58 protein-coding genes and 1 pseudogene (2 of these 59 cut by a window edge) are annotated in these 56,193 nt (G+C 54.9%); 29 read left to right on the top strand and 30 right to left on the bottom strand.

Annotated elements, in window-relative coordinates:
* From lptB to ACR0L3_RS16195, 3 genes are all read left to right on the top strand, one after another.
* A protein-coding gene (gene lptB / locus ACR0L3_RS16205; RefSeq protein WP_480746796.1) for an LPS export ABC transporter ATP-binding protein crosses the window boundary here: on the top strand, positions 1–61 show its end. It extends 698 nt beyond the left edge of the window; only the last 61 of its 759 coding nucleotides appear in the window; the start codon falls outside the window, past its left edge; it ends in the stop codon at positions 59–61.
* A 252-nt stretch (positions 62–313) separates the two neighbouring features.
* Positions 314–877, top strand: a complete 564-nt coding sequence (gene hpf / locus ACR0L3_RS16200; protein WP_480746795.1) for a ribosome hibernation-promoting factor, HPF/YfiA family — start codon at positions 314–316, stop codon at positions 875–877.
* A 61-nt stretch (positions 878–938) separates the two neighbouring features.
* Entirely contained in the window at positions 939–1,403 is a 465-nt protein-coding gene (locus ACR0L3_RS16195) for a PTS sugar transporter subunit IIA (RefSeq protein WP_480746794.1), read from the top strand.
* Positions 1,404–1,470: 67 nt separating this feature from the next.
* Here the strand turns inward: ACR0L3_RS16195 and dalA are convergent, their stop codons facing one another.
* A complete protein-coding gene (gene dalA, locus ACR0L3_RS16190) occupies positions 1,471–1,986 on the bottom strand; it encodes a divisome-associated lipoprotein DalA (RefSeq protein ID WP_480746793.1) in 516 nt (171 codons plus the stop codon).
* Positions 1,987–2,156: 170 nt separating this feature from the next.
* On the opposite strand from dalA, the gene ACR0L3_RS16185 reads away from it, so the two are divergent.
* Together ACR0L3_RS16185 and ACR0L3_RS16180 are read left to right on the top strand one after the other, a co-directional pair.
* Positions 2,157–2,756 (top strand): L,D-transpeptidase, encoded by a 600-nt coding sequence (locus ACR0L3_RS16185; protein WP_480746792.1) that lies wholly within the window; start codon positions 2,157–2,159, stop codon positions 2,754–2,756.
* 140 nt (positions 2,757–2,896) lie between these two features.
* The gene (locus tag ACR0L3_RS16180; protein ID WP_010442520.1) at positions 2,897–3,079 is read left to right on the top strand and encodes a hypothetical protein; all 183 of its coding nucleotides are present in this window, start codon (positions 2,897–2,899) and stop codon (positions 3,077–3,079) included.
* Between the two features lie 75 nt (positions 3,080–3,154).
* On the opposite strand, the gene hemH is transcribed toward ACR0L3_RS16180, so the two are convergent.
* Together hemH and ACR0L3_RS16170 are read right to left on the bottom strand one after the other, a co-directional pair.
* Positions 3,155–4,204, bottom strand: a complete 1,050-nt coding sequence (hemH, locus tag ACR0L3_RS16175; RefSeq protein WP_480746791.1) for a ferrochelatase — start codon at positions 4,202–4,204, stop codon at positions 3,155–3,157.
* A 56-nt stretch (positions 4,205–4,260) separates the two neighbouring features.
* Positions 4,261–5,091 carry a methyltransferase domain-containing protein gene (locus tag ACR0L3_RS16170; RefSeq protein ID WP_480746790.1) on the bottom strand — a complete coding sequence of 277 codons (831 nt, stop codon included), beginning with the start codon at positions 5,089–5,091 and terminating at the stop codon, positions 4,261–4,263.
* Between the two features lie 16 nt (positions 5,092–5,107).
* Here ACR0L3_RS16170 and ACR0L3_RS16165 point away from each other — a divergent pair, with 16 nt between their 5' ends.
* From ACR0L3_RS16165 to ACR0L3_RS16150, 4 genes are read left to right on the top strand one after another with little or no spacing between them, the layout of a single operon-like run.
* On the top strand, positions 5,108–5,836 hold the full coding sequence (locus tag ACR0L3_RS16165; RefSeq protein WP_480746789.1) for a ComF family protein: 729 nt from the start codon (positions 5,108–5,110) through the stop codon (positions 5,834–5,836).
* Positions 5,837–5,873: 37 nt separating this feature from the next.
* Positions 5,874–6,131 (top strand): glutaredoxin 3, encoded by a 258-nt coding sequence (grxC, locus tag ACR0L3_RS16160; protein ID WP_480746788.1) that lies wholly within the window; start codon positions 5,874–5,876, stop codon positions 6,129–6,131.
* Entirely contained in the window at positions 6,131–6,961 is an 831-nt protein-coding gene (locus tag ACR0L3_RS16155) for a carbon-nitrogen hydrolase family protein (RefSeq protein ID WP_480746787.1), read from the top strand. Before grxC ends, ACR0L3_RS16155 begins: the two co-directional genes overlap by 1 nt.
* Positions 6,962–6,975: 14 nt before the next feature.
* Positions 6,976–7,416 carry a MarR family winged helix-turn-helix transcriptional regulator gene (locus ACR0L3_RS16150; protein WP_480746786.1) on the top strand — a complete coding sequence of 147 codons (441 nt, stop codon included), beginning with the start codon at positions 6,976–6,978 and terminating at the stop codon, positions 7,414–7,416.
* Between the two features lie 381 nt (positions 7,417–7,797).
* Here the strand turns inward: ACR0L3_RS16150 and ubiG are convergent, their stop codons facing one another.
* Positions 7,798–8,562, bottom strand: a complete 765-nt coding sequence (gene ubiG / locus ACR0L3_RS16145) for a bifunctional 2-polyprenyl-6-hydroxyphenol methylase/3-demethylubiquinol 3-O-methyltransferase UbiG (RefSeq protein WP_480746785.1) — start codon at positions 8,560–8,562, stop codon at positions 7,798–7,800.
* A 48-nt stretch (positions 8,563–8,610) separates the two neighbouring features.
* Between ubiG and pip the strand changes: the two genes are divergently transcribed.
* The 6 genes from pip (at position 8,611) to infB (ending at position 15,893) form a co-directional block, all read left to right on the top strand.
* Positions 8,611–9,588: a prolyl aminopeptidase gene (pip, locus tag ACR0L3_RS16140; RefSeq protein ID WP_480746784.1), complete on the top strand. Its 978-nt coding sequence runs from the start codon at positions 8,611–8,613 to the stop codon at positions 9,586–9,588.
* Entirely contained in the window at positions 9,585–10,406 is an 822-nt protein-coding gene (locus ACR0L3_RS16135; RefSeq protein ID WP_480746783.1) for an ABC transporter substrate-binding protein, read from the top strand. The genes pip and ACR0L3_RS16135 overlap by 4 nt, the downstream gene beginning before the upstream one ends.
* Positions 10,407–10,553: 147 nt before the next feature.
* Positions 10,554–11,144, top strand: coding sequence for a ribosome maturation factor RimP (gene rimP / locus ACR0L3_RS16130; protein WP_480746782.1), 591 nt, complete (start codon positions 10,554–10,556; stop codon positions 11,142–11,144).
* Positions 11,144–12,757 carry a transcription termination factor NusA gene (gene nusA / locus ACR0L3_RS16125; protein ID WP_480746780.1) on the top strand — a complete coding sequence of 538 codons (1,614 nt, stop codon included), beginning with the start codon at positions 11,144–11,146 and terminating at the stop codon, positions 12,755–12,757. Before rimP ends, nusA begins: the two co-directional genes overlap by 1 nt.
* A 23-nt stretch (positions 12,758–12,780) precedes the next feature.
* The gene (locus ACR0L3_RS16120) at positions 12,781–13,404 is read left to right on the top strand and encodes an RNA-binding protein (protein ID WP_480746779.1); all 624 of its coding nucleotides are present in this window, start codon (positions 12,781–12,783) and stop codon (positions 13,402–13,404) included.
* Between the two features lie 8 nt (positions 13,405–13,412).
* The gene (infB, locus tag ACR0L3_RS16115) at positions 13,413–15,893 is read left to right on the top strand and encodes a translation initiation factor IF-2 (protein ID WP_480746778.1); all 2,481 of its coding nucleotides are present in this window, start codon (positions 13,413–13,415) and stop codon (positions 15,891–15,893) included.
* Positions 15,894–16,145: 252 nt separating this feature from the next.
* Here the strand turns inward: infB and ACR0L3_RS16110 are convergent, their stop codons facing one another.
* From ACR0L3_RS16110 to ACR0L3_RS16085, 6 genes are all read right to left on the bottom strand, one after another.
* Complete coding sequence (locus tag ACR0L3_RS16110; RefSeq protein ID WP_480746777.1) at positions 16,146–16,610, bottom strand: phosphate-starvation-inducible PsiE family protein; 465 nt, start codon at positions 16,608–16,610, stop codon at positions 16,146–16,148.
* Between the two features lie 325 nt (positions 16,611–16,935).
* On the bottom strand, positions 16,936–17,763 hold the full coding sequence (locus ACR0L3_RS16105; protein ID WP_480746776.1) for an alpha/beta hydrolase: 828 nt from the start codon (positions 17,761–17,763) through the stop codon (positions 16,936–16,938).
* Between the two features lie 3 nt (positions 17,764–17,766).
* A complete protein-coding gene (locus tag ACR0L3_RS16100; protein ID WP_480746775.1) occupies positions 17,767–18,648 on the bottom strand; it encodes a tryptophan 2,3-dioxygenase in 882 nt (293 codons plus the stop codon).
* A gap of 63 nt (positions 18,649–18,711) precedes the next feature.
* Complete coding sequence (tdh, locus tag ACR0L3_RS16095) at positions 18,712–19,740, bottom strand: L-threonine 3-dehydrogenase (RefSeq protein ID WP_480746867.1); 1,029 nt, start codon at positions 19,738–19,740, stop codon at positions 18,712–18,714.
* A gap of 14 nt (positions 19,741–19,754) precedes the next feature.
* The gene (locus ACR0L3_RS16090) at positions 19,755–20,939 is read right to left on the bottom strand and encodes a glycine C-acetyltransferase (RefSeq protein ID WP_480746774.1); all 1,185 of its coding nucleotides are present in this window, start codon (positions 20,937–20,939) and stop codon (positions 19,755–19,757) included.
* Positions 20,940–21,048: 109 nt separating this feature from the next.
* Entirely contained in the window at positions 21,049–21,612 is a 564-nt protein-coding gene (locus tag ACR0L3_RS16085) for a helix-turn-helix domain-containing protein (RefSeq protein ID WP_480746773.1), read from the bottom strand.
* A 117-nt stretch (positions 21,613–21,729) separates the two neighbouring features.
* On the opposite strand from ACR0L3_RS16085, the gene ACR0L3_RS16080 reads away from it, so the two are divergent.
* A complete protein-coding gene (locus tag ACR0L3_RS16080; RefSeq protein WP_480746772.1) occupies positions 21,730–22,905 on the top strand; it encodes an acetyl-CoA C-acyltransferase family protein in 1,176 nt (391 codons plus the stop codon).
* Positions 22,906–23,001: 96 nt separating this feature from the next.
* Here ACR0L3_RS16080 and ubiB read toward each other — a convergent pair whose 3' ends face one another.
* Positions 23,002–24,531, bottom strand: coding sequence for a 2-polyprenylphenol 6-hydroxylase (ubiB, locus tag ACR0L3_RS16075; protein ID WP_480746771.1), 1,530 nt, complete (start codon positions 24,529–24,531; stop codon positions 23,002–23,004).
* Complete coding sequence (gene ubiE / locus ACR0L3_RS16070) at positions 24,531–25,283, bottom strand: bifunctional demethylmenaquinone methyltransferase/2-methoxy-6-polyprenyl-1,4-benzoquinol methylase UbiE (protein WP_480746769.1); 753 nt, start codon at positions 25,281–25,283, stop codon at positions 24,531–24,533. Before ubiE ends, ubiB begins: the two co-directional genes overlap by 1 nt.
* A 179-nt stretch (positions 25,284–25,462) precedes the next feature.
* On the opposite strand from ubiE, the gene ACR0L3_RS16065 reads away from it, so the two are divergent.
* From ACR0L3_RS16065 to recF, 7 genes are all read left to right on the top strand, one after another.
* Positions 25,463–26,131, top strand: coding sequence for a hypothetical protein (locus tag ACR0L3_RS16065; protein ID WP_480746768.1), 669 nt, complete (start codon positions 25,463–25,465; stop codon positions 26,129–26,131).
* Positions 26,089–26,940 carry a bifunctional DNA-formamidopyrimidine glycosylase/DNA-(apurinic or apyrimidinic site) lyase gene (gene mutM, locus ACR0L3_RS16060; protein ID WP_480746767.1) on the top strand — a complete coding sequence of 284 codons (852 nt, stop codon included), beginning with the start codon at positions 26,089–26,091 and terminating at the stop codon, positions 26,938–26,940. The genes ACR0L3_RS16065 and mutM overlap by 43 nt, the downstream gene beginning before the upstream one ends.
* A gap of 66 nt (positions 26,941–27,006) precedes the next feature.
* Positions 27,007–27,783 carry an enoyl-CoA hydratase gene (locus tag ACR0L3_RS16055; RefSeq protein ID WP_480746766.1) on the top strand — a complete coding sequence of 259 codons (777 nt, stop codon included), beginning with the start codon at positions 27,007–27,009 and terminating at the stop codon, positions 27,781–27,783.
* 234 nt (positions 27,784–28,017) lie between these two features.
* Complete coding sequence (rpsT, locus tag ACR0L3_RS16050; RefSeq protein WP_170351928.1) at positions 28,018–28,281, top strand: 30S ribosomal protein S20; 264 nt, start codon at positions 28,018–28,020, stop codon at positions 28,279–28,281.
* A 553-nt stretch (positions 28,282–28,834) separates the two neighbouring features.
* Positions 28,835–30,232 carry a chromosomal replication initiator protein DnaA gene (gene dnaA / locus ACR0L3_RS16045; protein ID WP_480746765.1) on the top strand — a complete coding sequence of 466 codons (1,398 nt, stop codon included), beginning with the start codon at positions 28,835–28,837 and terminating at the stop codon, positions 30,230–30,232.
* Positions 30,233–30,459: 227 nt separating this feature from the next.
* Positions 30,460–31,581 (top strand): DNA polymerase III subunit beta, encoded by a 1,122-nt coding sequence (dnaN, locus tag ACR0L3_RS16040; protein WP_480746764.1) that lies wholly within the window; start codon positions 30,460–30,462, stop codon positions 31,579–31,581.
* A gap of 39 nt (positions 31,582–31,620) precedes the next feature.
* Positions 31,621–32,718: a DNA replication/repair protein RecF gene (gene recF / locus ACR0L3_RS16035; protein ID WP_480746763.1), complete on the top strand. Its 1,098-nt coding sequence runs from the start codon at positions 31,621–31,623 to the stop codon at positions 32,716–32,718.
* Here recF and ACR0L3_RS16030 read toward each other — a convergent pair.
* Positions 32,715–33,281, bottom strand: coding sequence for a carboxymuconolactone decarboxylase family protein (locus ACR0L3_RS16030; protein WP_480746762.1), 567 nt, complete (start codon positions 33,279–33,281; stop codon positions 32,715–32,717). The two genes, recF and ACR0L3_RS16030, sit on opposite strands and share 4 nt — an antisense overlap.
* A gap of 98 nt (positions 33,282–33,379) precedes the next feature.
* On the opposite strand from ACR0L3_RS16030, the gene ACR0L3_RS16025 reads away from it, so the two are divergent.
* On the top strand, positions 33,380–33,952 hold the full coding sequence (locus tag ACR0L3_RS16025; protein ID WP_480746761.1) for a TetR/AcrR family transcriptional regulator: 573 nt from the start codon (positions 33,380–33,382) through the stop codon (positions 33,950–33,952).
* A gap of 102 nt (positions 33,953–34,054) precedes the next feature.
* Positions 34,055–36,472, top strand: coding sequence for a DNA topoisomerase (ATP-hydrolyzing) subunit B (gene gyrB, locus ACR0L3_RS16020; protein ID WP_480746760.1), 2,418 nt, complete (start codon positions 34,055–34,057; stop codon positions 36,470–36,472).
* 564 nt (positions 36,473–37,036) lie between these two features.
* Here gyrB and ACR0L3_RS16015 read toward each other — a convergent pair.
* Positions 37,037–37,774, bottom strand: coding sequence for a hypothetical protein (locus ACR0L3_RS16015; protein ID WP_480602562.1), 738 nt, complete (start codon positions 37,772–37,774; stop codon positions 37,037–37,039).
* A 95-nt stretch (positions 37,775–37,869) separates the two neighbouring features.
* On the bottom strand, positions 37,870–39,543 hold the full coding sequence (locus ACR0L3_RS16010; RefSeq protein ID WP_170334738.1) for a sulfatase-like hydrolase/transferase: 1,674 nt from the start codon (positions 39,541–39,543) through the stop codon (positions 37,870–37,872).
* Positions 39,544–39,819: 276 nt separating this feature from the next.
* Here ACR0L3_RS16010 and ACR0L3_RS16005 point away from each other — a divergent pair, with 276 nt between their 5' ends.
* On the top strand, positions 39,820–40,776 hold the full coding sequence (locus tag ACR0L3_RS16005) for a helix-turn-helix domain-containing protein (RefSeq protein WP_170334736.1): 957 nt from the start codon (positions 39,820–39,822) through the stop codon (positions 40,774–40,776).
* Between the two features lie 187 nt (positions 40,777–40,963).
* On the opposite strand, the gene ACR0L3_RS16000 is transcribed toward ACR0L3_RS16005, so the two are convergent.
* From ACR0L3_RS16000 to ACR0L3_RS15965, 8 genes and pseudogenes are all read right to left on the bottom strand, one after another.
* Positions 40,964–41,422 (bottom strand): hypothetical protein, encoded by a 459-nt coding sequence (locus tag ACR0L3_RS16000; protein WP_170337121.1) that lies wholly within the window; start codon positions 41,420–41,422, stop codon positions 40,964–40,966.
* A 68-nt stretch (positions 41,423–41,490) separates the two neighbouring features.
* Positions 41,491–41,834: pseudogene (locus tag ACR0L3_RS15995) on the bottom strand (transposase); the annotation flags it as partial.
* Positions 41,779–42,447 (bottom strand): cysteine hydrolase family protein, encoded by a 669-nt coding sequence (locus ACR0L3_RS15990; protein ID WP_480746759.1) that lies wholly within the window; start codon positions 42,445–42,447, stop codon positions 41,779–41,781. The pseudogene ACR0L3_RS15995 and the gene ACR0L3_RS15990, both read right to left, overlap by 56 nt.
* A 277-nt stretch (positions 42,448–42,724) precedes the next feature.
* Positions 42,725–43,582 (bottom strand): DUF302 domain-containing protein, encoded by an 858-nt coding sequence (locus ACR0L3_RS15985; RefSeq protein ID WP_170567612.1) that lies wholly within the window; start codon positions 43,580–43,582, stop codon positions 42,725–42,727.
* Positions 43,583–43,598: 16 nt separating this feature from the next.
* Positions 43,599–43,973: a DUF4345 domain-containing protein gene (locus ACR0L3_RS15980; protein WP_170567614.1), complete on the bottom strand. Its 375-nt coding sequence runs from the start codon at positions 43,971–43,973 to the stop codon at positions 43,599–43,601.
* Positions 43,974–44,212: 239 nt separating this feature from the next.
* Positions 44,213–45,424, bottom strand: a complete 1,212-nt coding sequence (locus ACR0L3_RS15975) for a hypothetical protein (protein WP_480746758.1) — start codon at positions 45,422–45,424, stop codon at positions 44,213–44,215.
* Positions 45,425–45,431: 7 nt separating this feature from the next.
* Positions 45,432–46,976: a ShlB/FhaC/HecB family hemolysin secretion/activation protein gene (locus tag ACR0L3_RS15970; RefSeq protein WP_170334787.1), complete on the bottom strand. Its 1,545-nt coding sequence runs from the start codon at positions 46,974–46,976 to the stop codon at positions 45,432–45,434.
* Positions 46,977–47,195: 219 nt separating this feature from the next.
* Positions 47,196–48,029: an SdiA-regulated domain-containing protein gene (locus tag ACR0L3_RS15965; protein WP_480746757.1), complete on the bottom strand. Its 834-nt coding sequence runs from the start codon at positions 48,027–48,029 to the stop codon at positions 47,196–47,198.
* A 278-nt stretch (positions 48,030–48,307) separates the two neighbouring features.
* On the opposite strand from ACR0L3_RS15965, the gene ACR0L3_RS15960 reads away from it, so the two are divergent.
* Positions 48,308–49,066, top strand: coding sequence for a DUF4956 domain-containing protein (locus tag ACR0L3_RS15960; protein ID WP_480746756.1), 759 nt, complete (start codon positions 48,308–48,310; stop codon positions 49,064–49,066).
* Here the strand turns inward: ACR0L3_RS15960 and ACR0L3_RS15955 are convergent, their stop codons facing one another.
* The 7 genes from ACR0L3_RS15955 to ACR0L3_RS15925 all read right to left on the bottom strand — a co-directional run bounded on the left by ACR0L3_RS15955 (position 49,067) and on the right by ACR0L3_RS15925 (position 54,422).
* Positions 49,067–50,008, bottom strand: coding sequence for a metallophosphoesterase family protein (locus tag ACR0L3_RS15955; RefSeq protein WP_480746755.1), 942 nt, complete (start codon positions 50,006–50,008; stop codon positions 49,067–49,069). It lies immediately after the preceding gene.
* Positions 49,998–51,431 carry a hypothetical protein gene (locus tag ACR0L3_RS15950; RefSeq protein WP_170710077.1) on the bottom strand — a complete coding sequence of 478 codons (1,434 nt, stop codon included), beginning with the start codon at positions 51,429–51,431 and terminating at the stop codon, positions 49,998–50,000. Before ACR0L3_RS15950 ends, ACR0L3_RS15955 begins: the two co-directional genes overlap by 11 nt.
* Positions 51,432–52,215: 784 nt before the next feature.
* Positions 52,216–52,389, bottom strand: a complete 174-nt coding sequence (locus ACR0L3_RS15945; protein WP_170493938.1) for a hypothetical protein — start codon at positions 52,387–52,389, stop codon at positions 52,216–52,218.
* A 400-nt stretch (positions 52,390–52,789) separates the two neighbouring features.
* Positions 52,790–53,404, bottom strand: a complete 615-nt coding sequence (locus tag ACR0L3_RS15940) for a hypothetical protein (protein ID WP_170804855.1) — start codon at positions 53,402–53,404, stop codon at positions 52,790–52,792.
* Positions 53,405–53,459: 55 nt separating this feature from the next.
* Positions 53,460–53,759 carry a hypothetical protein gene (locus tag ACR0L3_RS15935; protein WP_480746754.1) on the bottom strand — a complete coding sequence of 100 codons (300 nt, stop codon included), beginning with the start codon at positions 53,757–53,759 and terminating at the stop codon, positions 53,460–53,462.
* Between the two features lie 38 nt (positions 53,760–53,797).
* Entirely contained in the window at positions 53,798–54,061 is a 264-nt protein-coding gene (locus ACR0L3_RS15930) for a hypothetical protein (RefSeq protein ID WP_480746753.1), read from the bottom strand.
* A gap of 61 nt (positions 54,062–54,122) precedes the next feature.
* Complete coding sequence (locus ACR0L3_RS15925; RefSeq protein WP_113790467.1) at positions 54,123–54,422, bottom strand: hypothetical protein; 300 nt, start codon at positions 54,420–54,422, stop codon at positions 54,123–54,125.
* A 560-nt stretch (positions 54,423–54,982) separates the two neighbouring features.
* On the opposite strand from ACR0L3_RS15925, the gene ACR0L3_RS15920 reads away from it, so the two are divergent.
* Both ACR0L3_RS15920 and ACR0L3_RS15915 read left to right on the top strand, forming a co-directional pair.
* On the top strand, positions 54,983–55,498 hold the full coding sequence (locus tag ACR0L3_RS15920) for a DUF805 domain-containing protein (protein ID WP_170575351.1): 516 nt from the start codon (positions 54,983–54,985) through the stop codon (positions 55,496–55,498).
* 74 nt (positions 55,499–55,572) lie between these two features.
* Positions 55,573–56,193, top strand: partial view of a hypothetical protein gene (locus ACR0L3_RS15915; protein WP_480746752.1) — the 5' portion only. Its footprint extends 150 nt past the window's final position; only the first 621 of its 771 coding nucleotides appear in the window; the start codon lies at positions 55,573–55,575; its stop codon lies beyond the right edge, outside the window.

Genomic DNA, 56,193 nt, shown 5'->3' with positions numbered 1-56,193 from the left:
AGTGGTTGAAAATGAAAACGTCCGCCGCGTTTATCTGGGTGAAAACTTCCGGATTTCATGAGGTTGCGCTGAAATGCGCCGATTGCGGGACGGAAATCACGTATATACATGTCTGTTTTGATTGACTCTTCCGCCGTCTCTTGCCTCAATTGGGTTATGGCATTTCTTCGGTTCCCGTCTGGATCACGATGCCCCTTCGTCGAAGGGCGAAAGGTTCGGCTACCACAGGAAATGTCTCTATCCCCCACCTGATAAAAACACGTGCGTTGCGCAACGTAACGTCAATATGGGTGTGAAATGCGAAGGAGATCACATGCGTTACCAAATCAGCGGAAAACAGATCGACATCGGTGCGGCGCTGCAAACTCACGTGCAGACCGAATTGGGCGAAGTTGTGGGCAAGTATGCCCAGCGTCCGACAGATGCCAACGTCGTCTTTTCCCGTTCAGCGCATGAATATGTATGCGAAACCACAGTGCATCTTTCTACCGGCTTGACGGCACAGGCCAAAGCTCACGCAACCGAAATCTATGCGGCCTTCGAAGGTTGCTGCGACAAGATGGAAACCCAGCTTCGTCGGTATAAGCGGCGGCTGAAGGACCATCACAAGGATCGATCTGAGCCTGTTGAACTCTTTGGGGCGTCGTCTTATATCCTCGCCTCTGACGAATCCGATTCGGCAACTGAACCAGAGTCTCTTCAGCCTATGATTGTGGCTGAGATGGAAACCAAGATCCCATCGCTGAGTGTTGGTGAGGCCGTTATGCAGATGGAATTGGCTGGCGCCCCGGTGCTGGTGTTCCGGAATGAAAACAAGGACGGGTTGAATGTCGTGTACCGTCGGGAAGACGGTAACATCGGCTGGATTGATCCGTAACAGGCAAGAATAGCAAAGGCAGGCCCCCGCTCACGCGGGGACGTTGCCATGGAGCATGATCATGGAGCTTTCGAGCATCTTGAAGCCCGAAGCAGTTCGCGTACTGTCCGCCGCTTCCAGTAAGAAGCGTTTGTTTCAGGAAGTCGCAGACGTGGCTGAGACTACTTTGGGCCTCGACGCTCAGATAGTTGTTGATGGGCTGCTTGAGCGGGAAAGCTTGGGGCCGACGGGTGTTGGACATGGCGTTGCATTGCCGCATGCGCGAATGGCCGAGCTGGAATACGTTTCAGGTGTGTTTGTCATGCTGGAAAAGCCGATAGATTTCGGGTCTGTCGACCGTCAACCGGTTGATATCGCCTTTGCCCTGTTTGCGCCGGAAGAAGCCGGGGTTGATCACCTGAAAGCTCTTGCGCTGGTATCTCGCACGCTGCGCGACACCGCGGTTTGCACAAAACTGCGGGCAAACCCGGATCCGGTAAAGCTTTATGCGATTCTGACCGAAGCGCAGTCTATGCAAGCGGCATAGACCGTCTTAGATGCAAAAAAGCCCCCGTGAAAGCGGGGGCTTTTTTTGTTTTCGAATGGGTTAGCGATTACCCACCGGCACCCATTTCCAGCGTCCACCAGATTTTGCCTCCACCTTCCTGATGCCAGGCAAAGCCCATTTGTGTCGCTTTAGGATCCATGATCACAGCCCGTGGGCCGGGTTCCTGCATCCAGGCGGCCAGCGTCTCGGTTTCGGTTTCGTATGTTTCGGAAATGGCTTCGCCCAGGAATGTACCGAAATACCCAACACGGGCTGCACGGTCGATCGGTGAAGACCCATCAGATCCAAAATGCCACGGGCGGTTCTGGCGCGCCATGTCCTTGGAGTGTGTGGCTGCGGCGGCGTTAAGCTGCGCGTTCAACTGAACCGATTGCAATCCCTGCGCTTGGCGCAACGCGTTGACCGAATCCAACATGCGGAACTGCAGTTTTTCAGGGTTGCCTCGGATTTTATAGACCGTTGGCAGGGGGCGTCCGTCCGCTCCGTAGGTTGGGGTACTGCTTGGGGTACATGCAGCCAGCGCGAAAAAGCAGGCAATGAGTAAAGATAGAATACGCGTCATGACAGACCTGATGATTGAGTTATCCTACGGCATAGCGCGACAGGGCGGCTTGGGCAAACGCACAGTGGCCCTGTTTCGCATGATTCTGCCGGTTTGATTTGCGACTGAAGCATTCTAGCAATAGAATGCGTTCAAATTTTTAGATTTGCCTTAGCAAAGGACCGTTCGCCATGGTCAAGAAACAGATTCACAAGTCTACACGTCGGGGATTTCTTGCCGGTGCTTCCGCTGCGCTGGCCTCACCCGCGATTGCCCAATACATTCCAGGGGATCCATTGCGTCCAGCGCCAGAGCCAGAGCCTCAGGTGCGCCGTAACGTCTCGGGCTTTCGGGCACTGGATTGGCAGCCCTATTTCTCGAACACCAGAAACGGCGCCATTCTGGTCGATACCGTGTCGCGCGCGTTGCATTACTGGTCCGATGACCAAAGCGTCTATAAACTTTATCCTTCTTCCGTGCCGCTGACCGAGGAACTCACCCGCCGTGGTCGCACCAGCGTGATCCGCAAGGTCGAGGGACCGAGTTGGTCACCAACTCCGTCGATGAAAAAGCGTAATCCTGAATGGCCGGACTATATTCCGCCCGGTCCGGATAACCCACTGGGAACACACGCTTTATATCTGAGCTGGAAATACTACCGCATTCACGGAACCCACGATACGCGCAAAATTGGCCGCAGATCGTCGAACGGATGCATTGGCCTGTTCAATGAGGATATTGCTGAATTGTTTTCAATGGCAAACGTAGGCACGCAAGTGTTGCTAATTTGACGACATTTCCGCGCACGAACCCGCTTGCGGCGCAAGTTCCAATTGCATTCCAGTCGCATAGCTGATTATTAAAAAGTTACGAGGTAAGTCTTGGGTGCGCGGTTTCGCTGTTTGGAGCCGTGCAAATTCTGGAGGTTAATATGAAAAAACTCGTTCTCGCCGCTGCACTGACAGCTGCTGCTTCGACCGCCTATGCTGGCAACCTGGAAGAGCCGGTTGTTGAAGCACCGGTTGTTGTTGAGGAAACTCAAGGTTCGTCGCAGGGCATCATCCTGCCGCTGATCCTGCTGGTCGTAGTTGCCGCAGCTGTTGCAGCAAGCTAATTTGACGACCGTCATCTAGAGAAAAGGCGGTGGATCGCTCCACCGCCTTTTTTCATGCCGGACAGCCAGTGTGGATTAGTCCAGCCAGCCCTTCAGATTGTCTTCGATAACCTTGCTCAGTGCGGCGATATGCGAATCATCGTCATTGAGGCAGGGGATATAGGTGAAGGTCTCACCACCTGCTTCTTCGAAACTTTCCTTGATCTCTTCGTTGATCTCTTCCAGCGTTTCGATGCAATCGGCGGAAAACGCTGGCGCGATAACAGCGATATTCTTCTTGCCCTGTATTGCCAGCTCAGCCACGTGATCCACCGTGTAGGGTTTCAACCACTCCTCCGGCCCGAATCGGGATTGGAAGGTGGACACAAGCTGATCATCCGACCAGCCGAGCCGCTCTTTCAATAGGCGAGAGGTCTTGGCGCAATGGCAATGGTATGGATCGCCTTGTTGCAGATACCGTTCTGGCATCCCGTGATAAGAGCAGACCAGAATGTCGGGCTTGGCCTCTAATTCCGCATAAGCTTTTTCCACCGAACCGGCCAAAGCGTCGATATAGGCGGGTTCGTCGAAATAGGCGGGGACGGTGCGAGAGGCCGGTTGCCACGCCTCTTCCATCAAGGCGCGGAAAAACTGGTCATTTGCGGTGGCGGTCGTCGCGCCGGCGTATTGTGGATAGAGCGGGAAGAACAGGATGCGGTCACAGCCCGCGGCCGCCATTTCGCGCACTTTGGACTTGGTCGACGGGTTACCGTAGCGCATGCAGAAATCGACCATCACCTGATCGCCATAGCGCGTCTGCATAGTTTCTCGCAGCTTGGCGGTTTGGTCTTTGGTGATCGTCATCAGTGGGCTTTCGCCTTTGTCGTGGTTCCAGATCGACTTGTAAGCCTCGCCCGAACTAAAAGGGCGTTTGGTTAGTATGATCCCCTGCAGGATCGGCTGCCACTTCCATTTGGGATAGTCGATCACGCGCTGATCAGACAGAAATTCATTCAAGTAGCGACGCATCGGCCAATAGCTGTAGTCGTCAGGCGTGCCCAGATTGGCTATCAGGATGCCGACTCGGCCCATTTTGACCTTGGGATGGTCCGCGGGTGCATGATCGGGACGAGTGGCATCAAACATTTCGAACTTCCTGAATTTCTATGTACGGGCTTGAGATAACCGTAAAAGACCGGTCGTCAATCGGGTAGTTTGCCTTCTTTTGTGCCTAATGCGTCGGCGAGGCGCGTTTTGGCTGAACCAGGGCGTAGGGGTTTTTGTTGGCTGTCATCGGGGGACCATCCGGTCAGGCAGATCAATTCATAGGTGGCCGTGAGGCGCCCCTGAGGGTTTGAGAAATGTTCGGCATAAACCTGCTGCGCACGTGCAAAGACTTGCCGTTGGGTGGGGCGCTTCATACGACCTGTCAGGTTATTGGTCTCCCCCATCGCGCGCAGGTCATGCATTAGGTGGGTCAAGTCGCGATATTCCGCCGTCAGGCGCGCCGTATCGGCAACGGGCAGCGCAAGACCTGCCCGTTGCAGCAAACTACCCAGATCGCGCAGTTCCGCCATCGGAGCGATGCGTGGGCTTAGACCGCCGGTCACCTCAATCTCTGCCTGTCCCAAAGCGGCGCGCAATTCGTGCAGGGTTTCGCCACCTAGACACACCACCAGTAGCAAGCCATCAGGCTGAAGGGCGCGGTGACATTGGATCAACTGCCCGACAGGATCATTGGCCCAATGCAAGGCCATGGCATGGATTACCAGATCATGTGTTTGGGGCATTAGGGCCAGAACCTCGTCATCAGCGACGATCTTAGCCTCGGGCAGCACATCCCCCCAGATGTGTGCAAACGGCGTTACGATCGCTGGGGCCGTAAAGCTTTTATTAACCATAGAAAGCCGATCCTGCACCTCGTCCACTGCGGCGTTATGCAGGAACAGCGCCTCCCGTTTCGCGCGGGCGCGGTGCTTGGCCAAAGCCGGGCGGTCGAACAGAGAGGGTGCGTTGGAGTCAGGCAGTTTCATAGGGCGGAACTATCGCATGTGGCGGCGGATTCAAACCGCTGTTCAGCTAATCTATCCCCCTCGTTGTATTGGATGCGGGCAACTGACCGAAGCGGATTTTGGCCTATGTGGATCTTGCTGGCGCGATACGCCGTTTATCGGTGGATTGGTTTGTGAAAGCTGTGGTGTGCCCCTTCCCGGTCAGGCAGATGGCCATCGGATAGAATGTGACGACTGCATCAAAACGCCCCGCCCATGGCAAGATGGACGATCAGCGTTACTGTATGACGGGCAGGCGCGCAGGTTGATTCTTGCTCTGAAACACGGCGACAGGCCAGAGCTTGCAAAGCCTGCGGCCCAATGGATGGCGTATGCAGGGCAGCACTTGTTTCGTGATGATATGCTGATCGCCCCAGTCCCTTTGCATTGGTCACGGTTACTGAAGCGGCGATACAATCAATCGGCCTTGCTGGCTCAGCACCTTGGACGGGCAACGGGTCTAGACGTTTGTCCTGACCTTCTAGTTCGCCGTATGCGGACGCCAGTATTGGATGGGAAGACGGCGAAAGAGCGCGCCGACATCCTGAACGAAGCCATTACACCCCATCCCAAGCGTCTACATCTTATCAAAGGAAAAGACATTCTCTTGGTGGATGACGTCATGACCTCTGGCGCGACATTGGCGGCGTGTGCGCGTGTCTGCCTTGCCGCAGGGGCAAATCATATTTTCGTGTTGGCTCTGGCGCGCGTTGCCAAGGATGCTTAGTTCGCTCAAGATTGTGCGAACTCCAAAGGTACGGAATATGAAACCGGTAGAAATCTACACCTCGCCGCTCTGCGGCTTTTGCCACGCAGCCAAGCGTTTGCTGAAGCAGAAAGGCGTTGAATTTAAAGAAGTCGACGTGCTGATGCACCCCAAACGCAAGCCTGAGATGATCAATCGTGCCGGTGGCAAACGCACCGTGCCGCAGATATTCATCGGCGAAACCCATGTTGGCGGATGTGATGACCTGTACGAGCTGGACCGTCAGGGAAAGCTGGACCACCTGCTTGCGGCGTGATGAAATCCGCGCTGCTGCAACTCACCTCGTCGGACGACCCGGCTGAAAACCTGGTAACTGTACGTGCCATGATGGCCGAGGCAGCGGCTCAAGGCGCGCGATTTATTCTGACGCCCGAAGTCACGAACTGCGTTTCGACCAGCACGACAAGGCAGCGCGAGGTCTTGCAGCACGAAGAAGATGACCAAACTCTGGCAGGCCTGCGCGGGCAGGCCAAAGCGCTGGGCGTTTGGTTGCTGATCGGTTCGTTGGCGATCAAGACGCATGACGCCGACGGCCGGTTCGCCAACCGATCTTTCATGATAGATCCGCAGGGGCAGATCGTGGCCCGCTATGACAAGATTCATATGTTTGACGTGCAGGTCACCGAGTCCGAAACTTTCCGCGAATCGAAGAATTACCGCCCCGGCGACAAGGCCGTTCTGGCCGAGACTGATTTCGGCAAGGTTGGACTGACCATCTGCTATGATATTCGCTTTCCGCATCTCTATGCGGCTTTGGCGCAGACCGGAGCGCGAATACTCACTGTTCCGGCAGCGTTTTCGCCGGTGACTGGCGCGGCGCACTGGGAATCACTGCTGCGCGCGCGGGCAATTGAAAACGGCTGCTGGGTTTTGGCACCAGCACAGACCGGCGAACACCCGAAAACGCGTGGAAAAACGCGTTTTACCCATGGTCACAGCATGGTTGTGGCCCCTTGGGGAGAGGTCGTCATCGACGCAGGTACCGATCCGGGCATTCACTTTTTCGATTTGGATGATAGTTCTGTGACAGAGGCGCGCCGACGGGTGCCCTCACTGCACCACGTCCGTATCTTTGACGGGCCATGAGCCAGAACCGGACCATGAGTGACGAAAACAATGCCCTTGCGGTCACGCTGTTCAGCGAGATCCTGACCGCAGATCAGCTATTGCGTAACCGGCTTAGCCGGGTGCTGCCCAAGGGCATGGAAATATCGCATTTCTCGGTGCTGAACCATCTGGTGTTCGTGGGAGGGGAACGCAGCCCCGCGCAACTGGCCAACACATTTCACGTTACACGCGGGGCAATGACCAACACTTTGGCCAAGCTGGAATGGGCAGGCTACATTCATATCCGTCCAGACTGGGACGACGCCCGCCGCAAGATGGTCGCCATCAGCCCCGCCGGTCGCAGGGCGCGCGATCAAGCAATTTGCTCCATCGCGCCGCTGATCAACCGCGTGGTCGGAGAGTTGGGGCTGGAGCGGGTCCGCAGCACCCTGCCCGTACTGCGGGATTTGCGGTTGCAGCTTGAGGGTGAGTAGGGGCTAAAAGCTCTGTCCTGACAGGATTATATTACTGGTAGCTTGCCCTTATTAAAGTTTACTATTCCGAAGGCTCATAGCTGCTTCGAATAGGGCGTCCTTCAATTCTCAGAAAAGTATAAATCCCAAACGTTTTCCATAAGAATTCGGTGGCTAAAGAAACGACCATTATCAAAGGTTTCATTAATACGATTAACAAGGGTGCAACTACCAACCCAGCGAGTAGTGTAGGAATTCCGGCGATCTCTTCCATTGCAAGCATGAACAAGCCGATTGCTGTTAAGATCAAAAACACACACGCAATGCCGAACAAGCTTCCAAAAAATGGACTTCGATCATAGAGAGGCAGATACCATTTTTTTATCCAAGTACTTATCATTTTTATGTTTTTGTTGAAGTTTCACCCGGCTTCACACTTGCCGTCACATAATTCACGCTCAAATCCCGATCCGAGATCGACCAGCTCCACAGGATCGGGTTGAACACAAACCCTTTGCGGTCCACCGGCTCAAGCCCGGCCTGGCGCAGCAGGTCGAACAGCTCATCGGGGGTGATGAATTTGTTCCACTCATGCGTGCCGCGGGGCAGCCAGCGCATGACGACCTCGGCCCCGAAGATGGCCATTGCATAGGATTTTGGGTTGCGGTTGATTGTGGAGCAAATCTCCAGCCCGCCGGGTTTTAACAGCTGCTGCGTGGCGGTCAGGTAGGACAGCGGGTCGGCTACGTGCTCGACCACCTCCATGTTCAGCACCACGTCGAATTGCTCGCCTGCGGCGGCCATGTCCTCGGCAGTGGTGTGGCGATAGTCGATCTCAAGCCCCGATTGTTCCGCGTGTATGCGTGCGACGGGCAGGTTTCCCGCGGCAGCGTCAGCCCCGACAACATCTGCCCCAAGGCGCGCCATGGGTTCGCTCAGCAGCCCGCCGCCGCAGCCGATGTCCAGCAAACGAAGCCCCTCGAACGGGCGCGTGGCCGTCAGATCACGGTCAAATTCGCCCGCAATCTGTTGTGTGATATAGTCCAAACGACACGGATTCAGCATGTGCAGGGGTTTGAATTTCCCGTGCGGGTCCCACCATTCCGCGGCCATCGCTTCGAATTTTGCGATCTCGGATGGGTCCACAGTGTTCGGATGCGCTTGCATTCCTGTCTCCGTATGCTCTTTTACGTTTAAGGACTATATAGGGCCATAATGGACAAGTACCCGGACCAAAAGCGCGCAGTGCAATATCTTTACCCGCCGATCGATCCATTCGATCAGCGGATGGTGGATGTGGGCGATGGGCACCGTATCTATATGGAACAATGCGGTAATCCCAAAGGGAAGCCTGTCGTCGTGTTGCATGGGGGACCTGGTGGCGGATGCAGTCCGGCGATGCGGCGGTATTTCGATCCAACCGTGTACAGGGTGATTCTGTTCGATCAGCGCGGATGTGGTCGTTCACGGCCCCATGCGTCGGTTACGGACAACACAACATGGCATCTGGTGGCTGATATCGAGCGGTTGCGCACGCTGCTCGATATTGATGATTGGACCGTTTTTGGCGGTAGCTGGGGCGCAACTCTGGCGTTGATCTATGCGCAGGCCCACCCGGATCGTGTGAACCGTCTGGTGCTGCGTGGCGTGTTTCTGGCTACTCAGGCCGAACTGGATTGGTTCTATGGCGGTGGTGCTGGCAAGTTCTGGCCCGAGCAATGGGCGAAGTTCACTGCCTTGCTGACCGAGAACGAATTGTCCGACACGATTGGGGCCTTTAACAAGCGCTTGTTCTCGGGGGATCGCGCAACAGAAATCCTGTTCGCGCGAGCATGGTCTGCCTGGGAGAATTCCTTGGCTTCGATGCACGCGCAAGGCGGCGCCGGGGAAAGCCCCGGCGAATATGCCCGTGCCTTTGCGCGGCTGGAGAATCACTATTTCATCAACGGTGCTTTCATTGAGAAAGACGGTCAGATTTTGAACCAGATGGATAAGATCGCGCATATCCCCGGCCATATCGTGCAGGGCCGGTATGATATGATCTGTCCGCCACAAGCGGCCTGGAACCTGGCCCAACGCTGGCCAAATGCCGAATTGAAGATGGTACGCAACGCCGGTCACGCCTTGTCTGAACCCGGTATCAGTGCCGAGCTGGTCCGCATCATGGATCGTGTGGCCGAGGGGGGAGCATGACCCGGATTGACCGCCGCGCACTATTTGCCTCGGGTGCTGCTGCTGCCTTGCTGGCGGCCACAGGGGCATCTTTGGCGGATACGCCCAAAGAGGGCGGCACACTGCGTTTGGCGGTACCACGTGATGACAGTTTGGAGCAGTTGGCGCGCGGGGCCGTGTTCGATACGCTGACCGAGATTGCGCCTGATGGCACATTGCGCGCTGAGCTGGCGACGGGTTGGCGTACAGAAGCAGAGGCCCGGATTTGGCAGTTTGATTTGCGTGAAGATGTACATTTTCACGATGGCGCGGCGTTAGATGTTGCCGACGTAGTCGCCGTTCTGGATGAAGTGGGCCGTGCCGAAGCCTTGTCGCCCAGTTCGGTCCAATTGGAATTGGCCGAGGCCAATCCCGGTTTGCCCTTCCTTCTGGCGGATAGCCGCTTTGTCATTGCGCGCGACGGGCAGAGTGTGACGCCTTTGCACGTTGCCAATGGCACCGGATGCTATCGTGTTGAACGGGCCGAGGATGAGCGTCACTTTTTGGGGCGCAAAGTTGTGGATCATTACAAGGCTGGTACTGCAGGCTGGGTGGATGCGGTGGAAATCATCGTTATTCCTGACGCCCATGTGCGTGCCGAGGCGTTGCGCGATGGATATGTGGACGTTGCGGTATTGCCCGCGCGCGATGATCTGGTGGGTCAGCGCGGGCTACGTTTTCACCCTGATGAAGCCAATTTAGCGCTGGCTGTAGCCACGCATGTCGGGATGCCGCGCCAGATCGGGGCGGGTCGTGCTCTGGATGACGGTCGCATCGCCGAACGGTGGTGGCAGACGTAATTCTCGCTGGGGGTTGCAGACTCGGTAACTCCTGCGTATATGCAGTTCCAACAGCGGCGTGTCGGGCTTCGGTCCGGGGCTCCACCGGAAAAGATCGACGGGCCGCGCGCCCGTTTTTTTGTGCCCGGACGAAGGGTAGAGAACCTAATGACAAACGACCTGATAGCCAAAGCGGCGATTGATCGGCGATTGGCCGAGATCATCACCCCCGTGATTGAGGATCTGGGGTATGAATTGGTCCGCATCCGCCTGATGAGCGGTAAAGAGACGACTCTGCAGATCATGGCCGATAAGCCAAATGGCGGCATCGAAGTGGATGACTGCGCTGAAATCTCAAACGCGGTCAGCGCGACGCTGGATGTCGAGGACCCGATCCTTGACGCCTATACGCTGGAGGTATCCAGCCCCGGTATTGACCGCCCTCTGACCCGTCTCAAAGACTTTGAGACCTTCGAAGGGTATGAGGCGAAGATCGAGACCGCCGAGCTGATCGACGGCCGCCGCCGCTTTAAGGGGGAATTGGCCGGGGTCGAAGGGGATGAGGTACTGATCAACATCCCTGAAGGGTCTGAGACGATCACTATTGGTCTGCAATTCGACTGGTTGAGCGATGCCAAGCTGGTCCTGACCGATGACCTGATAAAGGAAATGCTGCGCCAGCGCAAAGACGCCGGTGCTGTGAACGAAAACGCTTTCGACGAGATTGAGACCGAAGGGTCCGAAGAGGAGACGAACTGATGGCAATCACCTCAGCCAACCAGCTGGAGCTGCTACAGACCGCCGAGGCCGTGGCCCGCGAAAAGATGATCGACCCCGGTCTGGTTGTCGAAGCGATGGAGGAGTCGCTCGCCCGTGCCGCCAAGAGCCGTTACGGCGCCGAGATGGACATCCGCGTCAGCATCGACCGCAAGACAGGCAAGGCGACGTTCACTCGGGTCCGCACCGTGGTCGAAGATGACGAGCTGGAAAACTATCAGGCCGAAATGACGGTCGAGCAGGCCAAGCAGTACATGGAATCGCCCGAAGTTGGCGACGTCTTTGTCGAAGAAGTGCCGCCGGTTGAAATGGGCCGTATCGCGGCGCAATCCGCCAAGCAGGTCATCCTGCAGAAGGTCCGCGAAGCCGAGCGTGATCGTCAGTACGAAGAATTCAAGGATCGAGCAGGCACCATCATCAACGGCGCCGTCAAGCGCGAAGAATTCGGCAATGTCATAGTCGATCTGGGCGGAGCCGAGGCCGTTCTGCGCCGCAATGACAAGATCGGTCGCGAAAGCTATCGCCCGAATGACCGCGTGCGCGCCTACATCAAGGAAGTCCGCCGCGAAGCGCGTGGCCACCAGATTTTCCTATCGCGCACTGCACCGGAATTCATGGCCGAACTGTTCAAGATGGAAGTGCCGGAAATCTATGATGGCATCATCGAGGTCAAGGCCGTGGCCCGCGATCCCGGTTCGCGCGCCAAGATCGCCGTGATCTCGTATGACAGTTCGATCGACCCTGTCGGCGCCTGCGTTGGTATGCGCGGTAGCCGTGTTCAGGCCGTTGTGAACGAGCTGCAGGGTGAAAAGATCGACATCATTCCGTGGAACGAAGATCAGCCTACTTTCCTTGTGAACGCGCTTCAGCCTGCTGAAGTTTCCAAGGTTGTTCTGGACGAAGAAGCTGGCAAGATTGAAGTTGTTGTTCCCGAGGAGCAACTATCATTGGCCATCGGTCGCCGTGGTCAAAACGTGCGTCTGGCAAGCCAACTGACTGGTCTGGACATCGACATCATGACCGAAGCCGAGGAATCGGCGCGCCGTCAGAAAGAGTTCGAAGCCCGTACCCAGCTGTTTATGGACAGCTTGGATCTGGACGAATTCTTCGCTCAGTTGCTGGTTTCCGAAGGGTTCACCAACCTGGAAGAAGTCGCCTACGTCGAGATTGACGAACTGCTGGTCATCGACGGCGTGGACGAAGGCACCGCGCAAGAACTTCAGACCCGTGCCCGTGAATTCCTGGAAGCGCAGGCCAAGGCGGCGCTGGATGCAGCCCGTGCGCTGGGCGCTGAGGACAGTCTTATTGAATTCGAAGGCCTGACACCCCAGATGGTAGAGGCATTGGCAAAGGACGACGTGAAAACGTTGGAAGACTTTGCCACCTGCGCCGACTGGGAACTGGCGGGCGGTTGGACCACGGTCGACGGTGAGCGTATCAAGGATGACGGTGTGCTTGAGCCTTTCGGTGTGTCGCTGGAAGAGGCGCAGGATTTGGTCATGACCGCGCGTATCATGCTGGGCTGGGTTGATCCGGCCGAGCTGGAGCAAGCCGAAGACGACGGCGAAGTTGCTGAAGAGGAGGCCGAGGCCTGATCTCAGGGCCTCGGGGTTCGCACATGGGTCGCGGTGGCGTCCATAAGGATCGGTCCGAAGGACCTGAGCGCAAGTGCATCGCCACTGGCGAGGTTCAACCCAAGTACGGGTTGATCCGCTTTGTGACGGGGCCAGACGGTCAGGTCTATCCGGATGTCGCGGCAAAACTGCCGGGGCGCGGGGTCTATGTGGCGGCGGACCGGGCTGCGCTGGACAAGGCCGTGGGTAAAAAGCTGTTCGCGCGCGGGTTCAAAGCGCAGGTAACTGCACCGCAAGACCTGAGTGACGAAGTTGAAAAACAAGTTGCGCGACGGGTGGTTGAATTGCTGAGCCTGGCGCGTAAGTCCGGTGACGCGGTTGCCGGGTATGAAAAGGTCAAGACGTGGCTGGACCGAGAAGAGGCCCAGGTGCTGCTTCAGGCAGTAGATGGGTCGGGGCGCGGCAAGTCGAAACTCAGCACGCCGCACTTCGGAAAATACATCGGCTGGCTGACGGCGGATGAGCTAGGGGCGGCATTTGGGCGCCAAACCGTGATTCATGCGGCTCTGGCCTCTGGCGGACTCGCCAAACGTGTTGTAGAGGAAGCGCAGCGCCTGCGTGGCTTGCGCGAAACGGATGACGGCGGCAGGGGCCGCGCGGAAGGGTAAGAAGCTTTATGAGCGATAATGACGGCAAAAAGACATTGGGTCTTCGTGGCGGGGCACGCCCCGGAAATGTGAAACAGAGTTTCAGCCACGGACGTACCAAGAATGTCGTGGTGGAAACCAAACGCAAACGCGTGGTGGTTCCCAAGCCGGGTGCTGGCAAACCGGGTGGCGGAGCAACGCCGTCGGGTGATCCGTCGCGCCGCCCTGCAGGTATCTCTGACGCGGAAATGGCCCGTCGGATGAAGGCGCTACAGGCCGCCAAAGCGCGTGAGGCCGAAGAGGCCGCCGCCCGTGAGGCAGCCGAAAAGGCGCGTGAAGAAGAACGCGCCCGCCGCCGCGCGGAACAGGAAGCCAAAGAACGCGAACAGCGTGAGGCGGAAGAACGTGCGCGCCAGAAGGCCGAAGAGGAAGAGCGTAAGCGTATTGAGGCGGAAGAAGCCGCCAAACGCGCTGCAGCTGCCCCGGCCCCGGCACCTGAAGAACCCAAAGCCGCCCGCGCCCCGGCTAATAAGCCCGCACCCGCGGCGACTCCGCGCAAGCAGGATCGTGAGCGCGAACAACGTGGCCGCGGCAAGGGTCGTGATGATAACCGTCGTTCCGGCAAGCTGACACTGGGTCAGGCCACCGGTGGCGAGGGCAACCGTCAGCGCTCGATGGCGTCGATGAAGCGCAAGCAAGAGCGTGCGCGTCAAAAAGCCATGGGCGGCCCGGTCGAGCGGGAAAAGGTAATTCGCGACGTGCAGCTGCCCGAGGCAATCACGGTGTCCGAGCTGGCCAACCGTATGGCCGAGCGCGTGGCTGACGTGGTCAAATCACTGATGCAGATGGGTATGATGGTCACGCAGAACCAGACCATCGATGCCGATACCGCCGAACTGATCATCGAAGAATTCGGCCACAAGGTCACCCGCGTCTCTGATTCGGACGTCGAAGACGTCATCAAAGAAGTTGAAGACAAGGAAGAAGACCTGCAGCCGCGTCCTCCGGTCATTACCATCATGGGTCACGTTGACCATGGTAAGACTTCGCTGTTGGATGCAATCCGCGACGCGCGCGTCGTGGCAGGCGAAGCCGGTGGCATTACCCAGCATATCGGTGCCTATCAGGTCAAAACCGATGGCGGCACTACGCTGACTTTCTTGGATACGCCCGGCCACGCGGCGTTTACCTCGATGCGCTCTCGCGGTGCTCAGGTCACGGATATCGTGGTTCTGGTGGTTGCTGCGGATGACGCGGTAATGCCGCAGACGATTGAGGCGATCAACCATGCCAAAGCGGCCGGAGTGCCGATGATCGTGGCGATCAACAAGGTCGACAAACCGGATGCAAACCCGGACAAAGTCCGTACTGATCTGCTTCAACACGAAGTGATCGTTGAGAAAATGTCGGGTGAGGTTCAGGACGTCGAAGTGTCCGCCATCACCGGTCAGGGCTTGGATGAACTACTTGAAGCCATCGCGCTGCAAGCCGAGATTCTGGAACTGAAAGCAAACCCGAATCGCGCCGCTCAAGGTGCCGTGATTGAGGCGCAGCTGGATGTTGGTCGCGGACCCGTAGCCACCGTTCTGGTTCAGAACGGTACGCTGCATCAGGGTGACATCTTCGTTGTGGGTGAGCAGTACGGTAAAGTCCGCGCGCTGATCAATGATAAGGGTGATCGTGTCAAAGAGGCTGGTCCCTCAGTTCCCGTCGAAGTTCTGGGTCTCAACGGTACGCCTGAGGCTGGTGACGTTCTGAACGTTACCGAGACCGAAGCGCAGGCGCGTGAGATCGCGGCTTACCGCGAACAGGCGGCCAAGGACAAACGCGCCGCCGCTGGTGCTGCGACCACCCTTGAACAGCTTATGCAGAAGGCCAAGGAAGACGAAAATGTCACCGAACTGCCAATTCTGATGAAAGCAGACGTGCAGGGTTCAGCTGAAGCTATCGTTCAGGCGATGGAAAAAATCGGCAACGACGAGGTGCGTGTGCGCGTTCTGCACTCGGGTGTTGGTGCTATCACCGAAACGGATGTGGGTCTGGCTGAAGCCTCTGGCGCGCCGATTTTCGGGTTCAACGTTCGTGCCAACGCGTCGGCGCGGAACACCGCGAACCAGAAGGGTGTCGAGATCCGCTATTACTCGGTGATCTATGACCTTGTTGATGACGTGAAAGCCGCCGCATCTGGTCTGCTGAGCGCCGAAATCCGCGAGAAGTTCATCGGTTACGCCGAGATCCGCGAAGTCTTCAAGGTCACAGGTGTTGGCAAGGTTGCCGGCTGTCTGGTCACCGAAGGCGTTGCGCGTCGTTCCGCAGGCGTCCGTCTGCTGCGCGACAACGTGGTGATCCACGAAGGTACGCTGAAGACACTGAAACGCTTCAAAGACGAAGTGGCCGAGGTTCAGTCGGGTCAGGAATGCGGTATGGCGTTCGAAAACTACGACGATATCCGTCAGGGCGACGTGATCGAAATCTTCGAGCGTGAAGAGGTCACGCGGACGCTAGACTGATCCGGTTCTGTAGAGAAATAGAAAACAGCGGTTCAATCGGGCCGCTGTTTTTTTTGAAACGCTGATTACCTTCGTTATTTGTCCCAGGTTTCTGTGTCTGACCCGTACCGGGTGTCTTGCAATTCTGATCTGAGCACGAATTGAATCTAATTTATTCTCTGCTCAGAGGAGAGCGTCGCCGTTCCTAAATCTGGGCACTAGGGCATTGCAAACAGATTAGGCGGAGTATTGGAGGTGAACGGGTAATTTGGGTTACGGTTTTCTCTCTATAAGCCAGTATGTTACGCCCAAAGCTAGGCCGATGGCTGCGTAACCAAGAAAGTACTGAGGTTCCAAGCTTTTGTCATCCAATGTTATGATTTTTCGAGCCACCGCCATCAAGGCTGTCGCGACAACAAGCTTGATGTGGATGACATCAGCGGTCAAATAAAGAGTGATGTTTGTATAGATTTCTATCGCTATGAGAACGACCAAAACGGCACTGAAAACCGTGAGAAGGTCACTGACCTCCAAGATGTAAACAGGCGGTTCCAGCAATTTCTGATAAGTTGTGAAACCCGCGTCTATGATGGCCAGAAGAATGATGCCTAGCATAAGCACTGATAATGCTCTAACACCGTGGCGGATCATGCGGTTACACCATCGAACGATACCATCTTCGTGATGGGGGTCTAGCTCCACATGTACTGGGATGGGTTTATTATCGTCGCCACTCACTGTGATCTCCAATTCCAAACTCGTTCGCAGCGTGAGACATTTCATTCAGTTGCATCGCCCGCTACGGCTTAGACGGAATCCTCTCACAAAATGGATGTAGTTTTCTAGGCTGATCTTTTGCTCGTTAAAGCGACCTGGTGGTCACGAAACGGAACTCGTGCTGCGCCGGTTTCATAAGAATAGAACCCAGTAAGGCACCCTTTTTCATAAAAGTTCGGCATCAGCTTTGACTTTTACCCGAATATACTTGGCTCTGCCACAGACACGCGGTTCTTGTTGTTTTTTCTGGCAAGGACCAAACCAGTTGGAATCCCAATATAATTAATTACCGAGATGTCGGTAAAAACGTCCCCGGGTGCATGATGATATCGAAATGCTGCATTCCCTTTTTCAGATCAAAACTGACCGAATGCCCGGCCTTGCGCAGCAATTCTGCGTAATCCCGACTTTGTCGGACAAACTCAGGCGTATCGCGCTCGGCAACTGCCACGTGATAGCGCGGACCAGGGGCAGGCAGATGCAGGATGGGTGACAGATCGTGCACCTCGACCGGGGTCAGTTGAAGCGGATCGTTAACAGGGGTCAGACGAATAGGTTCAAGATCGTACACGCCACTGATCAGGATCACATCGCGCACTCGAAGCCCCGCGCGAGCCAGCGCATCGGCTGAGGTTGCCATAACCATAGCCGCCAGTTGCGCCCCGGCACTGTGACCAGACAGGGTTATCCGTGACGGGTCAAATCCCAGATCAGGCGCGTTGGCGGCCATCCACAGCAAGGCGTCACGGCATTCATTGATCATGTCTCCGATGCGGGCATCCGGGGCGAGCGTGTAGTTAAGCGTTGCAAACGAGTGTTCGGCCTCAATCAACGCCGGGGCCATCATTGCCGACTCGCGCTGGCTAAGCGCCTGCCAATATCCGCCATGAATAAAGACATGCAGTGGCGCGCCAGTGCCTTTGGCAGGAAAAAAATCCAGAACCTGAGCTCTTCCGTCACCATAGGAGACGTTGCCGATCACCTCCATCTGCGCCCTGTGCTGCGCGCTGAGCGCGGCATAGCTGTCGAGGTACGGCGTCAGATCACCACCGATCATCGAGCGGGGTGAATATTCCTGATCCAGCTCTTCCTGAGAGAACCCTCTGTACAGCATTGCTTACTCCTGCTCGGTATACATTAGCGCAGTGCGCACATCGTAGAGATCATGAAAGAACCGCAAATCCAAGGCTTTGCGCAGAAAGGCCACGCCGCTGGACCCACCGGTGCCAGGTTGGTTTCCGATCACACGCTCGACCGCAGTGACATGATCGAAGCGCCAACGCTGGAATAAGGACTCTACGTCCATCAGCTTTTCCGCCAGCGCATACAAATCCCAATACCGATCCGTGTCGCGATACACCTGTACCCAGACTTCTACTATGCGGGGATCACCGGAATAGGGCTGCGCATAGTCGCGATCCAGTAGATCCTGCGGCACGTCAAACCCTTGACGGGCCAGCATGAAAAGAACCTCGTCGTACAGCGATGGCTTGGTTAGCGCTGCGGCCAGAAATTCCATGACTTCTGGATCATGTTCGTGGACTTTCAAAGTCGAAGCGTCTTTGTTTCCCAGAATGAATTCGATCTGACGATAGCCATAGCTCTGGAAGCCAGATGAACTGCCCAACGCGTCGCGAAAGGTCATGTAGTCCGCAGGTGTCATAGTCAGCAACGTTTCCCAGGCCGAGATCAGTTGTCGCTGTATCGCCTTCACCCGGTCGAGGTTCTTCATCGCCGGGCCGAACGCGTCTTGTTGCAGAAAGTGGCGCGTTTCGACCAGCTGATGGTGCATCAGCTTTAACCACAACTCACTGACCTGATGGATGATGATGAACAGCATCTCATCAGGCTGCGCTGGGTCTTGAAAGGTCTTTTGCAGGTTCAGCAGAGTCTTGAGCTGCAGGAAATCTCCATAGCTCTTGCGATGGGTTTGGGCGAAATCGGTGACCAAAGAGTCCTCGATTCCGCGTTCCAAAAAGCGCTCATCCTTGTCGCCCATTTGCTCCTCCAAACGCCTGAGTTCCCCCTTGTTTAGGGGCAGATCACGCGCAAGGCCAGAACGTCAGGCCCAGTCCAGCACTACTTTTCCTGATCGGCCGGATTTCATCGCAGCAAACCCTTCGGCAAAGTCGTCGACTTTCATCTCGTGGGTGATCACGCGGCTGACGTCCAGACCGTTCTGTAGCATGGCGATCATCTTGTACCAGGTCTCAAACATCTCGCGACCGTAGACACCCTTGATGCTGATTGCTTTGAACACGATCCGTGACCAATCAACCGGAGACTTTCCGGGCGGAATGCCTAGCAAAGCGATCTTGCCGCCCATCACCAGTGCCTCGACCATCTGATCCAATGCGATTTGCGAGCCGGACATCTCAAGCCCCACGTCGAAACCTTCTTTCATGCCCAATTCGGTGATGACGTCCTGCAGGTCTTCCTTGGACACATCAACAGTGCGCAAGGTCGGCACCACATGCTCTGCCAGTTTCAGGCGATCCGGGTTTATATCGGTGATCACCACATGCCGCGCACCTGCATGGCGTGCGACGGCGGCGGCCATGATGCCGATGGGGCCAGCGCCGGTGATCAGAACATCTTCTCCCAATAAGTCGAAACTCAGAGCCGTGTGGACGGCATTGCCAAGTGGGTCGAGAATAGCGCCGATTTCATCCGGCACGTCATCGGGCAAGGGGACCACGTTGAAGGCAGGCAATTTCAGGTACTGTGCAAAGGCGCCCTGTTCGTTCACCCCGATGCCTCGTGTGCCGGGGTCCAAGTGAAATTTGCCTGCACGGCTTTGGCGGCTGTCAGTGCCGATCAGGTGGCCTTCGCCTGAACAGCGTTGACCGATATCCAAACCAGTCACGTTGCGACCGATCTCGACGATCTCACCAGCGAATTCGTGGCCTGTTATCATCGGGATCGGAACCGTAGCTGCAGCCCACTCATCCCAATTCCAGATATGGATATCTGTCCCGCAAATACCGGTCTTGTTGACCTTGATCAGAACTTCTTCTGGGCCGATTTCGGGTACCGGAGCCTGCACCATCCACAGGCCTTCTTCGGGTTTGCTTTTCTCTAAGGCTTTCATCGTGTTGGGTCGCATCATATCACTCCCAATTCCTTGCCGACTTTTCCAAAGGCTGCCAAAGCCCGGTCCAGTTCATCCTTGGTCAGGGCCGCATTCATCTGCGTTCTGATCCGTGCCTGTCCACGTGGGACGACAGGGAAGAAGAAGCCCGAGACATAGACACCTTCGTCAAACAGCTTAGCGGCCATATCTTGCGCCAATGTGGCGTCACCCAGCATCACGGGAATGATCGGGTGTTCGCCCGGCAGCAGATTGAATCCCAGCTTTTCCAACCCCGCGCGCCAATATTTGGCGTTGCCGAACAATTGGGCGCGGAGCATTTCGCCTTCTTCGACCAGTCGGATCGCTTCCAGACCAGCCGCGACGATGGACGGCGGCAGCGAGTTTGAGAATAGATAAGGCCGTGCCCGCTGTCGTAGCAGGTCAATCACCGGCTGTGGCCCTGCGATGTAACCGCCGATTCCCCCGCCAAGAGCTTTGCCCAAAGTTCCCGTCAGAATATCTATGTCGACATCGAAGTGATCCGGCGTGCCTGCGCCGTTGGGGCCCATGAAGCCGGTGGCATGGCAGTCATCTACCATGACGATGGCGTCGTGTTTGTCGGCCAACTCCCGTATTTTCGGCAGGTTGGCCAGGTAGCCATCCATCGAAAACACGCCGTCTGTCGCGATCATAAGATGCCGCGCCCCGTCTTCGCGCGCCTGCTTTAGCCGGGCTTCGAGGTCGTCCATATCATTGTTCAGATAGCGATAGCGTTTGGCCTTGCACAGCCGCACCCCGTCGATGATCGAGGCGTGGTTCAGGCTGTCTGAGATGATGGCGTCTTCAGGCCCTAACAAAGGCTCAAAGAGCCCACCATTCGCATCGAAACAGGCGGCGAACAGGATCGCATCGTCCTTGTTCAGGAACTGCGCCAGTTTTTGCTCTAACTCGCGGTGAATGTCCTGGGTGCCGCAGATGAATCGGACCGAAGCCATGCCAAAGCCCTTGGGCTCCATCGCTGCCTTAGCCGCGTCGATCAGGGCAGGGTGGTCGGCTAGGCCCAGATAGTTGTTAGCGCACAGGTTGATTACCTGTTTGTCGCCCACCTTTATCTCACCGCCCTGCGGCGAGGTGATCATTCGTTCGCGCTTATACAATCCCTCGGATTCGATCTGCGCGAGGGTGTCCGTAACGTGGGACAGGAATGCGTCTGCCATGGCGGTCTCCGTTTATGTGAGTCGCATATCTAACATAACGGATGTAGTTCCCAAATGGGGGAATTACAATATTTAAGACAAGAATCCGTAAAAATGGAATTTCGCGATTTTAGGCGTGCTTGACGATCAAGAACACGCGGGCTGGGCCGACAGCGACAATCGAGTGCGCAACATCAGCTGCGTAACGTGCCGTATCCCCCTGTTGTAGGTCGCGCGTCGCTGTACCTGAGGTAACGCGCACCGCGCCTTCCAGCACGGTCAGTTGTTCTCGCGCACCACGCGCGTGGGGTTGGCTGGTCAAGGCGCCGTCTGCATCAAACTCGATATCGTAAACCTCGTGCCCACCAGCCTCTTCAGGCGGGGACAGGATTCGGATCCGACAGTTTTGGCCCATGTTGTCGATGCTGGGCACTTCTGCGTTGCGCAGTACTTCGACTTGATCCGTGGTGTTGACCTCTTCCAGCAGGCCAGCGAAATCCACCTGTAGTGCTCGGGTCAGGTTCCACAGGGTCGAGATGGTAGGGCTGCTTTCACCTCGTTCGATCTGGCTGACCATCGAGCGGGACACACCGCTAAGATTGGCCACGGCTTCAAGTGACAGGCCTTTGGCGCGGCGCGCCTCTTTCAGGCGGGCAGGCAGGCGTGTCAGGATATCGTCAGTTTTTTCCGTCATGACGGAATCTCATGCGCCTTGCAGGTCGAATTGTCAATTCTAACCGTGACGGGACGTCTCATGGGACATGCCTATGCTGCAAATGCATACTGGCGTCGAATCCCGGAGGAGACTGACATGACTGATATCGTATTGCTGGACGGAGCGCGTACCGCAATTGGAACCTTTGGCGGTGCGCTGGCCTCGACTGCACCCATTGATCTGGCGACCGTCGCCACAGAAGCCGCGCTGGAACGTTCGGGAGTTGAAGGCGCACAGATCGGCCATGTTGTCTTTGGGCACGTCATCAATACCGAGCCGCGTGACATGTACCTGTCCCGCGTTGCTGCGATGCAAGCGGGGATTCCGAACGGCACACCCTCCATGAACGTGAATCGATTGTGCGGATCGGGTGCGCAGGCGATTGTCTCGGCTGTGCAGTCTCTGATGCTGGGGGATGCAGAATTTGCAGTAGCCGGTGGGGCCGAGAGTATGTCGCGCAGCCCCTACATCGTGCCGCAGGCGCGCTGGGGTGCCAAGATGGGTGACGTGAAATCGCTGGACATGATGCTTGGGGCGCTGAACTGTCCTTTTGGCACCGGGCACATGGGCGTAACGGCTGAAAATGTAGCGGATGAGCATCAGATCAGTCGTGGACAGATGGATGAATTCGCATTGGCTAGCCAAACCCGCTCAGCTGCGGCCATTGAGGCGGGGTATTTTGACAGCCAGATCACACCCGTGCAAGTCAAGGTCAAGCGGGACATGGTCGACTTTAAGGTCGATGAGCATCCCAAGGCGACGACCATCGAAGCGTTGGCCGGCTTGCGCCCGGTATTTCAGAAAGATGGCCGTGTAACGGCGGGCAATGCGTCTGGCATCAATGACGGGGCGGCGGCGATGGTTCTGGCAACTGCAGATGCGGCCGAGAAAGCGGGATTGAAGCCCAAAGCGCGCATACTGGGTTATGCCCATGCCGGTGTTCGACCAGAAGTGATGGGGATTGGACCTGTTCCCGCTGTGCGAAACCTGATGAACAAAACAGGCCTGTCGGTGGACGACTTTGACGTGGTCGAAAGTAATGAGGCTTTTGCGGCTCAGGCTCTGGCGGTGAACCAGGAACTTGGGTTGGACGCAGCGAAGGTGAACCCAAACGGTGGCGCAATTGCCTTGGGTCATCCAGTCGGAGCGACAGGGGCAATAATCACACTGAAGGCTCTTTACGAGCTGGAGCGTACAGGTGGGTCAAAGGGCTTGGTGACCATGTGTATTGGTGGTGGTCAGGGTATTGCCATTGCTATTGAACGGCTCTGATTTGCGGTCGCTGAGGGGGGCTGTCTGCCCCCCATCACGCCTTGGCGTGATTCCCCCCGAGGATATTTTTGGCCAGATGAAGCGGGCGGGTTTGTCCTAGCTCAGCGCCGAAAGTACCAGAACGATTGCGGCGCCCGCGATTGCGCCGATGGTGGCGGGCAGGGCGGTTGACCATAGGCTAGATTTCTGCGGCTCGTCTTTTTGAGTCTGCGCAATCAGAGCATTTTCAACCAAACCCGGTAGACGTGGCCCAAAGCGTGCCAGAACCCAAGCGGTTTTGCTAAAGTCGCGCAGGGCGGCGCGGGGACCTATGGATTGTTTGATATAATCCTCGACCACGGGGCGCGCGACTTCCCAAATGTTCATGTGGGGGTCCAGAGAACGAGCGACACCTTCGACCACAACCATGGTACGTTGCAGCAGGATCAGCTCGGTCCGGGTTTCCATGCCGAACCGTTCGGTGACCTCGAACAAATAGTTCAACAGACGACCCATCGAGATTTGAGATGCATCCATGCCAAAGATCGGTTCGCCCACGGCGCGCAAGGCACGGGCGAATTCGTCGACGTCCCGGTCGGCGGGCACGTACCCGGCCTCGAAATGCACCTCGGCCACGCGTTTATAGTCGCGCCGTATGAATCCAAAGAGGATCTCGGCATAGACCCGGCGGGTGTATTCGTCGATATGGCCCATAATGCCATAGTCATAGGCAATGATATCGCCATTGGCGGCGACCTTCAGGTTGCCCTGATGCATGTCGGCATGGAAATAACCGTCGCGCAAAGCGTGTAGCAGGAACAGGCGCAGCACGCGTTCAGCCAGATCGCGGCGATTGTGACCAGCAGCATCAAGGGCCGCGTTGTCGCCTAGCGGAATGCCATCCGCCCAACTGAGCGTCATCACTCGCCGTGCAGACAGCGACCACACCACAGGTGGCAGCCAGAACCCGGCATCGTCCTTAGTATTGGCCGCATATTCCGAGGCGGCAGCACTTTCCAAACGCAGGTCCAGTTCGCCACGCACCACGCCGTCAAAGTGCTCGATCACATCCATCGGGCGAAGACGGCGCGCACCGGGGGCAAACAGGTCAATGATGCGGGCGGCGAAATAGAACGCATCGACATCCTTGCGGAAGGCGCGCTCGATTCCAGGGCGTAAGACTTTGACAGCAACATATTCGCCGTTCTTGACCAACCTCGCCTTGTGGACTTGCGCGATCGACGCGGCAGCGATTGGCTGGCTGAAGTCTTCGAATACCTCTTCGACCGGTTGGCCAAGTTCCTTCTCGACTTCGGCCATTGCCTCGTCGCGGGAAAAGGGGGGCAGTTTGTCCTGCAATACACGCAATTGCGCGGCGAGTTCAGCGCCTACCACGTCTGGTCGTGTCGAAAGGATCTGGCCAAATTTGATGTAGGCCGGGCCCAAAGCGGTCAGCGCCCGCGTCGCCGGAGGCATGTTGGGGTCACCTTTGTAGCCCAGCCATTGGAACGGCTTGCCCAGTGCGTGGGCTACAAATCGCAAGGCGCGCGGTGCTTCAAATGCGTCGAGAACTACGTTCATCGCGCCCGTGCGCTCTAATGTGGCGCCTGTTCGGATCAGGCGGATGATGTTGTGAGGGCCGCGCATTAAATCTTCCAGCCGGAATGCAGCGCGGCGATACCCATGCTGAGATTGCGGTATTTGGCGTTTTCGAACCCAGCGGTTCGGACCATGTTCAGGAATGTATCCTGATCGGGGAATTTTCGGATGGATTCCACCAGATACTGATAGCTGTCATAGTCATTGGCGATCAGCTTGCCCATGCGGGGAATGACGTTGAAGCTGTAGAGATCATAGAGTTTTTGCAGCCCCTCGTTTGGCAGCTGACTAAACTCTAACACCATCAATCGACCGCCGGGTTTGAGGACCCGGAACGCCTCGTTCAGTGCCTCTTGCGGGCGGGTGACGTTTCGTATCCCGAACGAGATTGTATAGACGTCGAAGGTATTATCCTCAAACGGTAGAGACATCGCGTCGCCAACCACCCAGTTCAGGCTGTCAGACATCTGGTCGGCCTCGGCGCGCTGGCGACCTTCGATCAGCATCGGTTCGGTCAGGTCCAGAACCGTAGCGTGGCCGTGACCCGCGCGTTTGAGGAAGCGGAATGAAATATCACCGGTTCCGCCCGCCACATCCAACAGCCGCTGACCGGGGCGAGGGGCCAGCCAATCCATCATCGCGTCTTTCCAGACCCGGTGGATGCCCATCGACATGACATCATTCATAACGTCGTATTTCGAGGCGACCGAGTTGAACACGCCCTGTACGCGTCCGGCCTTGTCGGCCTCGCGCACTGTTTCAAACCCGAAATGGGTGGTCTTGTCGTTGCTGTCGGACATTGAAGGGACGCCTCTGTCAGTGTTGCCCATTCTTATAGGCCCCCGCGCCGGGAAGACAATCGCGCGAAAAGGTAGCAGGGAGCGGCGAATTGACAGGTACGCCACAGATTTTCCTTAGTCGTCCAGTAAGACGGATTGCACATTTTATATAAATTTTTGAATCTGGTGGAGTTTTTATTTTGGCAGGTTTGTTGGCAACGATATTGGCGTTTCTATTCATCGCTTGGCGATTGAGGGCAGTCATTCGCACTTTCTTAAGAGTTCGTCGCGCAGAAGGGGTGGGCGACAAGTTAGACGCAGCAGCGAGGCATTTTCCCAACGACGTGCTGACGGACTCAATATCTCGGGCTGGCAGCGAGTTGCCCGCGAAGCAATCGCTGACGCGATTAACCTTTCGAGCAACGCCGGGGGTGATTGTTCTGACGGCATTGGTCTTGATCGTATTGTTCTACATCAGCTTCGTGCGACCCGACCTTGCCGGTGCAGGGAACGTACTTCCATCCCAGGATGCACAATTGTTTTTGTGGATTAAAGTCGTTGTGATGCTGTTGGGGATCTACACTTTGGTCTTTCACCTCGCCAACTCGATCTCGATCGACGGAACCGAGCTGGTGACAATGGGACCTTTGTTTCAACGCCGGTACTATGATTTGACGAAACTCTCAGGGATCAGCCTTAGGCACAGCGGCAACTATGTTTTACGTTTTTCCGATGGGAAGACAGCGCGAATTCTGAAATATGTAACCGGACATGATGAAATGGTGCATGCGTTGGAACGCGCGCTTGCAACTAATCAGGAGAGTGCATGCCTGAGCTTCCCGAAGTTGAAACGGTCCGCCGCGGGTTGACGCCCACCATGGAGGGCGTGGTGATCGAACGGGCAGACGTAAACCGACCTGATCTTCGATGGCCTTTCCCCGAGCGTATGGCTGAAAGGCTGACGGGACAACGTGTGGATCGGTTGAGGCGGCGGTCAAAGTACATTCTGGCCGATCTCAGTAGCGGTGAAACCTTATTGATCCATCTGGGTATGTCAGGGCGAATGACCGTTTCAGGCGATCCGCTGGTACAGTTCGTGCACAATCATCCGATGCCCGAGAAACACGATCATGTGGTGTTCCACATGGCCAATGGCGCGCGCGTGACGTTCAACGATCCGCGCCGGTTCGGGGCGATGGATTTGATGCCGACGGCCACGGCCGAAGAACACAAGCTGCTGGCTGTGTTGGGCCCAGAGCCTTTGGGCAATGATTTCCACGAGCAACACCTGATCTCTGCGTTCCGGGGCAAGAACACCCCGGTCAAATCCGCGCTGTTGGATCAGGGAATCGTTGCCGGATTGGGCAATATCTATGTGTGTGAGGCACTTTATCGCGCAGGTGTGTCGCCACGTCGCAAAGCCGGGCAGATTTCTGCGGCGCGTGTTGCCGCACTGGTTCCGATCATCCGGCAGGTGCTGCAAGACGCGATACAGGCGGGTGGCTCATCCCTGCGCGATTTCCGCCAAGCTGATGGAGAACTTGGATATTTTCAGCACAGCTTCGACGTTTATGGCCGCGAGGGCGAGCCATGTCGCACAGAAGGCTGTGAGGCAGATGTGAAGAGAATCACTCAGTCCGGTCGCTCATCCTTCTATTGCGCGCAATGCCAAAGATAGCTTGATCCAGCGTTCTCGCGTGATAAGGAATCGTATCTGAACGGAACAACCGGAAGCTTTCACCTCATGGCTTTTGAGACGATCATCGTCGAAATCGAAGACCACGTTGGGCTTATCAAGCTCAACAGACCGGACGCACTGAATGCGTTAAACTCGCAGCTGATCTCGGAATTGTGCACGGCTTTGCAAGATGCCGAAGCCAATGACAAAGTGCGCTGCATCGTTATAACCGGATCGGACAAGGCCTTTGCCGCCGGTGCGGATATCAAAGAGATGGCCGAGCTAAGCTTTGTCGATGTGTTCGACGGAAACTTCTTTGGTGATGTGAACGACCGGTTCAGTGCAATCCGCAAGCCGATCATCGCAGCCGTTGCGGGGTATGCGCTGGGCGGTGGCTGTGAATTGGCGATGATGTGCGACTTTATCATTGCAGCCGACACAGCTAAGTTTGGGCAACCCGAAATCAACCTGGGTGTCATTGCGGGCCTCGGCGGCTCGCAGCGCCTGACGCGTTTTGTTGGCAAGTCCAAATCCATGGACATGAATCTGACGGGCCGTTTCATGGATGCCGAAGAGGCCGAACGCGCTGGTCTTGTCAGTCGGGTCGTTCCTGCCAAGAAGCTTATGGAAGAGGCCATCGGCGCCGCCCAGAAGATTGCCGAGAAATCGCAGCTGAGCACGATGGCTGCGAAAGAAGCCGTAAACCGCAGCTACGAAGTGACGCTGAGCGAGGGGCTGCTGTTTGAACGCCGCGTGTTCCATTCGATGTTTGCAACCGAGGATCAGAAAGAAGGCATGGCTGCCTTCCTTGAAAAACGCGCAGCCCAATTCCGCGACAAGTGACAAGTAACGCGCACACGCAACCGAAGTAGGCGGGCTTGGCCCGCCTTTTTTGTGGCGGTCATTGCGTAAGGAAAGAATCAGCTTGGCAAAGGCTGCAAACTTGGATAACTAGCGCCGCTATACATGCGCGTGCGGCCCGCTTGGCCCGACTCACACTCGTGATTTTTGATCCGGTGCGGAATTGTCCGTGGCGCGCAACCCTAGATAAACGTACCGAACGAAGGTCAGAAACACATGGCAAATTCGCCCCAAGCTAAAAAGCGCGCGCGCCAGAACGAAAAGCGCTTCGCAATCAACAAAGCGCGCCGTTCGCGCATCCGCACCTATTTGCGCAAGGTCGAAGAAGCGATCGCATCCGGTGACAAAGATGCTGCAACTGCAGCCCTGCGCGCTGCTCAGCCCGAACTGATGCGCGGCGTCACCAAAGGCGTCTTCCACAAAAATACCGCATCGCGGAAAATGTCGCGCCTGTCGGCTCGCGTTAAAGCACTGGGTTAATCGCTCAGGTTGACCTTGGGTCAACAAAACAAGGTTTAATTGTTTACAAAGGCGTCACAATCAGTGGCGCCTTTTTGTTGCTGTTGCCGGAATGCCGCGCCTTCACGAAACTGAGAGATTCTTTCGGCAAAAGACCCGAGTCAATATCAGAGTTTCGTTGCCGTACGCCTTGGCCTCTTGTTACCACTGAGTCAGCGATTCACTCGCTTGGGGGGACAGGCTGTTTCATTGATCAAACTGACGGGCATCAGGATGGTCGTGAAACGAATGTTGGCGAACAGGCTCGACCGGTTTGCTGATCTGCACTGGGTCTTTGGGTTACCGAAGATCTGAGCCCTGTCGAAAAATTAGATTGCGATGCGCACCCAGCATACGGGGCGCCCTTCTGTTGGGTGTCCACCAGTTGGGCTGCGCTGACTTTCGGGGACAGTCCCGTCAGACCCATGTGGTTTGGCGCATGGGTACCCTTTGCGTGTGAATGCTTAATACCGGGCAACCGGGGCGTAGTAATAAGGCCGACAGGCCAAAAAGAATGGGATGCGTGAGGCGCTTAATGACACAAGAAAAATGGGGACAACTGCGTAACAAATTGCTGAAGGCGATCGGTAAGAACAACTACACCACCTGGATTGAACCTCTGGAATTCCAAGAGCTGCAGGATGGCGTTGCTGTTTTTTCGGTACCGACGAACTTTATGGGCAATTACGTAAGCCAGAACTTTGCTGATCTGATTCTGTACGAAATGAACACTGCGGGGGAATCGGTTCAACGCTTGGCGTTTCGTGTCGCGGCCAATTCGCCCGCACGCCCGTCCAGCGAATCCGCCGCCGCACCGGCGCCCATTCAGGAAAGTCCCCAGACTCAGTCTTTGTCCCAACAGGCCGAGCCCACAAACGATGCACTAGAGTCCCTGCAGGCCGCGCCGCTCGATGCTCGTTTCACCTTTGATAGTTTCGTGGTCGGCAAGCCCAACGAACTGGCTCATGCCGCCGCGCGCCGTGTGTCAGAGGGCGGCCCAGTCACCTTCAACCCACTGGTTCTGTATGGCGGTGTCGGCTTGGGTAAAACCCACCTGATGCACGCCATCGCGTGGGAGTTGAAAACCAAGCGCCCAGAGTTGAACGTGCTCTACCTGTCAGCGGAACAGTTTATGTATCGCTTTGTTCAAGCCCTGCGGGAACGCCGAATGATGGATTTCAAACATCTGTTCCGTTCGGTCGACGTTCTGATGGTTGATGACGTGCAATTTATTGCTGGCAAGGATTCGACTCAGGAAGAGTTCTTTCATACGTTCAATGCGCTGGTAGATCAGAATAAACAGATCATCATCTCGGCCGACCGCGCCCCTGGTGAGATCAAGGATCTGGAAGATCGCGTGAAGTCTCGCTTACAATGCGGTCTCGTGGTGGATCTTCACCCCACCGATTATGAACTGCGTCTGGGCATCCTCCAGAACAAGGTGCTGCAATACAACAGCACCTACCCTGACCTGACCATTGCTGACGGAGTGCTGGAGTTTCTGGCCCATCGCATCTCAACCAACGTGCGTGTGTTGGAAGGTGCTCTGACGCGCCTGTTCGCTTTCGCCTCTCTGGTGGGGCGCGAGATCGATATGGAGCTAACGCAGGATTGCCTGGCCGATGTGCTGCGCGCGTCCGAGCGTAAGATCACTGTAGAAGAGATTCAGCGCAAGGTTTCGGATTACTACAACATTCGCCTGTCCGATATTATCGGTCCCAAACGCCTTCGGTCTTATGCCCGTCCGCGTCAGGTGGCGATGTACCTGTGTAAGCAACTGACTAGCCGGTCATTGCCCGAGATTGGCCGCCGTTTTGGTGGGCGCGACCACACGACTGTTATGCACGGCGTCAAACGTATCGAGGAATTGAAAGTCACTGACGGTCAGATCGCAGAAGACGTAGAAATGCTGCGCCGCGCGCTAGAAGCCTGAACTATACCCACTACCACTCGGGAAACGCTCCGGACCCCACACCCGGGGCGTTTTCTTGTGCGCTTTAATCCACGGTTGCTCAGGAACTGTGCCCAGTCGGCCACGCGGCCCTTGACGCTTTGAGTGTTCCGACCCAGAAAACCATAAAAAATCCTTGTGCCTCAGGGTGGAACCGCTAACGTGCCAGTCCCGCCCATTTCGGCACGCAAGTCAGAGGAATTAAGGGTATGAAGATCAGCATCGAACGCGGCACCCTTCTCAAGGCCGTCTCACAGGCCCAATCCGTTGTGGAACGTCGCAACACCATTCCCATCCTTGCGAACGTGCTGATCGAGGCTGAAGGTGATCAGGCCCTGTTCCGTGCCACTGATTTGGATATCGAGGTGGTGGACAAGGCTCCGGCGCAGGTTGAAAAGGCAGGCGCTACGACTGTAGCGGCGACGACCCTGCACGAAATTGTCCGGAAACTGCCGGACGGCGCGCTGGTAACGCTGACGGCTGACAGTGCTGCGGGTCGTCTGACGGTTGAGGCTGGTCGGTCGAACTTCTCACTGGCGACACTGCCGAAAGAAGATTTCCCAGTGATGGCGTCCTCTGAGTATCAATCGAATTTCAAGGCCTCGGCAGCACTGTTGCGGCGGCTGTTCGACAAATCGAAATTCGCAATTTCGACGGAAGAGACGCGGTACTACTTGAACGGTGTGTACATGCATGTGGCCGACGGGTCCGAGGGTGGGAAGGTGCTGCGCTGTGTGGCTACCGATGGCCACCGTCTGGCGCGCATTGATGCAGACCTGCCGGATGGTGCTGCGGACATGCCGGGCGTGATCGTGCCGCGCAAAACAGTGGGTGAGCTGCGCAAGCTACTGGACGATGATGAGATGGATATTGCTGTCTCGGTAAGCGAAACCAAGGTGCGCTTTGCAACGCCGGATATCACCCTGACCTCGAAAGTGATCGACGGAACGTTCCCCGATTATACGCGGGTGATTCCGCAGGGTAACACCCGTCAACTGGAAGTGGATGCCGCCGAATTCGCGCAGGCCGTTGATCGGGTGGCAACTGTCTCTTCGGAACGCTCACGCGCCGTGAAGCTGCAATTGGATGCGGACAAGCTGATTCTGTCGGTGAATGCGCCAGATAGCGGCGCAGCCGAAGAAGAACTGGCCGTGGCCTATGGAGACGAGCGTTTGGAAATTGGCTTCAACGCCAAGTACTTGCTCGAAATTGCTTCGCAGGTGGATCGTGAGAACGCGGTGTTCTTGTTCAACTCGGCAGGCGACCCGACCCTGATGCGTGAAGGTAATGATCAAAGCGCGGTCTATGTTGTCATGCCAATGCGTGTCTGATCATTCCGGCGGGGTGGTTTTGAACGAAAGGGATGGGTCATGACCTTGGCCCTGACCGAACTTACGGTCTCGCATTTCCGATCTCACAAGCTGGCGCGGTTGTCCTTGGATGGGCGGCCGGTTGCAATACACGGGCCGAATGGGGCCGGTAAAACCAACATTCTTGAAGCGGTTTCTTTGTTCTCGCCCGGTCGCGGACTGCGGCGGGCAAGCGCAGCCGAGATGACCCGGCGGCCCGAAGCGCTGGGTTGGAAGCTTTCGGGTATCTTGCTGGCGCAAGGTCAGAAATATGAGGTCGAAACTTGGTCTGAAGGTGGCGCGGCGCGGCAGGTTCGGGTTGATGGGAAAGCTTCCAGCCAGATCGAGTTGGGGAAATTAGCGCGCGTGGTTTGGCTGATCCCGTCGATGGATCGGCTGTGGATCGAGGGGGCTGAAGGACGGCGGCGGTTTCTGGATCGTATCGCGCTGAGTTTCGACCCGACCCATGCCGAGGCGTCGCTGACTTATGAAAAGTCCATGCGCGAACGGAATCGTCTGCTGAAAGACCAAGTGCGCGATGCCCATTGGTATGCGGCTTTGGAAAGTCAGATGGCCGAGACCGGGTACCAGATACACGCCTCTCGATTGAAAGCACTTGAATACCTGCGTGCGGCTCAGGAGCAAGCAGAGACGGCGTTTCCTTCAGCTAATCTTGAATTGGTGCAAACGGAAGGTGAGATGCCAGAGACAGCAGGCGATCTGCGCGAGGCCCTGAATGAAAGCCGCTTCCGCGATTTGGCAGCTGGTCGCACATTGGTCGGGCCGCACAGGTCAGACTTGTATGGAGTGTTCGCCGCCAAAGGTGTGCCAGCCAAAGACTGCTCAACGGGCGAGCAAAAGGCTCTTTTGGTTTCCCTTATCCTTTCCAACGCACGCGCTTTGGCCGGGATGATAGGGGCGCCGCCGATTGTGCTATTGGATGAGGTTGCTGCCCATCTAGACGCGGGGCGGCGCGCGGCGCTGTATGACGAGATATGTGCGCTGGGCGCTCAGGCCTGGATGACGGGCACCGGGCCTGAACTGTTCGCGGAATTGGGGGACCGGGCCCAAACGCTCGTTGTAACCGAAGGCGATGAGGGCTCGGTCGTGACCGCTTAGGCCGGTTCGCCGACCTTCCGTTCCCACAGGAAACCGCGCATGACCTCGTCGACCGGAGTTTGCGCCATATGGTTCACATAGTTCGACATTGTTTTCTGCGCCAAGCCTAGAACCACATCCAGCACAGCGCGGTGTGAATAACCGGCGTCAAAGAACGCTTGCAGTTGTTCCTCGGACGGATTGCCACGGGTTTCCATCACTTGCAGGGTGAAGGTACGCAGTGCTTCCAGCTTGGCGTTGGGCAGCGGTGTTTCGTTGCGCAGGGCTTCTGTGATCTCGTCCGAAACCTTCATCATCTTGGCGATGCCGGTATGGGCGGGCACGCAATAGTGGCACTCGTTTTCCACGTTAATGGTCTGCCAGACGACGGTTTTCTCGTCATTGTCGAAATCGGTTTGCAGGAACAAGCCGTGCAGAACCTGATAACCTTCCAAGTGTTGTGGGCTTTCAGCCATCACTTTGTGCAGGCCGGGCAGACGGCCAAAAGCGGCCTGCGATTTTTCCAGCAGCGGTTTGGACCCCTCGGGGGCGGTTTCAAGGTCGTGAGACGGAAAATTGGCCATGTTGGACTCCTTTTTTGGCGCGATGACGCAAAAATAGGGTTTCTTGAGCGATTGCTCAACTATATATTTGAGTGATCGTTCAAAAATTAGTGAAGACCATGCCCAGAAAACCTTCTTATGACCGAGATGCGCTAATCGCACAGGCGCGCGATATTTTTTGGCGTAACGGCTGGGCTGGTACGTCGCTGAAGGATCTTGAGCGGGAACTGAAGTTGAAGCCGGGCAGTTTTTATGCGGCGTTCGGCTCGAAAGATGCGCTTTATGCATTGGCGTTGGAGCGCTATGCCCAAGACGGCATGGCCAATATAAAAGCTTTGGCAGAAAAACTGGGGCCGCTGGGTGCGCTAAAATCCCACCCGCGTCTGGTTGTCGATTCGTCAAAAATGCCCACCAAGGCCTGTATGCTCACCAAGACTTTTGCCGAATTGCAGGCACGTCAGCACGATCTGGCTGGTCAGGCCAGCGCTCATATGGTTGCGATGAAGGCCTGTTTTGCAGAGCTGTTTCGCCGTGCGCAAGAGGCAGGAGAAATCGGCAGTACCCATGATCCAGAAAGGCTTGCAGCCCGGTATCAGTCCGACTTTTTGGGGCTGCGATTGTCGGCGGAGCGGGATGATGTGAATGCAGCTGAAATCGCGGCAGATATCGCCGCCGATCTGGATCGGCTGTGATCCGCAAATAAACTCTACCCGCAGCACAAAATCTTGGGGCAGCGCGTGACATTCCCCACCAGAAAACGTATAAGATACCAAAATAATATAGGTACGAACGGCATGTCCGAAGACGCACAGGCACCACAAGAATACGGCGCAGATTCCATCAAAGTTCTCAAAGGTTTAGAGGCGGTTCGCAAGCGCCCTGGTATGTATATTGGGGATACGGACGATGGCTCGGGTCTGCACCATATGGTGTATGAGGTCGTGGACAACGGAATTGACGAGGCTTTGGCTGGTCATGCCGATCATGTGACTGTGAAGATTCACGCTGATTCCAGCGTTTCAGTCAGCGACAACGGGCGCGGAATCCCGGTGGATATCCACCCCGAAGAAGGCGTATCAGCCGCCGAGGTCATCATGACCCAACTGCATGCGGGCGGTAAGTTCGACAGCAACTCGTACAAAGTGTCGGGTGGCCTTCACGGCGTGGGTGTTTCGGTGGTGAACGCGCTGTCGGACTGGCTGGAGCTGCGTGTCTGGCGCAACGGCAAGGAACATGTGGCGCGCTTTGAAGGGGGCGAGACCTCTGAACATCTCAAAGTCGTCGAAGAATGTGGCGACCGCACCGGGACTGAAGTGCGGTTTCTGGCTTCAACCAATACGTTTTCGAACCTCGAATATTCCTTTGATACGCTGGAAAAACGCCTGCGCGAGCTGGCCTTTCTGAATTCGGGCGTGCGGATCATTCTGATCGATGAACGCCCCGCTGAGCGTCTGGAGACCGAGCTGTTCTACGAAGGCGGCGTCAAGGAATTCGTCAAATACCTCGACCGCTCCAAATCTCCGGCCATGCCCGAACCGATCTACATCAAGGGCGAGCGCGACGACATTGGTGTCGAAATCGCCATGTGGTGGAATGACAGCTACCATGAGACGGTTCTGCCCTTCACCAACAACATCCCTCAGCGGGACGGTGGTACGCACGTGGCTGGTTTCCGGGGTGCTCTGACCCGGACGATCAACAACTACGCGCAATCCAGCGGGATCGCGAAGAAGGAAAAAGTCAGCTTCACCGGTGACGACGCACGCGAAGGTCTGACGTGCGTGTTGTCGGTCAAAGTGCCTGACCCGAAATTCTCATCTCAGACCAAAGACAAGCTGGTGTCGTCCGAAGTGCGTCCGGCGGTCGAAGGGTTGATGAACGAGAAACTGGCCGAATGGTTTGAGGAAAACCCAAATGAGGCCAAGGGCATCGTCGGCAAGATCATCGAGGCTGCATTGGCCCGTGAGGCTGCGCGCAAGGCGCGAGAACTGACACGCCGCAAGACGGCGATGGATGTGAACTATCTGGCGGGTAAGTTGAAAGACTGCTCCGAGAAAGATCCGTCCAAGACCGAAGTTTTTCTGGTCGAGGGTGACTCGGCTGGCGGGTCAGCTCAAACCGGTCGGGACCGGCTGACTCAGGCTGTTTTGCCGCTGCGCGGAAAAATCCTGAACGTTGAACGTGCGCGTTTTGACCGGATGCTTTCGAGCCAGGAGATCGGCAACCTCGTGATGGCGCTGGGCACCGGCATCGGCCGCGATGAGTTCAACATCGAAAAACTGCGCTACCACAAGATCGTCATCATGACTGACGCAGACGTGGACGGTGCACATATCCGGACGTTGCTGCTGACATTCTTCTACCGGCAGATGCCGGAACTGATTGAGGGCGGATATCTCTATATCGCGCAGCCACCACTCTATAAGGTTTCGCGCGGTAAATCAGAGGTTTATCTTAAGGATCAGGCGGCGCTGGATGACTACCTGATCAATCAGGGTGTTGAAGGCGCAGTGCTGAAACTGGGCTCGGGTGAGGAAATCATCGGCCAAGACCTGACCCGCGTGGTCGACGAAGCACGCCAACTGAAGCGTGTACTTGATGCATTCCCGACGCATTACCCGCGTCACATTCTTGAGCAAGCTGCTGTCGCCGGAGCCTTCGTTCCCGGCGCTGTAGACGCTGACCTACAGGGCGTGGCCGACAAGGTCGCCGCCCGTCTCGATCTAATCGCGCTGGAATACGAACGTGGATGGCAAGGTCGGATCACGCAGGATCATGGCATCCGTCTGGCCCGCATCCTGCGCGGCGTTGAAGAGGTCCGCACGCTGGACGGCCCAATGCTGCGCTCAGGCGAGGCGCGCAAGACCGGCAGCTTCACGAAAAGTCTGCAAGAGGTTTACAACACCCCGGCCACCCTGGTCCGACGCGACCGCAGCCAAATGATCCACGGGCCGCTGGATTTGCTGCGCGCCATTCTCGAAGAGGGCGAAAAAGGCCTGTCTCTGCAACGCTACAAAGGTCTGGGCGAGATGAACCCAGATCAGTTGTGGGAAACCACACTAGACCCGGATGCCCGCACCTTGTTGCAGGTGCGCGTCGACGACATGGTCGAAGCTGATGACTTGTTCACCAAGCTGATGGGTGACGTGGTAGAACCCCGCCGTGAGTTCATCCAGCAAAATGCGCTGAGCGTCGAGAATTTGGACTTCTAGGTCGGTGTAGGTTTGCGCATAACACTTCGCGCACCCCATAAGTTTACGTAGTTCGCCCATAGTTTTGCGCTGCGCGTTTGTCTGCATTAGCGACGAATTCAATCAGTTTATGGCTTAGTCGTCGCGGATATGGCCCTTTGCATTGCTCAATCCCGCAAAGGGCCTCCCTAAGGAACCTTGGATTCTCGCGAAGGTCTGCGATGCGCAGAAAGCGGACTTTGCAAAGTCTTGGGTACAGATCGTAATAGAAGTCTATTTTCTCAGAACTCTGGGCCTAAGCATCGCTGGCTGATGATTAGAAGCTCGAACGACGGATTCAGTTTCAAGGTTCAAATCCATCTCAGCGGATCGCCCAGAGACTGTTGATCTTCCCCGAGTTCAGAGCGGAGTGAACAGATAGAATGATGCGGCGTGACGCCAATTTATTTCCTACCGACCCGGAGCGGGCAGGGTTTGGCTCAAGGCAGTTCCAGGAAGGGTCAAGATAAACGCAGAAAACAAATGGCTGAACAGATTTCTGGACTGTGACATAGATGATCTTCGCCGAGGTTGGGTGTGGGTGAACTAGTAGTTGAAACGCAAACCTAAGCCGGCACCTTTATCGTAGGGGCGGTCGGAACCTATGCCGATGAGGAAATCAGCATAAATTGCGATGCCAGGACTGAGGTTCTTGCCAATCTGGAACTCAGCGGTAGCTGGCCAAGCATCGTTCTCCCAGTCATATGGTGCTTTGATATCAGCCTTGGCCCAGTACCCATCGCCAAACGGTTGTAGCGCAATCAACCGCATCGCGGTTTGGTTTATGTCCGTCGGGCCATTGTATGAAGCAAAATGCTGGAGCAGTGGGATCAGCGTCAGCCCTGATTTTGTGTTTGCAAAGGCGAACCCGCCAAAAGGCGCAATTTGATCGGACCCGGTTCCGATCCCTTTTTCCGGGTCGCCAAAGTCCAGTATCCACTCCAGACCAATGGCCGACTTGATGGCCCACGTTTCGTTGAGCGGTCTCTGAGAAGGGAAATAGATCGCTTTGAGGCTCAATTTCTCAAAGTCAGTGAACCGAGTTCCAGTCACATCCGTTGAGTTGTAGTGCAACTCATATTTCAGTTTCAGATCAGGCCGCAGCATGTATGCGCCATCTATAAAGGCGTCCTGCTTGTCAGCACCGTTGCCCAAATCAAAATACTGATACCGGATGTCCGTGTTATTGACTGCGGCCAAAGGGTTTGAAGCGTTTTCATCGGCGATTGCTGAGGCCGCAACAATGCCAGTCGCCAATGCAAGGACAAGCGCTTGGATTTTCATATTGTTTCCAGAATTTTTGTTGTGGATGCCAAGCCCCACATCAAGCATATTATCATCTGATGCGGGGCTTGCATGACTCTTATCAGCTTCACCTTTTAGTCGGGCTGAATGTCCCGCTTGGCGACAAAGGCATCCACCGCTGCGACGGTTTCAGGACGAAGGTTCACGATACCTTCATAGGGACGTCCAGTCGCGGCTGGTTGATCGGGGTACATTTCCTTGAATTTCAGGTGGCGGGCAATAATGCGGTTAAACTCATGTCCAGCCCATGCTCCGATCTCGGTCGATACGCTCTGTTCTTCGCGGGGGTCGCGGAACAGGTTGTAGAACTTGGCCACGATAGCATTTTCACCTTTGGCCGGAACTTTGAGTTTGATGTGTTCCTTTACCACCTCTTTCAGCGAATTGATCGAGTAGATCAGTACATGATCCCTGCGCCCATGCGTATCGCCAATAAACATCAGGGACGTCTGATCGACACCGTCAATGATCCGGTCGCGGGGGATGGCATCCATCGCTCCGCCGATACGCGCAATTGACGTGAACAAATCAGAGATATGAATAATGTCAGATACAATTGAGTCTCCCTCGATCAAGCCGGGCAGGCGGGCAAACGCGTCCACCCGAACGCCTCCTTCAGACGTATCGGCCTTGCCGCCGCGGAAGACCAGCGGCGAAAACCCACTGCCGGGGGCATATTTGGTGAAGTGACCGTTGTCGCCCATCAAAACGATCAGGGTATTATCCCTGAGCCCCAGCGCATCGACTTCGTTCAGAACGACCCCTATCCATTCATCCAACTCTTCCATGCTTTCAACGAATGTACCGCCGTTGGGTGTCGTGAACGCTTCTCTCGTCGTGCGCGTTGTCGACAGAGGGACAAGCGGCCAGTATTGCAGGAAGAACGGTTCATCCCGTTCTGCTAGCAGGCGCAACTGCTCCATCGCCTGTGCCTGATAGCGGATGTTCATTTCATTATATTTGTCCTGGGTCCATTTCTCACCCGGTTCCATATGGACTTCGCGGACCTCCCCGCCAATAACAGCTTCAAGGCCGGTAATCATGTGTCCCGGATCAGGGCGAAACCAATCATCCAGCGTGTATTTGGAGTTGTAGTTGTCTTCCCCTATGGCCATGGTGATTTCTTCCTTGGCTGCATCTTCGTTGAAGATGGCCAACTGGCCCTGCTGATGGATGGGGAACGCGGCGTAGTCAAAGCCCTGATAAGTAGGCCAGGATTCCTGAATGTCGCCCATGTGCCATTTGCCAACATGCGAGGTGTTGTAGCCTACGGATTTCAGAACTTCGGCAATTGTGACTTCTTCATCGGCAAGGCCAAAACCTGAAATATCGACGGCGGTATCGCCCATCCCATTGCGATACGGCTGGCGACCCGTCATGAAGGCGACCCGCGACGGTGTGCAGGACGGCTCGGTATACATGCGCGCAAACCGCATGCTTTCCTCTGCGAGCGCGTTGATATTGGGCGTCGAATACCCGCGTATCGCGTTCATCTCGGGCATACCCATGTCGCCAAAACCCATGTCGTCAATAAGGATGTAGAAGATGTTTGGAGGGTTCCCTCCGTTTTTCTCACGAAAATCGGCCAGCAGTTGGTCAACCTGTGCGTCGTTCTCGACCCAAACGGCTTCGTTTTGCTGCTTCAGCACATAGTATTCCGCATCATGCACGATATTGCTGTCCTGAGCTGCCGCCGTGATAGCGGAGCCGGCAAAGACCAGCGCGGAGAGGAACAGTTTTGATTTCATGAGATACCCCTGTTTCATGATATACTTGTTTTCAGACCTTCAAGGATCAGATGATGGCAAAAGGTTGAAAGGGAGAGTTCGCTGTCTTCAGCCTGTGAGCGCAACAACTCTTTTTCGCTTTTGGTTAGCAGCGTTACGACGCGTTCGGTGCGCACAGTATCTTCAGGCAACGATGGGCGTCCGAACCTCTTCCCTCTCGATTTGTCTGCTTTGTCTTGCAATTGTCCACGCCTACATATTCGAATAACATTTCATGAAAACTACCTGCGGGGCGGAATGGACGACATCAAAAAACGATCAGCCCCCAAAAAAACCTGCGCCCCAAACACACTTTTTTTGCAGGACCCTTCGCAATTCCGCGAGCTGTCCCAATGGGATGTCGAGCTACGTCAAATTGAAGAGGGAACTATGAACTCTTCGGTATCCGTTTGGGCAGGTCTTGACCTTCAAATGATTGATTTGTCGTTTGATAAGGCTGTGTACCAAACCGGAGTTTCTCGCCCTGACATTCTAGCGTTTGGCTTACCAGACAAAGGGAGTGTACGAACTTGGCTTAACGGCTCACCCTCAGACACCGCTCTGATGAATTTTGGTAGCGGAGACCCTTTTGAAGGCGTGAGCAATTCAACGCTCACAGGCCTGACCTTTGGCATCGACATCCGAAGGGCTCAACGGATCGCCGACGATTGCGGTCTTGATATCAGCACCGTGCGAAATGACGCTTTAAGATCCTTCGTTAGCGACGCTGGCAAGCTGCATTACTTAGTCAAAAACAAAGCGCGCTTTCTAATTGGATCAGCGGCCGGACCAAGCTCTGATAGTGAAGAGAGTGATATGATCTTAGAGCTTCTGGAAATGCTGGTGGTAGGCGAAAAATGGAGTGATCGGCGAAACAGTAAAAATAGAACCCGTTTAGCACAACAAGCCGTTGAGTTCATGCGGGCCCATTTGATGGATAACGTGTCAATCGGTGAGGTATGTGCAGATATTCAGGTATCCACATGCACTCTTCGTCGCGCGTTTCAGGAAACATATGGGGTGAGCCCCAAGCAGTTTTATCTAAGAGCCCGTCTCGGTGCTGTGCGCCATGAACTGGTATCCTGCTCGCCAGAGGAGAGTATATCGGACATCGCAAACGCTTACGGATTTTGGCACATGGGTCAGTTCGCGCGAGACTACAGAGCACTCTTTGGACAACTGCCGACACAAACGTTGTCAGGCAAAATGAACTGAAACAGAGCTTGGCAGTCCGCGGCCTAACTTGTCCGCAACACTAGAATTGCAAAGTCGGATTTTGAAGGTCCGCTTAGGGCTGCCACCGGTCATTAATGTGAAAAGTAACGAAAGGCGACAACAAGCCCAATGCGGGCTTTGCCAACCTTTCAAATCAGCATCATCCCCGACCATTTCAGTTCGAGTTTCAATCCCTAGCGGGCAAGGCAACCTCGCCTTCCCAGTCAGAAATACGGTGCGGTAGCGCCAGGAATTTTGACGCCACACGTGTTTTGGTCGTTCCACTTCCAGTCATCCCCGAATATTTGCCGGTGGAGGAAACAATCCGCCAGTTGTTGACGCCGAAGGCAACAACCTCCCATCTCATGGTGAACGTGTCCTCTTCTTCACCATAAACACAGACGCCACCGCCGCTGACACCGCTGGGTCCGCCGAAACCCGAGCCCACGCACCGGACAAAACCAGGATCGATTGGTCCCTCGTCAACGGTATAAGTCCCATAGTTGTCCTCTTTCCAGAACACGTCCTCGCCCGCGGAAATTTGCTCTTGGTTGACGACATAGAAGTTCGTTGCCGACACTTTCTCTGCAGCAGTCAGACAATGAGGCGCAAAGAGAACTGCGGGGATAAGCATTGAACGCAACATGTTGTTTCCTTCGACAGTGGGGCAAAACCAGCATGATAGAGACTACGAAATTTATTGCTAGGAAAGGAACGCATAGCAGATACTTTGAGCTGGCTACGAACATGATCGATGCAGGCACGACGACGAGCGGGGCTCAAAAGTTTCCCTTTGTGGCTTCCGTCAGGATCAGTTTGTCCAGAGTCAGATCAGACACCGCGCGCCTCAGCCGCTCGTTCTCTTTCTGAAGCCGCTTCAGTTCTTTCAACTGATCTACGCCCATTCCGCCGTACTTCTTGCGCCAGCGGTAATAGGTTTGTTCAACAACGCCGATCTGCCTGATCGCATCAAGACGGGACATCCCTTGCCCCATCAGAACTTCAACCTGTCGTAACTTCGAGACAATCTCTTCGGGCTTCGGTCTCTTGTTTGCCATTCGTGGTCCTCCGTTTCCTAAACATAACGGCGGACCAGTTTAGATGGGGAGGCTCATCCATTGCTTTGAGAGCAGCTTCATGGGCTTGGACAGATGACCCGCCAACGCAATCTTCTACTACGCGGCAGAAGTAGTCTGATTGGTGGCCATCGACGAATGTGTAGTGCACACAAACATCTGTCAGCCCGCCGCACAACAAAAGTGTGTCTACCTTTAAACCGCGCAGCAGGATTTCGAAATCGGTGCCAAAAAATGCAGAATACCGTCGCTTCGGTACGATGTAGTCACCTTTGCGATATCCCATCTCATCTTTTGCAACTTCCGTTCTTGGATCACCTTCGAGACAATGTATGTCTTCGTCACCATCCAGTTCCCTTCCGAAGTCGACCTGATCGGGACGATGGACTTCCTGAACAAAGATGACGGGCACTTTGTTCTCATGCGCGGCGTCAACCAAGTCACGCGCAGCGATCATGCGCTGTTTGTAGCCCGGCATGTTGTCGATGGAGCGTACTTCGCTGTCATCAATAAACGTGCTCTTTTGAATGTCGACTACGATTAGGGCAGGTCTACCCTCGATCAGTTTCCTGGCTTGTTTGGTTTTAGTTGTCATGTTCGACCTCTAATTTGCCAGGTCGTCCTGAAAAAAACGCCCTTGCTTGGCCGGGTCGTCCCAGCGGGCAGATCAATTTTGACTAAATGTGCAACTGAGTATGGTCAAGACCGTGCTGCGTTGTTTTGGAATGAAAACTATATGCTCGCGCCTAGGGCAACATTGCCCGCAAACTGCCGTTAGGGGTTAAGTGTTGCGATGGTCTGTACCCAGCTCAGAATGGGCAGCCAATTACGGAATATAGCAATTCAGAAGAATTGTGACTTCCAACCGGCGGCTACTCTATTGCGTTTTGAAATGTTGCGGTAAGCCGTTTGTTCAAACCGTGATGAGGTTCGGCTGAAGAACCGTAGTGCAACTTCGCCAAAGCAGCGATGTCATTGAAAATCACTACGGAGCCGCCTTCTTCATTCGCGTAAACTAGTAGTTTTTGGCAAAAGGCATCCAAACCAATTGCCGGAAAGCCCGCCATAGCTACGCCACCGGGTGCTGGTCCGCCGAACAGTAAAAGTACCGCCTCCGGCAGGTCCACCCCCAGTTGGGACGCTTCGGTCGCAAAATCGATTTCCCCAAACCAGACAGTATCGTCCTGCCCCATCACGGCTGTCCTGAGACGTTCGACTGCCTCTGGTACGCTGAGCTGAGATCGCAGTTCGATGACCCCATAGTCGGCAAACAATCCGCTGATTGGCGCTGGTGCTGCATCCAAGCCGTTCAGAACTTCGAGCAGCTTGCTTTCAAATGTATTTAACGCTTGGGTGTCATTCAGACCATGCCGCACTTTGAGAAACTGAGAGTCTGTATAGGCGATCTGCGGGCGATCATCCTGATCGAAGGAAAGAGCGCGAAAAGGAAGGTCCAAACCTGCTCGTATGTTCTCTTCCAGAATGGGCGTGTTTATCTCTGGATCAGAGAAAATGAGTACACGTGATGCTGGCATTACTACGCCTTCAGCTTTGGCCAAGCGCGCGTGATCTATCGATGCGATTGGAGTAGCTCCCGCTTCGACAACGGCAGTCTCAAGCTCTAAAAAGTTTTTGTCCACCGCAGTCTGGACAGATGACGATTGAGCCAGACCGGATGTCGAAACCGACGCAGTTGTAATGATCGAGAGAACAAAGAAAAACCTCAGCACTTTAACACTTCCTGTTTCATTGTACTTTTCTCAGGGAAACCGCCGCCAGAGCTGCAAAAGCTATCTCGGCCGCAAGGTAAAATAGAAGCAACCCGTTTGGAACTCCATCGATAAGAATGCTTAGCATGCGTCCAACAGCCAGTCCCGACATAAACAAAAACAGAACCCAAAGCGCAGGGCGTTGTAATTCTGGTTTCGAAGCAGCCGCCAACCAAAACAACGCGTTTGCCAGGTAAAGACCCATAATCGCTCGGAACACGTGGGTTTGGTTCGTCCCTTCCACTGGAAATCCCAGCAAAACTGGGATCGAACTGTCGGGCATCAGACCGTATGAAAACGCAATTGGCACGAGGCCGACGGCAGCAAGCAGAAGGACTATTCTAGCACTCATGGAGGACTCCTTCTCGTAGAGGTTTCGCTTTTTTGCGAAATTCCTAGTCGGTTTTTTTTTAGGGCATCCGATGATTCGAGCCGGATGCCCAAACAGCACTCAGAAAGGCATATTGTATGCCTCATTAACCTTCTGAGAGATGACACCTTCGGTTGATGTCTATTCGTCAACTTAACCTTGGTTGGAAACCAGCTTCCCACTCGGAAGAATTCCTCTAAGGCTTCAAGATGTGCCTGGCGCTACTGCTGCTTTCGTTTGACCGAAATAATGCAGCCAGAGTGTTTTGGATGCCGAGCAGGTACATCCCGTGCCATTGCGTCCACGTTTCCGAGGTGCCGCAACGCTCCGTTGTTCAGCAACACGCCTCGCCCAGCATCATACCGGCGCTGTCCAAATCCGCTGGCTACGCATTCCCAGTCTTCCTTGGCTGCCGCGTCGCGGAATCTCGGTAGGTCGTGCGGGTCATGTCGTCCAGGTGTTGCTGCGACGTGATCGTGTTTCTTCGCATTACTTTGGTGGGTTACATGGTGGGTCACTTGTGTTGTGTCAGGTTGCTGGACAGTACCGGTTGTCGGCCTCGGCTTGGGGCGCATGATTGTCACGACGCCTTGAGGTTTCGGATGTCCTGGGACGGCCACGTGAGTTGCCGTCGGTTTTGGTGTCAACTGTGGAACCTGGCCAGGAACCGCCGTGGGAACCTGATTGGGGGTTGCGGTTGGGACAAGCGGTGGTGTCGCCGTAGTACCGCTGGGTTGCGGAACACGGCCGGGCACTGCGACCGGAATCTGGTTTGGTGTTGCAGTCGGGACGAGCGGTGGCACAGCAGTTTGTCCAGTGGGCTGAGGTGGGACCTGACCAGGAACTGCGACTGGTATTTGGTTTGGTGTTGCGGTGGGCACAAGTGGCGGCACCGCTGTTGGGCCGGTGGGTTGAGGCGGAACCTGGCCAGGGGTAGCGACCGGAACTTGATTGGGAGTTGCAGTCGGAACTTGCGGGGGCACCGCGGTGGGACCAGTAGCCAATGGCGGAACCTGATTTGGAACAGCTGTCGGAACCCGGTTTGGTGTCGCGTTTGGTGCCAGAGGCGGAGTTAGGGTCGGCGCTACTACCGGCGTGGGAACCTGACCAGGAACCGCTATTGGTGTCGCAATAGGAACCTGACCGGGAACTGCGTTCGGGACCGCGCCCGGCGCAAGGACTGGAACAGTAACGGACGTGGGCGTTTGCTGCGTTCCCTTAGGCGGCAACTGATTTGCCACCGGCTGAGTTGGGCCAGTAACTTGATTACCTGCCCCTTGCCCACCAGCCTGCCCGCATCCTTGGCTCGACTGGTGTGGGTTCCCTACGCCTCGGCACCACCCGTAGTGATTTCCGCGGGCAAAGACCTGAGTAGCGGCCAGTTCTGCAATTAGACAAGTTGCGGTAAGTACAGCAATTCGGTTCAGTTTCATAACATCCTCACCAACTTGTTGTCAGAGCAAGATACGCGCCAGGATCGCCAGAGTCGGTCAAAGGGCCGTCTCTCAAAGGGACACCGACATATCCGGACAGGAATAGATTTTGCTTAAACTCAATGTCCAACCCGAGACCTGTCGATGCCAGTGTAGCATTGTCAACTTCAAAACTCGCAGGGTCATTGTTCGAGATGTAACCCACGTCGAAAAAGGCAAAGGGTGTTAAGCGATGGATGCTCTGGGAACTGGGGAAGTAGGAATGAGACACTTCGAAAATCGCGGAAATCCCGGAATCACCATCCACTTCGTCAAAACGATATCCGCGCAAAGCGTAGCGATCACCAAGGAAGTACTCTTCGACAGAGGGCAGCCGGTCTGTTGTGTACTGCCCCCAGATCTCGGTGCGCCAAGCTGTGTTGGGCGACAAGCCCGTTAGTGGGCTTTCGTATCCGATGCCGCCTCGTAGATGCCAGAACGAAGAGTCCCCGTCGTCAAAATTCGCGTCTGTCGTTTCATTGTCATTATCGCCAAAAGATAAGGTTAGCCCCGCTTCCAGAGCTTGTCCCTTTGGATAGTTTTGCCCGTAAAGATAAGTAAGGCCAACGACACTCGCGTCACTGGATAATGGAACGCCGCCACTGACTGAGTCCGCTTTTGAAAGGCGATAATCCAGCAGAAAGTATCCATATCGGGCTACATCTCGGATTACGGGGTAACCCATCGCGACGGTGAAGTTCTCGCCGTCAATATCTGTTCTAGCAAAATTTCCTGAGAGGTCACGTTTTGCGTTTATGTTCCCGTAGAAGATCTCACCGTACAGACCATTACTGTTCAGCGGGGTGCGATAGGTAAGAGCGCCCCATAAAGAGTGTTCATCGTCTTTGTCCCAATTGTAATTGCCTGAACCCTCAAATCGCAGCAGATCCCCAACGGTCAGTGTCGAATAAAACTCTTGTACGACATAGAAACTGAGCGCTTCCCCAAGCTCACGCGGAGGGTTGTCTAGTGTCGCACTACCGGCTTGTTTGCGCAGAGGTTCTCCCAATACTCTCAGCCGAGCACCAGCCTGATCCGGGTAATCAAGTTCGGTCGACACGTCCAAATCGGGTATGTCCTCGGCTAGCATAACCGCCCGCTCAAATCGTTTTAGAGTTATTGGATATGCGGTGGTGAGGGGCTGAAAAATCTTCTCTAGTGTTTGGAACGTGCGAGTATCTACGCCTTCAATTTCGATGGTTTGAATGCGCCCTTCATCAACAATTATGCTCTGCCCATCGGGACCGGGCCAGGCCTCAGCCAAAAAGTAACCGTCTTCTCGGTAGATCTGAGTAATCGTTGATGCGACCTCCACCGCTGTGATGCGCCCAGACCGATTGAAGGCCAATTGACCGGCAAAAGTTAACAGCTCATCCGCATCATACACCGTTACGCCGCTGACCGAGTGCTGGGACGCGATGTCCCAGGTTTGGGCAATGCTACTTCTTGGAACTGATGCAGTGGCCACAAGAGTGCAAATGATCGCAAAAACAACTGAGCTGAATACGCGCATTTTTGACAACCTTAAAGTGACTGAGCATGTTGAAGTCCAATGTTATTATGTGGTTCGCATGTGTGAACCTGACGCTACTCGAATATATTGATGGGTGATGTTTTTAAGAAACACAGTGAACAGAACGCAGATTTACTTAATATGCCGCACATACGACGGCGCTCAATTACACAACCCGGCTTTTCAACAAGTTAGAGTAGAGAACTAGTAGAACAGTCCTCACAATTCCGGTTGCTCAAAAACATAAAGCCGCGATTTCTTGGCATCGTCTGTCAGGATATAGAGAAGCCCTTTGGTCTCATCGAGAGCGATTCCTTCGGGATGTTTAACTTCCTTTTGTTTGCCATCTTCTGTGAACGTCAAACTGATAGACTTTACGGACTTGAACTCTGGATTGTAGATGAAGATTTGACGTCCTTTGTCGCTCAAAATCCAAAGAGAACGTGAGGACGGGGACCAGGCTAAGCCGCTCAAATCCAGTTCATCGTCATTCACGCGATCAGACACAAAACCAGATTCGCGATACAAAGGGATGATTTCATCAATCTCAGTTAGCTCTGGTGACAATACTAACAACAGCCGCGGCTGCCCTTCGATAACCACGAATACTCGCCCGGTGTCCGGATCGACGGTGATGCCCTCAGGTCCCTTGTTCAAAGGATTGCCGAGGAGCATTTCAGCGGCGGCCGAGTAACCTTTGAGAGATGTGAGAGGGATTGTGGTCAGTCGAACGGGGTTGGTTGGGTGAACAACTAGAATTGATCGGTCAGTTTCCTGAACCACCAAAACAGATCCATCTTTTCTTGATGCAACGCCCTCCAGATCTGATCCCTCCAATGATGGCAACTTAAAGGAGTTTCCCAATGTCCCGTCGATTCCAAGGAGGTGCAGTTTAGGTTCAGCGTCGCTTACTGACCACAAGAAGCCTTCAGCGTAGGACAGAGACAATCCGGAAGGTTCCGAGAAGCCTTCCGATTTACCCGCCACCTTGAAGGAGTCGACGAGTGTCAAGCCAGGACTCTCGGCATGGGCGCGCTCAATCCAAGCCAGCAATGCAAAAGCAGTGCTTGTAAAAGAAGCCAGTGTCCCAAGCTTGGGGAAGCACCGTGAAAACCCAAGTTTCGACCGAAGCAGCTTGTGTTCTGACATTGGATTTTCTCGCGCTTGGACCATATCCCTGTATCAGCGTTCGTATCACAGTCCGGATGCGATGTCCGAAGAATGCACGGAAATCTCTTTACCTGATCCCGCCTGTTGCGATTGAATTGAATGGGGCACGAAGTGCCTTTGGTGAAGCGTAAGCCTTTGGCGTGAGCAGGAAGGAAGACAAGTTGAACAAGGCTTTCCCACTCATGGCCGTGCTATTGATGGTGCTGTTGCCAGGTGCTGCGGTAGCACAAGTCGACCCCGCGACGATGCTGGCCGGTACTTCAGAGTCGGAAATACTTATCGAACGACGTTGGATACAGTTTCGGGGCAAACAGGAACTGTATTTTTTCACTCTCGATGTGATCGTCACAATCATTCTGGCTGGCTTGATCGTCTATCATCCGGTGAGACGCAAAGCCCGTAGAAGTGTCAGCGATATCGTCATGCCAAGGCTTTTCTTTCTCTATGCGCTTATCGGCATGGCGGTTGGCTTTCTGGTAGTTCAGCATGGGTCAATGATTGGTTTCGTTATCTTTGGCATTGGCGCGTTGCTCAGGTTTCGCTCCAATCTGGATGATCCGGTCGATACAGTCGAAATGATAATCGTAACGGTTCTTGGTCTTGCGGTTGGTTTGGGCTTGCCGCTGATGGCCACACTGGTGGCGATTGTGTGTTGGTGTTTCATTTGGCTCGGAGGGCGAAACAAGGGCGTGGAAATTTCGCTCAAGGCCACAGACGAAGAGCACTCGTTGAAAGTCAGCGGAGACATTGAAGCCATGGCCGCAGACGCTGGCTGGAAGCTTGTCAGAAAACACCACGTTCCCGGCAAATCTCGCGTTTCATTGCTTTTCATCACCTCGGGTGGACTTTCGGAAGCCCGGATAGAAGAGATGATAAACGACATGGTTCCTGAAAAAGTTGAACTGAAGCTCAACCTCTAGTCATTTGACAAGGTCCAAACGTTTCAACACCGCGTTCGGGGATCTGATCTCTTTCGGAAGCGACTTGAAGTTTACCGACCTTTCGAAATCAGGTCCTCGATATACTGCTATCCCAAATTCTCCGTTTGGCTGGAATGTAACATAAGTGAAGCTATGAGGTGATCTGGCGTTATCGCCAATAAGCCGCCGCGGGCCACCGCCCAAGCAAGCCTGGGAGACATAAGCCACGCCGTCTTTCCAACCTGGATAGAAGGCATGATGGTGGCCTGAAAGGTGCAGAACGACACCGCTTTCCAGGTAGATCTTTTCAAGTGTTGGGTCACCGATGATTTCGCGTTCGCGCTGAATCGCGAAGGGCCAGAGTGGGAGGTGACTGAAAGTGACAATCGGGTCTCCATTTGCGCCCAGTTCCTCAAGCCTGTCCTGCTGGTCGCCGGATAGAGGTCCCAAGGTCGTAGCGTCCAAAGACGCAAACGTTACGCCCTGCATCTCAAAAGCGTAGAAGAACGGGTAGTCATCCGAAACCAGAAAATCGACGTCTGGTTTTCTCGGTGTCCATTCCTCTGCGTATATTTTTCTTTCACGCTCGAACCCACGGTAGGCGGAGGCATCATGGTTTCCTGGCGTGACCGCAAATGGAATGCCGGCAGCCTCTAAAGGATCTGATACGGCCTCGTGAAACGCCTTCCACATCTCCCTGACCTGTTTGTCGGATAAGTTGGGGATGCGCTGTCCCGCAACCATATCTCCGGTCGAAATAACCAGATCTGGATCAATCTCGACTATCCGCTCAATCGCTTTGTCGACGCGGGCATCGTATCTTACCGAACCATAGCTTCCGTTCAGATCCGATATGACGATAACATCCAATGCCACCGCTTTGCAGGCGATCAGAGCGGTCCAAATGAACGCCGCAAAAAGGGTGGAAAGCTTACGGGGCATTACAGTCCACAGCCTCTACCTCGGTGTCGTTTCTCAAAAAGAATGCGACAGGATCCAAGTCGAACATCAAATCGCCATTTGAACAATTGTCCTGGAGGATGGACGTTGCCAGCTGGGTGTTTTTTACAACTTGTGCAATCTGCCTATCTGACAACCCAAGGCTCTGCGACAGCCAGCCGTAGACGGGACCTTGAGATTTAAGATCATTATTCAAAGAAACCAAGCGCCGATATGTGCTTGGAGAGAAGTGGCGAATTTTCTCCAGCATTTGAGTAGATTTCGCGAAGTTGGCATACTCGACACGCCCGCCAGCATCGTTGTCGTTTAGATTGCTGCGACGGATCAATAACGCGTCGGCGGGAACGTCTCCATCGTTTGGCTCATGGTGCTTGGCTTTCTTATGCTTCAGTTCTCCGTCTTCGACCCAATACCAATAGGGTGTGAAGTCTATGTTTCCCACACGGTCCTGCTGGCTAAAGATGAAATCGAGGAGCACGATCTCTGTAAGTTCTTGCATCCAAAGTGCCATCTGTTGGTCGCTGACATCGGGGCCGAGATCCTTGTTGATCATTCGGTCTTTTCGGCCTTCTTTAACGCCCTCTGCAATGGCTTCTGACAAGGGTTTCGAAGACCGCAAGGCCAAGAAAGCAGGAGTTTCCTGAAAATCGCGGTTTTGACCTTTTCCCCACCCAGATTTGCGTGTGCCGTTGATTTCCGAACCGTATCGATGCCCAGGACTATCAAGCAGTACACCGTATATTTGCATTCGATCTGCGGTGAATAGATCATCGGTCGGTTGGTATGAGTTCGGGTCAGCGTCCGCAGCTGCAAAGACCCGCCAGCCTTCATGGTTCATGCGCCCGCCGCGAGAGCCACCAGAAATCGCAAGGCCAGGCTCTGCGACCTCTGAAAAATGCGCCTGGGCGTCCATGCTGCGCCAAACGGCGACAGGAACTTTGACAGTCGTGTCGAAATATCGGGAGAAATGATAGTAAAGCAGCGACGAGGTGGAAAAGGTTCCACTGGTGCCCTTTTGGTTCATGGTGGATTTGAATTTGGCCACCCTGTCCTTGGCCAGATCTTTTGCTGCCTTCCCCTCTTTGCAAGCGTTTCTCTCGAATTCAGAACGGTTCTTCTTGTAGGGCCCTTCCGAAATATCGTAGACGGCCATTCCTGGGCTGGTGCTCCAGGTTTTCGGGCAAATAGCAATTTCGGTGGCATAGAAATCGATCTCGCAATAGGCCGTTTCTTCCTCAAGATCGCTTTTCTTATACTCGCCCGTTGGAATTTTTTCGATCCGAATACAGAGTTCAGTAATGCCGTTAGGACTATCAAATGTGGTGGCTTCACCTAGAACATCGTCGTTCGCCCATAAGACGGTGGGCGCAATGAGAGCAAGTGACCACAGAAGATTGAACTTCATTTGGATAGTCCTCCCAAAATCATTTAGGGCAAATCGCTGCCTGTTGTTCGGTGGAGATCTTCAATTTGGGGTCGACGCTGAAGTTGGAGAACTTTGAATCAATCCACTGGTCGCATCCGCCTGAACATGGGGCCCCGTTTCGGGCATCATTCCAATATTCCTTGGCCCTTTTCTCCGTCCAACCGCAAAACTGAACGAGCGCCATTGCCGACAATGCACCCGAGGAATGAACGCCCCACATGCAGTGCACCAGGACAGGACCCTTTCCAGGGTTTTTAATCACCTCGTGTATGGACGCCATGACAGCATCGGGTCGGGAGGATCTGGCGCCTTGATAGTCAAAGGATCCGTTTCCGCAACTGGTGCGACCGTATTCAGTGTTTTTGCCGAAGTCCGCATAAAACCCGGTTGAAAACCCCTCATCACACAAAGCTTCGCGTTGTCCTTCACTCAGGCCCGTTCGCCCCTTGTCGCCGCCTTTGAAACCGGAGCGATACAACACTCCGCTCAATACGGGTCGAAAGAAAGCGACGCCATCAACACCTCCATCGCCGCCCTTTGATAGCATTTGACTGTTGCTTGGACCGCCGTTTCGGCTTGTTACGTCGGAATTCGCAGCGGTTGCGAGAACACCAATGAATATGAGGGACGTCAAAAACCGCATGTCAGTTCCTTTCTTTTCTCACGCGCCATATTCTCACACGCTGCACACTTGGTGGTCTGTTGGAGAGGCTCATTCTCGGCAGCTATATCGAGTGGACGATAATCTTTCTGCCGTGAAGCTTTAAATCGGCCACACCAGGTTGATGATAAAGACGACCACGAAGTAGGCCAGAAAAACTTTCCAGTTCCATTGGTGTTTGCTTTCTTCGTTGATCACGCCGGACGACTTCAATGCCAGGTTTGTGACAATCAGAGCGACAACGATGACCGCCGCATGTGCCAGATCAAAATGCATACTAGTGCTCCCTATTGCGGATGTTAGATCGATGAAAATGTGTCAGCAGTCACCTGATGGCAGCATAGTTACATCTGAGTACCTTCCCTCAGACGTCGTGATCCGAGCACATGCACCAGTATCTTTGTTAAACCAGTACGAGGTCAGCCCTTCGCTGCGGATGAGTTCAAATCCGAGACTCTGGATGCCCATTTCAGCCTGTCCCGCTCTTGCCCCTTCAAATGACGAAAGATCGCTAGAGCTGCCCACAGTTGGTGCACTTGCATCCACCGATCCGTCACTCTCGTCGCATGCTGCGAGCGCAGAAATGCACGTCGCGCCGATCACCAATAGGACCTTGGATTTCATCTGTTTTTCCTAGCATTTTGGGGGTTACGTTTCGGGGTTTCTAGTCGATCACCTATTCAATTCCGAAAATTACGTTGTAGTCGACGGAAGAGTTGCTGCGATTGATAACCTCCACAACATGATCACCAGATTGCCAAAGCTGCCCTCGATACTCATTGTCCGCCGACATCAATCCCAGCAGTTCAGAACCATCGGGGTTACGAATGACGTAGTCCAAGGAGCCATTTTGCGGAGCAACGCGGACGTAAAGAAACTGTTCGTTCTTTGCACCGAGAAGGTATTGCTGCGACGCTCCGGGCGCGAGTTGGCCGACAAGTTCGGCGCCAGTGGAGCCGGCATCAAATTTGACACGCTGGCTACCAGTAGAACCGGCGGCACCTGCCATGGCTCCACCGCCATCATCCATCGCCTCGACAACCGACATCTCGCCGATGCTTCCATCCTTGTACGCGATGCAACGCCAAAGTGTTCCGCCTGCGTCACGTAACATGACGAGCGTGCCCGCTTCTGAGAACTCTGAGCTTTCAATCGTACCTGATTGACCGTCTGGTCCTCCAACCTGTCGCAAATGATCGATACACGCATCGTCTGCTTCAGACATTGCAAACGAAGCCGTGCCTGCGATTGCGAACATGGGTGTGAGGAGTTTGAGTAAATCGAGTTTCATCAGATGGTCCCTTGCTGGCTAATCCTTGGAGTTTTGTTCCGTGCAAATCGGAACCTCACTTGGCTTCTCGTAAACTTGACAGAAATTCATCGCATGCCTGCGCGCTGCCGACGATCTCGTCCGTCGTTTCCATTCCTTGCAGTGACGCCATTTCAGAATTTACGCGGTTGAGGATCTGATCCGCTTGCTCGGCGGTGATCAGGTTCTCGGCTTGTGCTCCTTTCAATGTGGTGCAGACACCGGCGGACAAGCCTGTCGCAACGCCGACACCCACCGCGGCCCCGCCACCCAAGGTCATCGCCCCAACCACGCCGAGGACGAGCCCGATCAGAATTCCCAAGATTACTTTTCCCATGTTTTCCTCCCTTTTGGTGAGAAAGAGTTCAGCCACCACTACTGGCGCAATCTGCGTGCCCATCTGCAAATGAAAATCAGCGCCAACAGGTTGAGCATCGGTGCAATCGCCGCAAACCAAGGCTTGGCTGACTCCGAGACCAAGTCCGCTAGAAATATCCAAGGCAGTCCCAACGGCAGTAGGAACGCTCCGGACAAAGGGTCTCGTTCCTGTCCCAACCAGCCAAATGTGCCCGTCAAGAATGCAACCAACGCCAACAGGTACAGGACCGAGAATACGATGATGGTGGTTCTACAAACCAAGTCGAGCCTCAGAAGACCAAGCCTGTGCTGCGCAGCCGATTTCAGCTACGCAGCAGACAGGTCACAATGCGCCTTCGTCGCCCAGGAACTCGATTCCAGCCGTTGCGCCATCACTGTAAGCAATGCAATTCCAAGGAGCACGATCCTCGCCTACGCCGACTGTGACCTGTGTTCCCGCCTCGCTAAACGCGGATGAGAGCACCACGACTTGCGAATTGTTCGTCGTGTTGGCTACATCTCGCAAACACGCCTGCTGAGCCGGCGTGAGTTCGGCGGACGCACTTGATGTACTCGTATCGTCGCAGGCCGCAAGCAGTGCGAAACATGTCGCGCCCGCAATCATCACCATCTTGTTGGTCATCTTCTTCTCCCTCTGGTTCCCTTGAAATTAGTGAAATTGGATGCGCTTGTTTGAAGCTCTCGCGTCTGTGCAGCCAATTGAACATACCTTGATCCTGTGACTACCTTACCCAAAACTTGCCGCGCGGGGCTTGGTCGGCGGGACGATATTTCGTTGACTATCGGGGCCGACGTTAACGTGTGAAGGCCGAATGAAGTCACTAGCAAATGCTAGAGCAAACTCTGGAAAGAGGGCGAGTACGTTAAGTCTGAGCATCGCGTCCTCCCAGCGCTCAATCATTGTAAAGTGCCTTCCGACCGCCGGTACTCACTCCAGCAGTCGAAAGGGCTCGGCACAGCGAGCAGCAACGACAACAACGGAGGTAAAATAAAGTTGTGTCGAATTCGCATGTTTGAATCTAATTTGAAATAAATCAATATTTTTTCCGCGCGTAAATTTCTCTACGCTCTCGTACGATAGGCCTCTGCGTTCAAACAAAAAAGTAAGTGGGAGCTACGAGTGTGTTCCCCTGAGCGGCGAAGCGATTTGAGGCCGCACAAAAACAATGAAGGGATTGAAAGATGGGATTTGGTGAAGCCGTTAAGACGTGTTTCTCGAAATACTTCCAGTTCTCCGGTCGGGCTATACGCTCAGAATACTGGTGGTTCTTCTTGTTTGTGGTTGTCGTGAGTGCTGCCTTAGCTGTGCTGGATACGATTATATTCGGGACCAACCCCGAAACAGGCCAGGGATCTCGGGTCCTGTCCTCTGTTTTCCAGCTGGCTGTTCTCATACCTATGCTGGCCGCCGGTTGGCGAAGGCTGCATGATACAGGACGACCTGGCTGGTATTTGCTGCTGCCGATGGCGCTCAGCATTACAACGCTATTTGTTATGCTGGGTGGGGTAGCGTTCTTTTCGGTATTGGAGCAGGGGACCGAAAACCCCGATGCATTACGGGGACCCGCGGCAGTACTGGGCGTGACCGGTATTGTTGTTGTCTCAATTCTTCAATTGGTTCTGTCTATCCTGATGATCTGGTGGCTGACACGACCTTCCCAAGAAGGCGCAAACGAATACGGCGAACCTGTGTCCTGATCTGGTTGCCGGTGCAATTGGCTGGAACTTCTGCTGAACGACAGTGCGAACCGTAACTCAATGGAGAGAAAAAAATGAGCTGCAAAACCATTTCCATTGGAATGCTCCTGATGGCAATGGCGACCACAGCATCAGCGGAGTGGTCGTTCAACTCCGGGCCTAATCCCAATGCATTTATTCAGACCGGCAACATGACGCTGGAACTTCAGTGTAACCGTATCCGCTTTGCTCCGGCTGGATACGAGGACAGCCAGGACATTGCGGACAAGCAGGGGCTTTCCATTCGTTTCTTGAAGAACGGCACCACCGAAGTTGGCGCATTTCAGGTTGGCGCAGAGAACGCTGACGTGCAGATCGTCGACAATTATCCTGTCGAGGTCAGTTTCAATAGTCAGCAGGATTATGGTTTTGTGCTGGACCAGCTTGCGGCCAATGCATCGGTTAATTTGTCGATGATTGATCAAGATGTCAGTTACGGAATCTTTGACTTGAAGGGTTCCAGCTCGGCAATCCAGTCCCTTCGTTCCGCCTGCGAGTCAGATATTAACCAGGGGGCCTCCTACGAAGCGCCCGAAGGCATTGTCTATTGTGGTGGCGGGGCGATAGAGCGCGTGATCGAACCCGTAATTTTGGACAATCCAGAGGGGGAGTGGGACGCGCGAGTAACGGTCAACGGCGAGTCGATCAGAGCCATG

The sequence above is a fragment of the Ruegeria sp. CK1 genome (genome assembly GCF_056536545.1).
Note: the sequence above shows the minus strand (reverse complement) of the source record. Positions and strands in the feature narration are given on the sequence as shown.

Bases quoted from the DNA above. Each gene is read 5' to 3' on its own strand.
- ACR0L3_RS15925 (WP_113790467.1), bottom strand. From the start codon at position 54,422: ATGACCAACAAGATGGTGATGATTGCGGGCGCGACATGTTTCGCACTG.
- ACR0L3_RS16150 (WP_480746786.1), top strand. From the start codon at position 6,976: ATGAGTGACGAAAACAATGCCCTTGCGGTCACGCTGTTCAGCGAGATC.
- ACR0L3_RS16170 (WP_480746790.1), bottom strand. From the start codon at position 5,091: ATGAAACTGCCTGACTCCAACGCACCCTCTCTGTTCGACCGCCCGGCT.
- ACR0L3_RS15945 (WP_170493938.1), bottom strand. From the start codon at position 52,389: ATGCATTTTGATCTGGCACATGCGGCGGTCATCGTTGTCGCTCTGATT.
- ACR0L3_RS16120 (WP_480746779.1), top strand. From the start codon at position 12,781: ATGGGTCGCGGTGGCGTCCATAAGGATCGGTCCGAAGGACCTGAGCGC.
- ACR0L3_RS16180 (WP_010442520.1), top strand. From the start codon at position 2,897: ATGAAAAAACTCGTTCTCGCCGCTGCACTGACAGCTGCTGCTTCGACC.
- ACR0L3_RS16195 (WP_480746794.1), top strand. From the start codon at position 939: ATGGAGCTTTCGAGCATCTTGAAGCCCGAAGCAGTTCGCGTACTGTCC.
- pip (WP_480746784.1), top strand. From the start codon at position 8,611: ATGGACAAGTACCCGGACCAAAAGCGCGCAGTGCAATATCTTTACCCG.
- gyrB (WP_480746760.1), top strand. From the start codon at position 34,055: ATGTCCGAAGACGCACAGGCACCACAAGAATACGGCGCAGATTCCATC.
- ACR0L3_RS16100 (WP_480746775.1), bottom strand. From the start codon at position 18,648: ATGGGCGACAAGGATGAGCGCTTTTTGGAACGCGGAATCGAGGACTCT.
- ACR0L3_RS16080 (WP_480746772.1), top strand. From the start codon at position 21,730: ATGACTGATATCGTATTGCTGGACGGAGCGCGTACCGCAATTGGAACC.
- dnaA (WP_480746765.1), top strand. From the start codon at position 28,835: ATGACACAAGAAAAATGGGGACAACTGCGTAACAAATTGCTGAAGGCG.
- hemH (WP_480746791.1), bottom strand. From the start codon at position 4,204: ATGTTTGATGCCACTCGTCCCGATCATGCACCCGCGGACCATCCCAAG.
- ACR0L3_RS16030 (WP_480746762.1), bottom strand. From the start codon at position 33,281: ATGGCCAATTTTCCGTCTCACGACCTTGAAACCGCCCCCGAGGGGTCC.
- hpf (WP_480746795.1), top strand. From the start codon at position 314: ATGCGTTACCAAATCAGCGGAAAACAGATCGACATCGGTGCGGCGCTG.
- ACR0L3_RS15920 (WP_170575351.1), top strand. From the start codon at position 54,983: ATGGGATTTGGTGAAGCCGTTAAGACGTGTTTCTCGAAATACTTCCAG.
- ACR0L3_RS16005 (WP_170334736.1), top strand. From the start codon at position 39,820: ATGGACGACATCAAAAAACGATCAGCCCCCAAAAAAACCTGCGCCCCA.
- recF (WP_480746763.1), top strand. From the start codon at position 31,621: ATGACCTTGGCCCTGACCGAACTTACGGTCTCGCATTTCCGATCTCAC.
- ACR0L3_RS16165 (WP_480746789.1), top strand. From the start codon at position 5,108: ATGTGGCGGCGGATTCAAACCGCTGTTCAGCTAATCTATCCCCCTCGT.
- ACR0L3_RS15980 (WP_170567614.1), bottom strand. From the start codon at position 43,973: ATGAGTGCTAGAATAGTCCTTCTGCTTGCTGCCGTCGGCCTCGTGCCA.
- ACR0L3_RS16025 (WP_480746761.1), top strand. From the start codon at position 33,380: ATGCCCAGAAAACCTTCTTATGACCGAGATGCGCTAATCGCACAGGCG.
- mutM (WP_480746767.1), top strand. From the start codon at position 26,089: ATGCCTGAGCTTCCCGAAGTTGAAACGGTCCGCCGCGGGTTGACGCCC.
- ACR0L3_RS15975 (WP_480746758.1), bottom strand. From the start codon at position 45,424: ATGAAACTGAACCGAATTGCTGTACTTACCGCAACTTGTCTAATTGCA.
- ACR0L3_RS15970 (WP_170334787.1), bottom strand. From the start codon at position 46,976: ATGCGCGTATTCAGCTCAGTTGTTTTTGCGATCATTTGCACTCTTGTG.
- ACR0L3_RS16155 (WP_480746787.1), top strand. From the start codon at position 6,131: ATGAAATCCGCGCTGCTGCAACTCACCTCGTCGGACGACCCGGCTGAA.
- infB (WP_480746778.1), top strand. From the start codon at position 13,413: ATGAGCGATAATGACGGCAAAAAGACATTGGGTCTTCGTGGCGGGGCA.
- ACR0L3_RS15950 (WP_170710077.1), bottom strand. From the start codon at position 51,431: ATGAAGTTCAATCTTCTGTGGTCACTTGCTCTCATTGCGCCCACCGTC.
- ACR0L3_RS15935 (WP_480746754.1), bottom strand. From the start codon at position 53,759: ATGGGAAAAGTAATCTTGGGAATTCTGATCGGGCTCGTCCTCGGCGTG.
- ACR0L3_RS16000 (WP_170337121.1), bottom strand. From the start codon at position 41,422: ATGTTGCGTTCAATGCTTATCCCCGCAGTTCTCTTTGCGCCTCATTGT.
- ubiG (WP_480746785.1), bottom strand. From the start codon at position 8,562: ATGCAAGCGCATCCGAACACTGTGGACCCATCCGAGATCGCAAAATTC.
- ACR0L3_RS16010 (WP_170334738.1), bottom strand. From the start codon at position 39,543: ATGAAATCAAAACTGTTCCTCTCCGCGCTGGTCTTTGCCGGCTCCGCT.
- ACR0L3_RS15940 (WP_170804855.1), bottom strand. From the start codon at position 53,404: ATGAAACTCGATTTACTCAAACTCCTCACACCCATGTTCGCAATCGCA.
- ACR0L3_RS16015 (WP_480602562.1), bottom strand. From the start codon at position 37,774: ATGAAAATCCAAGCGCTTGTCCTTGCATTGGCGACTGGCATTGTTGCG.
- ubiB (WP_480746771.1), bottom strand. From the start codon at position 24,531: ATGCGCGGCCCTCACAACATCATCCGCCTGATCCGAACAGGCGCCACA.
- tdh (WP_480746867.1), bottom strand. From the start codon at position 19,740: ATGAAAGCCTTAGAGAAAAGCAAACCCGAAGAAGGCCTGTGGATGGTG.
- ACR0L3_RS16055 (WP_480746766.1), top strand. From the start codon at position 27,007: ATGGCTTTTGAGACGATCATCGTCGAAATCGAAGACCACGTTGGGCTT.
- dalA (WP_480746793.1), bottom strand. From the start codon at position 1,986: ATGACGCGTATTCTATCTTTACTCATTGCCTGCTTTTTCGCGCTGGCT.
- ACR0L3_RS16090 (WP_480746774.1), bottom strand. From the start codon at position 20,939: ATGGCAGACGCATTCCTGTCCCACGTTACGGACACCCTCGCGCAGATC.
- dnaN (WP_480746764.1), top strand. From the start codon at position 30,460: ATGAAGATCAGCATCGAACGCGGCACCCTTCTCAAGGCCGTCTCACAG.
- rpsT (WP_170351928.1), top strand. From the start codon at position 28,018: ATGGCAAATTCGCCCCAAGCTAAAAAGCGCGCGCGCCAGAACGAAAAG.
- ACR0L3_RS15955 (WP_480746755.1), bottom strand. From the start codon at position 50,008: ATGCCCCGTAAGCTTTCCACCCTTTTTGCGGCGTTCATTTGGACCGCT.
- grxC (WP_480746788.1), top strand. From the start codon at position 5,874: ATGAAACCGGTAGAAATCTACACCTCGCCGCTCTGCGGCTTTTGCCAC.
- ACR0L3_RS15990 (WP_480746759.1), bottom strand. From the start codon at position 42,447: ATGACAACTAAAACCAAACAAGCCAGGAAACTGATCGAGGGTAGACCT.
- ACR0L3_RS16185 (WP_480746792.1), top strand. From the start codon at position 2,157: ATGGTCAAGAAACAGATTCACAAGTCTACACGTCGGGGATTTCTTGCC.
- ACR0L3_RS16085 (WP_480746773.1), bottom strand. From the start codon at position 21,612: ATGACGGAAAAAACTGACGATATCCTGACACGCCTGCCTGCCCGCCTG.
- nusA (WP_480746780.1), top strand. From the start codon at position 11,144: ATGGCAATCACCTCAGCCAACCAGCTGGAGCTGCTACAGACCGCCGAG.
- rimP (WP_480746782.1), top strand. From the start codon at position 10,554: ATGACAAACGACCTGATAGCCAAAGCGGCGATTGATCGGCGATTGGCC.
- ACR0L3_RS16105 (WP_480746776.1), bottom strand. From the start codon at position 17,763: ATGCTGTACAGAGGGTTCTCTCAGGAAGAGCTGGATCAGGAATATTCA.
- ubiE (WP_480746769.1), bottom strand. From the start codon at position 25,283: ATGTCCGACAGCAACGACAAGACCACCCATTTCGGGTTTGAAACAGTG.
- ACR0L3_RS16135 (WP_480746783.1), top strand. From the start codon at position 9,585: ATGACCCGGATTGACCGCCGCGCACTATTTGCCTCGGGTGCTGCTGCT.